This is a genomic window from Parendozoicomonas callyspongiae (assembly GCF_023502345.1).
GTDB classification, from domain to species: Bacteria; Pseudomonadota; Gammaproteobacteria; order Pseudomonadales; family Endozoicomonadaceae; genus Sansalvadorimonas; species Sansalvadorimonas callyspongiae.
On sequence record NZ_JAMFLX010000011.1, the window covers coordinates 1 to 57,671 of the forward strand.

The 57,671-nt window shown below is 49.0% G+C and carries 51 protein-coding genes and 9 tRNA genes (1 of these 60 running past the window's edge); 41 read left to right on the forward strand and 19 right to left on the reverse strand.

Translation table 11 applies throughout. From position 1 onward, the window contains the following. Positions 1-54 precede the first annotated feature (54 nt). Entirely contained in the window at positions 55-2,076 is a 2,022-nt protein-coding gene (locus M3P05_RS09425) for a MutS-related protein (protein ID WP_249699315.1), read from the reverse strand. Between the two features lie 320 nt (positions 2,077-2,396). Here M3P05_RS09425 and ffh point away from each other — a divergent pair, with 320 nt between their 5' ends. Then, positions 2,397-3,833, forward strand: coding sequence for a signal recognition particle protein (ffh, locus tag M3P05_RS09430; protein WP_249699316.1), 1,437 nt, complete (start codon positions 2,397-2,399; stop codon positions 3,831-3,833). 97 nt (positions 3,834-3,930) lie between these two features. On the opposite strand, the gene M3P05_RS09435 is transcribed toward ffh, so the two are convergent. The 6 genes from M3P05_RS09435 to M3P05_RS09460 form a co-directional block, all read right to left on the reverse strand. Beyond that, on the reverse strand, positions 3,931-5,019 hold the full coding sequence (locus M3P05_RS09435; RefSeq protein WP_249699317.1) for a hypothetical protein: 1,089 nt from the start codon (positions 5,017-5,019) through the stop codon (positions 3,931-3,933). Next, a complete protein-coding gene (locus M3P05_RS09440; protein ID WP_249699318.1) occupies positions 4,998-5,804 on the reverse strand; it encodes a hypothetical protein in 807 nt (268 codons plus the stop codon). Before M3P05_RS09440 ends, M3P05_RS09435 begins: the two co-directional genes overlap by 22 nt. A 148-nt stretch (positions 5,805-5,952) precedes the next feature. Continuing rightward, the gene (locus M3P05_RS09445) at positions 5,953-6,906 is read right to left on the reverse strand and encodes a hypothetical protein (protein WP_249699319.1); all 954 of its coding nucleotides are present in this window, start codon (positions 6,904-6,906) and stop codon (positions 5,953-5,955) included. A 163-nt stretch (positions 6,907-7,069) separates the two neighbouring features. After that, positions 7,070-8,098, reverse strand: coding sequence for a hypothetical protein (locus M3P05_RS09450; RefSeq protein ID WP_249699320.1), 1,029 nt, complete (start codon positions 8,096-8,098; stop codon positions 7,070-7,072). A gap of 57 nt (positions 8,099-8,155) precedes the next feature. Then, the gene (locus tag M3P05_RS09455) at positions 8,156-9,178 is read right to left on the reverse strand and encodes a hypothetical protein (protein WP_249699322.1); all 1,023 of its coding nucleotides are present in this window, start codon (positions 9,176-9,178) and stop codon (positions 8,156-8,158) included. A gap of 164 nt (positions 9,179-9,342) precedes the next feature. After that, entirely contained in the window at positions 9,343-10,308 is a 966-nt protein-coding gene (locus tag M3P05_RS09460) for a hypothetical protein (RefSeq protein WP_249699325.1), read from the reverse strand. 407 nt (positions 10,309-10,715) lie between these two features. Here M3P05_RS09460 and rpsP point away from each other — a divergent pair, with 407 nt between their 5' ends. From rpsP to rplS, 4 genes are all read left to right on the forward strand, one after another. Continuing rightward, positions 10,716-10,955 (forward strand): 30S ribosomal protein S16, encoded by a 240-nt coding sequence (gene rpsP / locus M3P05_RS09465; protein WP_249699455.1) that lies wholly within the window; start codon positions 10,716-10,718, stop codon positions 10,953-10,955. Next, positions 10,955-11,518, forward strand: coding sequence for a ribosome maturation factor RimM (gene rimM / locus M3P05_RS09470; protein ID WP_249699326.1), 564 nt, complete (start codon positions 10,955-10,957; stop codon positions 11,516-11,518). Before rpsP ends, rimM begins: the two co-directional genes overlap by 1 nt. A gap of 28 nt (positions 11,519-11,546) precedes the next feature. Beyond that, entirely contained in the window at positions 11,547-12,317 is a 771-nt protein-coding gene (gene trmD / locus M3P05_RS09475) for a tRNA (guanosine(37)-N1)-methyltransferase TrmD (RefSeq protein ID WP_249699456.1), read from the forward strand. 63 nt (positions 12,318-12,380) lie between these two features. Beyond that, positions 12,381-12,734, forward strand: coding sequence for a 50S ribosomal protein L19 (gene rplS, locus M3P05_RS09480; RefSeq protein WP_249699328.1), 354 nt, complete (start codon positions 12,381-12,383; stop codon positions 12,732-12,734). 86 nt (positions 12,735-12,820) lie between these two features. Here the strand turns inward: rplS and manA are convergent, their stop codons facing one another. Next, positions 12,821-13,996 (reverse strand): mannose-6-phosphate isomerase, class I, encoded by a 1,176-nt coding sequence (gene manA / locus M3P05_RS09485; RefSeq protein ID WP_249699329.1) that lies wholly within the window; start codon positions 13,994-13,996, stop codon positions 12,821-12,823. A 134-nt stretch (positions 13,997-14,130) separates the two neighbouring features. Further along, positions 14,131-15,249, reverse strand: a complete 1,119-nt coding sequence (gene asd / locus M3P05_RS09490; protein ID WP_249699330.1) for an archaetidylserine decarboxylase — start codon at positions 15,247-15,249, stop codon at positions 14,131-14,133. A 182-nt stretch (positions 15,250-15,431) separates the two neighbouring features. Between asd and xerD the strand changes: the two genes are divergently transcribed. The 4 genes from xerD to thrC all read left to right on the forward strand — a co-directional run bounded on the left by xerD (position 15,432) and on the right by thrC (position 20,180). Next, a complete protein-coding gene (gene xerD, locus M3P05_RS09495; RefSeq protein ID WP_249699331.1) occupies positions 15,432-16,355 on the forward strand; it encodes a site-specific tyrosine recombinase XerD in 924 nt (307 codons plus the stop codon). 115 nt (positions 16,356-16,470) lie between these two features. Continuing rightward, on the forward strand, positions 16,471-17,226 hold the full coding sequence (locus M3P05_RS09500; protein ID WP_249699332.1) for a DsbC family protein: 756 nt from the start codon (positions 16,471-16,473) through the stop codon (positions 17,224-17,226). 236 nt (positions 17,227-17,462) lie between these two features. Then, entirely contained in the window at positions 17,463-18,764 is a 1,302-nt protein-coding gene (locus tag M3P05_RS09505) for a homoserine dehydrogenase (RefSeq protein ID WP_249699333.1), read from the forward strand. Between the two features lie 15 nt (positions 18,765-18,779). Then, entirely contained in the window at positions 18,780-20,180 is a 1,401-nt protein-coding gene (thrC, locus tag M3P05_RS09510; RefSeq protein WP_249699334.1) for a threonine synthase, read from the forward strand. Between the two features lie 74 nt (positions 20,181-20,254). On the opposite strand, the gene M3P05_RS09515 is transcribed toward thrC, so the two are convergent. Continuing rightward, positions 20,255-20,536: an RNA recognition motif domain-containing protein gene (locus M3P05_RS09515; protein WP_249699335.1), complete on the reverse strand. Its 282-nt coding sequence runs from the start codon at positions 20,534-20,536 to the stop codon at positions 20,255-20,257. A 381-nt stretch (positions 20,537-20,917) separates the two neighbouring features. Here M3P05_RS09515 and recJ point away from each other — a divergent pair, with 381 nt between their 5' ends. The 6 genes from recJ to ung all read left to right on the forward strand — a co-directional run bounded on the left by recJ (position 20,918) and on the right by ung (position 27,860). Then, positions 20,918-22,672, forward strand: coding sequence for a single-stranded-DNA-specific exonuclease RecJ (recJ, locus tag M3P05_RS09520; protein WP_249699337.1), 1,755 nt, complete (start codon positions 20,918-20,920; stop codon positions 22,670-22,672). A gap of 237 nt (positions 22,673-22,909) precedes the next feature. Continuing rightward, a protein-coding gene (prfB, locus tag M3P05_RS09525; RefSeq protein WP_249699338.1) for a peptide chain release factor 2 occupies positions 22,910-24,005 on the forward strand; the annotation gives its coding sequence in 2 pieces (ribosomal slippage) (positions 22,910-22,981 and positions 22,983-24,005; 1,095 coding nt in all). 77 nt (positions 24,006-24,082) lie between these two features. Beyond that, positions 24,083-25,621: a lysine--tRNA ligase gene (gene lysS, locus M3P05_RS09530; protein WP_249699339.1), complete on the forward strand. Its 1,539-nt coding sequence runs from the start codon at positions 24,083-24,085 to the stop codon at positions 25,619-25,621. A 329-nt stretch (positions 25,622-25,950) separates the two neighbouring features. Beyond that, positions 25,951-26,772, forward strand: a complete 822-nt coding sequence (locus M3P05_RS09535; protein WP_249699340.1) for a TetR/AcrR family transcriptional regulator — start codon at positions 25,951-25,953, stop codon at positions 26,770-26,772. A 46-nt stretch (positions 26,773-26,818) separates the two neighbouring features. Beyond that, positions 26,819-27,127, forward strand: a complete 309-nt coding sequence (locus M3P05_RS09540) for a hypothetical protein (protein WP_249699341.1) — start codon at positions 26,819-26,821, stop codon at positions 27,125-27,127. A gap of 25 nt (positions 27,128-27,152) precedes the next feature. Beyond that, complete coding sequence (ung, locus tag M3P05_RS09545; RefSeq protein WP_249699342.1) at positions 27,153-27,860, forward strand: uracil-DNA glycosylase; 708 nt, start codon at positions 27,153-27,155, stop codon at positions 27,858-27,860. Positions 27,861-27,888: 28 nt separating this feature from the next. On the opposite strand, the gene M3P05_RS09550 is transcribed toward ung, so the two are convergent. From M3P05_RS09550 to M3P05_RS09560, 3 genes are read right to left on the reverse strand one after another with little or no spacing between them, the layout of a single operon-like run. Beyond that, entirely contained in the window at positions 27,889-28,194 is a 306-nt protein-coding gene (locus M3P05_RS09550; RefSeq protein ID WP_249699343.1) for a hypothetical protein, read from the reverse strand. Further along, positions 28,194-29,252 carry a DUF1521 domain-containing protein gene (locus M3P05_RS09555; RefSeq protein WP_249699344.1) on the reverse strand — a complete coding sequence of 353 codons (1,059 nt, stop codon included), beginning with the start codon at positions 29,250-29,252 and terminating at the stop codon, positions 28,194-28,196. Before M3P05_RS09555 ends, M3P05_RS09550 begins: the two co-directional genes overlap by 1 nt. 15 nt (positions 29,253-29,267) lie before the next feature. Then, a complete protein-coding gene (locus M3P05_RS09560; RefSeq protein ID WP_249699345.1) occupies positions 29,268-29,651 on the reverse strand; it encodes a hypothetical protein in 384 nt (127 codons plus the stop codon). 147 nt (positions 29,652-29,798) lie between these two features. Between M3P05_RS09560 and M3P05_RS09565 the strand changes: the two genes are divergently transcribed. After that, positions 29,799-30,917 (forward strand): enoyl-CoA hydratase/isomerase family protein, encoded by a 1,119-nt coding sequence (locus M3P05_RS09565; protein ID WP_249699346.1) that lies wholly within the window; start codon positions 29,799-29,801, stop codon positions 30,915-30,917. 93 nt (positions 30,918-31,010) lie between these two features. Continuing rightward, positions 31,011-35,159, forward strand: a complete 4,149-nt coding sequence (locus M3P05_RS09570; RefSeq protein ID WP_249699348.1) for an ATP-binding protein — start codon at positions 31,011-31,013, stop codon at positions 35,157-35,159. Here the strand turns inward: M3P05_RS09570 and ygfZ are convergent. Continuing rightward, positions 35,156-36,088 (reverse strand): CAF17-like 4Fe-4S cluster assembly/insertion protein YgfZ, encoded by a 933-nt coding sequence (gene ygfZ / locus M3P05_RS09575; RefSeq protein WP_249699350.1) that lies wholly within the window; start codon positions 36,086-36,088, stop codon positions 35,156-35,158. The genes M3P05_RS09570 and ygfZ overlap by 4 nt on opposite strands. 139 nt (positions 36,089-36,227) lie before the next feature. Here ygfZ and M3P05_RS09580 point away from each other — a divergent pair, with 139 nt between their 5' ends. From M3P05_RS09580 to acpS, 15 genes are all read left to right on the forward strand, one after another. After that, a complete protein-coding gene (locus M3P05_RS09580; RefSeq protein ID WP_249699351.1) occupies positions 36,228-36,494 on the forward strand; it encodes an FAD assembly factor SdhE in 267 nt (88 codons plus the stop codon). Next, a complete protein-coding gene (locus tag M3P05_RS21230) occupies positions 36,382-36,903 on the forward strand; it encodes a protein YgfX (RefSeq protein WP_408635888.1) in 522 nt (173 codons plus the stop codon). Before M3P05_RS09580 ends, M3P05_RS21230 begins: the two co-directional genes overlap by 113 nt. A 415-nt stretch (positions 36,904-37,318) precedes the next feature. After that, complete coding sequence (rpoE, locus tag M3P05_RS09585) at positions 37,319-37,906, forward strand: RNA polymerase sigma factor RpoE (protein ID WP_249699352.1); 588 nt, start codon at positions 37,319-37,321, stop codon at positions 37,904-37,906. Between the two features lie 105 nt (positions 37,907-38,011). Continuing rightward, positions 38,012-38,698 carry a sigma-E factor negative regulatory protein gene (locus M3P05_RS09590; protein WP_249699353.1) on the forward strand — a complete coding sequence of 229 codons (687 nt, stop codon included), beginning with the start codon at positions 38,012-38,014 and terminating at the stop codon, positions 38,696-38,698. 106 nt (positions 38,699-38,804) lie between these two features. Further along, complete coding sequence (locus M3P05_RS09595; protein WP_249699354.1) at positions 38,805-39,860, forward strand: MucB/RseB C-terminal domain-containing protein; 1,056 nt, start codon at positions 38,805-38,807, stop codon at positions 39,858-39,860. Between the two features lie 75 nt (positions 39,861-39,935). Further along, entirely contained in the window at positions 39,936-40,394 is a 459-nt protein-coding gene (locus M3P05_RS09600; protein WP_249699355.1) for a SoxR reducing system RseC family protein, read from the forward strand. Positions 40,395-40,452: 58 nt separating this feature from the next. Continuing rightward, positions 40,453-41,913, forward strand: coding sequence for a DegQ family serine endoprotease (locus M3P05_RS09605; RefSeq protein ID WP_249699356.1), 1,461 nt, complete (start codon positions 40,453-40,455; stop codon positions 41,911-41,913). Between the two features lie 161 nt (positions 41,914-42,074). Continuing rightward, positions 42,075-43,874, forward strand: a complete 1,800-nt coding sequence (gene lepA, locus M3P05_RS09610) for a translation elongation factor 4 (protein ID WP_249699357.1) — start codon at positions 42,075-42,077, stop codon at positions 43,872-43,874. Positions 43,875-43,941: 67 nt separating this feature from the next. After that, on the forward strand, positions 43,942-44,778 hold the full coding sequence (gene lepB, locus M3P05_RS09615; RefSeq protein ID WP_249699358.1) for a signal peptidase I: 837 nt from the start codon (positions 43,942-43,944) through the stop codon (positions 44,776-44,778). 200 nt (positions 44,779-44,978) lie between these two features. Then, positions 44,979-45,359, forward strand: coding sequence for a DUF4845 domain-containing protein (locus tag M3P05_RS09620; RefSeq protein ID WP_249699359.1), 381 nt, complete (start codon positions 44,979-44,981; stop codon positions 45,357-45,359). Continuing rightward, positions 45,356-46,042, forward strand: a complete 687-nt coding sequence (gene rnc, locus M3P05_RS09625; protein ID WP_249699361.1) for a ribonuclease III — start codon at positions 45,356-45,358, stop codon at positions 46,040-46,042. The genes M3P05_RS09620 and rnc overlap by 4 nt, the downstream gene beginning before the upstream one ends. After that, entirely contained in the window at positions 46,039-46,950 is a 912-nt protein-coding gene (gene era / locus M3P05_RS09630; protein WP_249699362.1) for a GTPase Era, read from the forward strand. Before rnc ends, era begins: the two co-directional genes overlap by 4 nt. Positions 46,951-47,048: 98 nt before the next feature. After that, positions 47,049-47,789, forward strand: a complete 741-nt coding sequence (gene recO / locus M3P05_RS09635) for a DNA repair protein RecO (RefSeq protein WP_249699363.1) — start codon at positions 47,049-47,051, stop codon at positions 47,787-47,789. A gap of 79 nt (positions 47,790-47,868) precedes the next feature. Next, on the forward strand, positions 47,869-48,627 hold the full coding sequence (gene pdxJ, locus M3P05_RS09640; protein ID WP_249699364.1) for a pyridoxine 5'-phosphate synthase: 759 nt from the start codon (positions 47,869-47,871) through the stop codon (positions 48,625-48,627). A 7-nt stretch (positions 48,628-48,634) separates the two neighbouring features. Then, positions 48,635-49,012, forward strand: a complete 378-nt coding sequence (gene acpS, locus M3P05_RS09645; RefSeq protein WP_249699365.1) for a holo-ACP synthase — start codon at positions 48,635-48,637, stop codon at positions 49,010-49,012. Positions 49,013-49,108: 96 nt separating this feature from the next. Here acpS and rdgC read toward each other — a convergent pair whose 3' ends face one another. Further along, positions 49,109-50,083, reverse strand: coding sequence for a recombination-associated protein RdgC (rdgC, locus tag M3P05_RS09650; protein ID WP_249699366.1), 975 nt, complete (start codon positions 50,081-50,083; stop codon positions 49,109-49,111). 258 nt (positions 50,084-50,341) lie between these two features. Here rdgC and M3P05_RS09655 point away from each other — a divergent pair. The 9 genes from M3P05_RS09655 (at position 50,342) to M3P05_RS09695 (ending at position 51,479) form a co-directional block, all read left to right on the forward strand. Continuing rightward, positions 50,342-50,417 (forward strand) — tRNA-Val (locus M3P05_RS09655). Positions 50,418-50,445: 28 nt separating this feature from the next. After that, positions 50,446-50,522 (forward strand) — tRNA-Asp (locus M3P05_RS09660). Between the two features lie 116 nt (positions 50,523-50,638). After that, positions 50,639-50,714 (forward strand) — tRNA-Val (locus tag M3P05_RS09665). A 37-nt stretch (positions 50,715-50,751) separates the two neighbouring features. Continuing rightward, positions 50,752-50,828: transfer RNA gene (locus tag M3P05_RS09670), tRNA-Asp, on the forward strand. A 66-nt stretch (positions 50,829-50,894) separates the two neighbouring features. Then, positions 50,895-50,971: transfer RNA gene (locus tag M3P05_RS09675), tRNA-Asp, on the forward strand. A 77-nt stretch (positions 50,972-51,048) separates the two neighbouring features. Beyond that, a tRNA-Val gene (locus M3P05_RS09680) sits at positions 51,049-51,124 on the forward strand. A gap of 34 nt (positions 51,125-51,158) precedes the next feature. Then, positions 51,159-51,235, forward strand: a tRNA-Asp gene (locus M3P05_RS09685). A 57-nt stretch (positions 51,236-51,292) separates the two neighbouring features. Beyond that, a tRNA-Val gene (locus M3P05_RS09690) sits at positions 51,293-51,368 on the forward strand. Positions 51,369-51,402: 34 nt separating this feature from the next. Continuing rightward, positions 51,403-51,479: transfer RNA gene (locus M3P05_RS09695), tRNA-Asp, on the forward strand. A gap of 49 nt (positions 51,480-51,528) precedes the next feature. On the opposite strand, the gene M3P05_RS09700 is transcribed toward M3P05_RS09695, so the two are convergent. The 4 genes from M3P05_RS09700 to M3P05_RS09715 all read right to left on the reverse strand — a co-directional run. Beyond that, on the reverse strand, positions 51,529-51,759 hold the full coding sequence (locus tag M3P05_RS09700) for a hypothetical protein (protein ID WP_249699367.1): 231 nt from the start codon (positions 51,757-51,759) through the stop codon (positions 51,529-51,531). Positions 51,760-51,948: 189 nt separating this feature from the next. Beyond that, complete coding sequence (locus tag M3P05_RS09705) at positions 51,949-54,063, reverse strand: carboxy terminal-processing peptidase (protein WP_249699368.1); 2,115 nt, start codon at positions 54,061-54,063, stop codon at positions 51,949-51,951. A gap of 695 nt (positions 54,064-54,758) precedes the next feature. Continuing rightward, entirely contained in the window at positions 54,759-56,060 is a 1,302-nt protein-coding gene (locus M3P05_RS09710; RefSeq protein WP_249699369.1) for a M18 family aminopeptidase, read from the reverse strand. Between the two features lie 87 nt (positions 56,061-56,147). Then, positions 56,148-57,671, reverse strand: the 3' portion of a protein-coding gene (locus M3P05_RS09715; RefSeq protein ID WP_249699370.1) for a hypothetical protein. It continues 111 nt past the right edge of the window; only the last 1,524 of its 1,635 coding nucleotides appear in the window; its start codon lies beyond the right edge, outside the window; its stop codon occupies positions 56,148-56,150.

Sequence of the window (57,671 nt, forward strand, 5' to 3'; positions counted from 1 at the left end):
ACAGCAGGCGATATCGAATACTGCCTGCTGTCCTGGTTAGTGATGGATTGTTTATCAGTATTTTTCCGGGTGAATAATTACGTCATTCGCTGTATTCAGGAAGTCCGACTGGATTCCCTTCTCTTTGAGTACCTGGATAGCTACCCGTTGCTGCGAAGATCCCGGCTTCAGGTAGTAGTCGTACCCAAGCTTTCCACTTTGACCGGTGAAGGCATCAACATGCATGTTTTGGAATCTGTCAGGAATATGAGAGGCCAGAAGCACCGGTCTGGAGTAGTGGGTGGTACAGACGTTTATTGCATGAGGGTAGCCTGAGACAGATTTGAGGTATCCGTAAGTACCTGCTTCACCTTCTACCGGATTGGTGCTGCTGAAGATCTCATCCATGATGGCGAGACTGAACTGGCCTGGTTGCATTGTCTGTAATTTATCCATCAACTCAATAGCTCTCTGACTTTCTGCCTGGAAGCTGGACAGCCCTGCAGCAACCTCCGCACTGATATCCATATGGGTATGAATCAGAGAAAAAGGTGTTAACTTGAATCCTTCAGAAGGTGCGATGCCAAAGGTTTGGGCCAGAATGCTGGAAATTGCTATCCCTTCAATTGCGGTAGATTTACCCGCTGCGTTAGGGCCTGTAACAAGCAGGCTGCGAGGGCTGCCATTGCCAAGGTTAACCGTACTTGGAACTGCAATATCCGGTGGCAGGTGTGGGTTCCAATAGTTGGTCAGGTGTGCAGAAGGGGTTTGGGTTTCCTCATAAGAAGCGAAGGTCAGTTTGTTATTGCCCTCTTGATTTTCTTTTACGAAGTTGGCAACAGTTAACCATGCATCAACTTCGCCTGTGGCTTGAGTGATGGCAAGAAGCTGATCTTTATTATTTCGAAGCAGATTGATACCACGCTTATAGCGACCCATATTAGTGACGTAATACGAGAAGGCATCTGGTGATTTGTCTGGAGCACTGTCCAGCAGATTTGTTAACTCCTGAATATTAGGAGAGGTTTTAAATGCATTGAAATTGCTGGTCAGAGTTAAAGCGTCTGTTAATGCAGGATGCTTGTTCAATAGATCGGCGATCTTTTTGGCGGCACTCAGTGAACGTCCCGGGCGGCGGGCGCGCTCAAAGATAAAGAGGTAAGCATTCCTTTCTGCTTTGCTCAGCTGGTTAAGCTGATATGTTATCAATCCTTGTGCTACCAGCATGCCGCCTGCTAATGCGAGGTTGGTGTAGATGCTGTTTTGTGATAATTCTGCTTTTATAACCCTAGGTACAGTTTTAGGGAGCATTTTAAAAGCTGTCCATGCGTTGCCGGTCATTGAATATAGTTGTACATAAATGTTGGCGGATATTGCAGCTGTAGTGGATAGTGCAAGGTTGGATAGTTGAAATACATACCCAAGCTCTCCAAAGCGGCGTGAAACTTCAAATGCGGTACTGGAGCTAATAGGGAAAATAGACTGAGTTATGGATTCGATATCCTGCGCACGTGATGTGTTAATAATGTCTGAAGGGTCGAAGAGAGTGATCACACCATCCTCATCCCCCGCATATCTTCGCAGTAGAGAGCTAAGCTGGCTGCAAAGGCCGGGGTTGTCCAGAAGGTACTGTAAGGCTTGCTGCCTCAGCTTGAGCTGGTTGATATCATCCGTTGGTGTTATCAACGCATTGGCAAGCATGATCTCACCGGAGACGGATGCAGTTTGTCCGATGCGATTAAGCAGGCTTTTGTCAGGGTTAAGAGTTGTTCCCTTAAGCAGTTTTAAATCCTTGACAGCGTGATGGGTAAGAACCGTATTTGATTTGTCACCAGGCTGATCTTTCAGGGCAGAGAGCATGATTTCGCGCTTTTGCCGAGCCGTCAGGATGATTTCAGGGTGGTCAAGACTCTCTTTTAACGACATATCCTGAAAAGACAGGGCGCTATAGGGGTAAGCTTCTGGCAGATGATTCGAGATCAGCTCGTAACTGTTATCAATCCGCAAATCTGCTGCCACTGATGATGAAAGGCCCACTACAGATATTATGAAACCCAGAGTCTTCAGGATGTGTGAGCCCTTTGTGATTGTTTTCATAGATCCCAGCCCGATGATATTTGCCATCAAAATTGAGGGAGATTTCATTGAGATCCATTCCTCCCCCCTGACGAATAGGCTGAAAGAGTAGACGCAGATTCCGCAGGTGGCGGTACATTTGATGGTGTTTTGGTATGAATTTGTAAATGGCGGTGCAGGCTGGGAGGGTATTTCCAGACCATGTTTTTTTGAAGAAAAGTTATGTTTTCGGAGTAAATAGTGTACTGCGTAAAGGGCTTTTGATGCATCAGGGTGCAGTTAGGTGCCGGGAACAGGTATAATCATCTGATTTAGAAAGCCAGGATTAAAGAGAACGCCGGATGTTCCAGAATCTTTCTGATCGCCTGTCACAGACTCTCCGGGATGTCACCGGCAAGGCGAAACTGACCGAAGACAACATTAAAGATACCCTCCGCGAAGTTCGTATGGCACTGCTGGAGGCTGATGTTGCCTTGCCTGTAGTCAAGGAATTCGTAAACCGGGTCCGTGAACGGGCCATTGGTCAGGAGGTTCAGCAGAGCCTTAGCCCGGGCCAGATTTTCGTCAAGATCGTAAACAGCGAGCTTGTCGAGGTTATGGGTGCTGCCAACGATGAATTGAATCTGGCAACCCAGCCACCGGCCGTTATTCTGATGGCGGGTCTGCAGGGTGCTGGTAAAACCACCTCTGTGGCCAAGCTGTCCAAGTGGCTGCAGGAACGCAAGAAGAAGTCTGTGCTGGTGGCCAGTGCCGACGTTTACCGTCCTGCTGCGATCAAACAGCTGGAAACTCTGGCTGGTGAAGTTGATGCAACCTTCTTCCCATCCACCACTGATCAGAAGCCGGTTGATATTGCCCGTAATGCGATTCAGGAAGCTCGCCTGAAGCATAAGGATGTGGTGATTATCGATACCGCCGGTCGACTCCATGTTGATGAAAGCATGATGGAGGAGATCAAAGAACTGCACGCAGCGATCAATCCGATCGAAACCCTGTTCGTGGTTGATGCCATGACTGGTCAGGATGCTGCCAACACTGCCAAGGCGTTTAATGATGCCCTGCCGCTGACTGGTGTGATCTTGACCAAGGCCGATGGTGATGCCCGTGGTGGTGCTGCTCTGTCTGTGCGTCATATCACTGGCAAGCCCATCAAGTTCCTGGGTATGGGCGAGAAGGTTGAGGCCCTGGAGCCATTCCATCCTGACCGTATCGCATCCCGTATTCTGGGCATGGGTGATATCCTCTCACTGGTTGAAGAAGCGGAACGCAAGCTCGACAAGAAGAAAGCCGACAAGCTGGTTACCAAACTAAAGAAAGGTAAAGGCTTTGATCTGGAAGACTTCCGTGATCAGCTGCTGCAGATGAAGAGCATGGGTGGTCTTGGTGGCCTGATGGATAAGCTGCCTGGCATGGGCAATATGTCTGAAATGGCTCAGAACCCACAGGCCAACAAAATGTTCGGGCAGATGGAAGCCATTATCAACTCCATGACTCCGAAAGAGCGTCGCAATCCTGATATCCTGAACGGTTCACGCAAGAAGCGTATTGCTGCCGGTTCCGGTACCCAGATCCAGGATATCAACCGCCTGATCAAGCAACACAAGCAGATGGCCAAGATGATGAAGAAGATGACCGCTAAAGGTGGTATGGCCAAGATGATGCGCGGGCTTGGTGCCCTGAAAGGTCAGCTGCCTGGTGGTATGGGTGGCGGCATGGGCGGAATGGGTGGCCCTGGAGGTATGTTGCCTCCTGGTGGTGGTAAAAAATTCCCGTTTTAATTTCAGTTAAAGTCGCTGCTGAAAAGGGCGGTATCTCTAATATCTGCTGGTTTCCGGCAAGTAAAATTTGCTCGTCGGGAGAATGCAGAGATGATACTCATGAGCTCGGTTTGACTGTTTGGCGTAGTCTGGTGTGGGAAGCTTCGAGAGGGCGGTCCGGTTCATCCGTCACAACAGATTCTGAGGCGAGAGCTCTTGCATTTGGTTGCAGGCGGGTGAAACCTGGGCGCTTACACATGCCTTTTTGAATCAGTCTTTTATTTATATAATCAGGTTCTTGGCTTGCACTATGCTTGAGAGCTGAACCAATTATTAATCCACCCAGGCTGAAAGCCGGTATGGTAGCAAGTGGGGCAAATGGTAGGTAAGAAGTAGCTGGGTAGGTTGCAACTGCTCCCACGGCGGCTCCAGTCAGGGTCCATGAAATGTCCGAGTGGGAGGGCTCTGGTTTACCAAGAGTCACTTCTGGCTTTCCCAGCCTGGGGTTAGTGTATATATAAATGCTTCTGAGTATGGGGTGCGGCTCGAAGGAGCGTGTGTTTAATATTTTATAGGCAACGGTAGCGACTGGGGTTTCGGTGTAGGTAAAAGACTCCACTGTCCTTTTAATATTGACATTTATACATGACATGTAGACAGTGAGTTGCCTTGGGAATGCCGGATTGTAGTCATAAAGGCCTTCATAAAATAGTATCAAGCGACGGTTTGCCCCTCCGGGTTGTTCAAAAAACATCTTGCTGGGAAGTGGTTGGCTTTTTAATTGTGGAAGTAAACTGCCCTTAGAGTAGCCGCAGTGAGAGTAAAACAGTGCTTTTCCGGCTGTTTCTATCATCGATACATTACCAATGTCGAAGATGAGAGTTTTAAAAGGCTGCCAATCTTCCTGTGCTTCTGAGCTCGAGGATAAGTCGGGAAGGTCTGGATAGGGGGGGAGGTGCATTAATTTTAATGTTTGTAAGTTCTTTGTGTTATTCACATAAATATCTATTTCACATGCCTGAACCTTGCCTGCAAGGGCAGCCATTCCAATAGTAAATATGAGTGTGCAATATAGGTGATATAAGCAGCATTTTACTGAAGAGCCATGTGGTTGACTGTGAAACATGCGAATACTCTCTGTGGCAGTTAAGTGAAATAAGTTCGCCGGGAGAATCAAGTGATAATTCATTTTTTTCTTTTTCGACATGTGGTGCTGGTGGGAGGTGCGTGAGGAGGACTATCCGTCACGACAGGGTTTGGGGTGAAAGTGCTTATACCTACACCTAAAGCTGGGTAAGGGGTGATAGGGGAGGGGAACCTGCCTTTTTGAATTAGCTCCTGATTGATACGATCGGGGGGAGAGCTTTTACTTTGGCAAGCTAAGCCAGAAAATAATCCAGTCAGACCGTAAGTCGGTGTAATCATTCCAGGTTTTGTCAATCTGGTATGGGTTTTTATATTAATGCTACGGAGTTTGGGGTATGGGTCAGGGCGTGGGCCAGAGGGGGCTGTATCTATTTCGTAGGCGACGGTAGCGATTGGGAGTTCTGAGCAGGTAGTAGAAGATTCTGTCGTTCTTATAATATCGATATTTTTACATGACATGAAGATAGTGAGTTGCTTTGGATATGAAGGGTTGTATTCATAAAGGCCTTCATAAAATAGTATCAGGCTACGGTTTGGCCCGTTGGGTTGTTGGAAAAACATTCTGTCGGGGAGTCGTTGCTTTCTTGGATAAAAATGTATACTGCCGCCGGAGTGATGGTTGTGGGAATCAAGCAGTGTTTTTCCGGCTGTTTCTATGAGCGACATAATGGCTAAGCTGAAGATGAGCTTTTTAAAGGGGAGCCAATCCTCTAGAACTTCTGAGGCCAGGCTTGGAAGATCTGGAAGGGGGGGGGATGGCTCAACCTTTAATTCCTGTTTGTCCTTTATACCGTTTACATAAATTTTTATATTATACGCACAAGTCTGGCCAGCAAGACCAGCCATTCCGACAGTAAATAACAGTGTGCAGCCTATGTTACGCAAACACCATTTTACTAAAGAACAGCGTGGCTGCCTGTAAGGCAGTTGATCGGAAGGTATATTGATAAGGGACTCAGCTAGTCTGGGGTGGTTCTGGCAGCCTGAGTTGCATTCATTCATTTTTTGGCTTTTGTGGAGTTATACGCGTCCGCATAGGTTGAGTCGCGAGAACTACTTCGTCACCCTCAACGGGTTCTGGTGCGGGAACGCTTGCGCACGGTTGCTGGCCGAAGCGAGGTTGTGTTGTAAACCTGCTTCTTTTAACCAGTGTCTGATTCATGGAAGAAGGGAACCTTGGCCCCCTAATAGCTTTTAGGCGATCATTTTCCCCCCACACTAATCCACATAAACTAAAACCCGGTATTGCAATGAGTGGAATAGATGACGCGTGAGGAACATATAGGTATGCCACTGATGATGTTAATGCCCCTATACAGGCTCCGGTCAGGGTCGATACAAGGGTTGGTGTAAGGGTTGGTGTAAGTTGGCTGGCAGGAGTTTCTGGCCCCGATGGAATCAGCACAGGCTTTGCCAGTCTGGGTGTCGTCAGTATGTTGATGCTGTCCAGTATGGGCTCATAATCCAACAAATCTGTGTTTGCGGCTACTGTATAGGCGATGGTTGCCAGTAGAGGTTGTGGGGTGGTATCAAAAGAAGGTTCTGTCATTTTATTAGCGTCTTCTCGTATGAGCGACATGTAGATAGTCAGCTTTTCTGGAACTGAATCGCTATATTCGAAAAGACCTTCATAAAATAGTATCAGTCGTCGTTCTTCATTGTCGGCGCTCTCGAAAAACATTTTGCCGGGAGGGGGCTGGTAGCGCCTTTGGCTTGGGCTGTTGTGGGAATAAAGTAGTGCTTTTGCAGCTGTTTCTATCGCTAAAATACAGTCGTTGTAGAGAAAATGTTGTATATAGCTTAGAGCTTGTATACCTGTTGGACGAGTTATGAGGATTGCAGTAAATAATACGGGGGATGGTGGCTGAAAATCTATATAACCCACTCTCCTTTCATCTGCGCGAATAGGTATTTCATACGCACAGGCCTGATCTGTAAAACCAGCCATCCCGGCAGTCAATACGAGTGCGCAGCCTATGTAACGCAGGCTGCTTTTTACTGTAGAGCAGCGTGGCTGCCTGTAATGTGGTTGGCTGGAAGGTATATACATACGCTGGAATATCTGGTGCTCAACTGGTCTGGGACAGATGCTAGTACAGCCTGGATGGCGTTCATTTGAGGGGATGTCTTTGGCGCAGATCAGTAGGTCCAACCGTGACAGTTGTATCTTCATCCGTAATAGGGGCTGATTCGGAAAAGCTGGTGTCTGGTTGCTGGCTTAGGGAGGGTTGCGTTGTAAACCTGCCTCTTTTAGCCAGTATCCAATTGATGGAAGAAGGGGGCCTTCTAATAGCTTTTGGGCGATTAAGGTCCCCCCACGCTAATCCACAGTAGCTAGAACCCACTATTGTAATGATTGGAATAAATGGTGAGTGAGGATGATGTAGAGCATATGGGTATGCTACTGCTGATGCTAATGTCCCTATACCGGCTCCGACCAGGATCGATTTAAAAATTGGTGTTTGGCTGGCAGGAGTTTCTGGCCCCGGTGGAGTCAGCGCAGGCTTTGCCAGTTTGGGGGGCGTCAGTATTTCGATGTAGCGAATTTTGAGGTGATAATCCAGCCAGGATGTGCCTGTAGCTACTGTATAGGCGATGGTTGCCAACAGGGGTTGTTGGGTGGTGTCAAAAGAAGGTTCTGTCATTTTTTCAGCGTCTGCTTGTAAGTATGACATGTAGATAGTCAGCCTTTCTGAAGCTGAATCGCTATATTCGAAAAGACCTTCATAAAACAGTATTTGTCGTCGGTTTTCCTGATCGGCTCCCTCGAAAAACATATTGCTGGGAGGGGGCTGGTAGCGCCTTTGGCTTGGGCTGTTGTGGGAATAAAGTAGCGCTTTTGCAGCTGCTTCTATCGCTAAAATAATGTCCGTTCTGAAGATGAATTTTGTAAAATTTCCAGATTTTATCTCCTCAGGGAGATGGGCGTTGGCTAAAGAAAATGATGCGGCGGATGGTGGCTCAAAATGTAACTGCCCTGACTTTATTCCATTTATGAAAACGTTTACGGTATGCGCACAGGCCTGATCTGTAAAGCCAGCCATCCCGGCAGTCAATACGAGTGCGCAGCCTATGTAACGCAGGCTGCGTTTTACTGAAGAGCAGTCTGGCTGCCTGTAATGCAGTTGGCTGAATGGCATAGGGATATGTCTGAATATCAACTGTCAAGGGCTGGATTCTAGCAGCCTGGGCGGCGTTCATTGTTTTTTTTGGGGGGGGCTTTTGCGCATCGTCGAAGAATGAAATCTGGGAAGTGCTTCGTCATCAGCAAAGGGTTCTGGTTCGGAAGCGTTTGCGCCTGGTTGCTGGCCGATGGGGGATTGTGTCGTAAACCTGCTTCTTAGAACAAGTGTGTGATTTATATGACGAGGGTTTCGCTTTTCATCTTTTTGGTAGCTTCTACCCCATAATAATCCACATAAACTACAACCCGGTATTGCAACGAGTGGAATAAGTGATGTGTGAGGGTTAAATGAGCTTGCTGCTACTGCTGTCAGTGTCCCTATACAGGCTCCGGTCAGGGTCGATAAAAGAGTTGTTCTTTGTTGTATGATGGGAAGTTCTGCCCTCTCTGGGGTGAGTACAGGCTTCAGCATCATGGGTGTCGTTAGTATGTTGATGCTGCGGATTTTGGGGTGATAATCCAGCAAGAATGTGCCAGCGGCTACTGTATAGGCGATGGTTGCCAGCGGAGTTTGGGTGGTAATAAAGGTAGGTTCTGTCATTTCTTGAGGGTTTGCCCGTATGCATGACATGTAGATAGTCAGCTTTTGCGGAGCAGAATCGCTATATTCGAAAAGACCTTCATAAAACAGTATCAATCGTTGGTTTTGCTCGTCGGCGCTCTCGAAAAACATTTTGCCGGGAGGGGGTTGGTAGTGCTCTTGGCTTGGGCAGTTGTGGGAATAAAGTAGCGCTTTGGCAGCTTTTTCTATCGTTACAATACAGTCAGTATTGAAGACAAAATTTTTAAAGTTTCCAGTATGCAACTTATCTGGAAGACTGATGTTGGGTAAAGTAAATGATGGGGAAGATGGTGGCTGAAAATTTAAAGATCCTGATTTTTCCCCATCTACATGAATAGGTACCTCATACGCACAGGCCTGATCTGTAGAACCTGTCATTCCGGCAATAAATATGAGTGTGTAGCCTATGTAATACAGGCAACGTTCTAGTAAAGAGCAGCGTGGCTGCCTGTAAGGCGGTTGGCTGGGAGACATATGCGTACACCTGAACATCAACCTTTTTGCCTTACCCGGTTAGGAAGCTAATTCTAGAACAGTCTGATGTGTTACGAGTGTGTGTTTAAGGCGTTGTGCGCCTGATATTTACTTTAACTCTGCGGGAGTTAAACAGGCTCGCCGGGTGAATTAAATAGGCGTGTTTATTGCGTGGTTTTTCTGTGGCGCGTGGAGTTGCCTGGGGTTGTTAAAGGGGGGGCTGTGTCGTCAGTGACAACAGGCTCTGAGGTGGAGGCGCTTGCATATGGTTGCCGGGTGATGAGGGATTGGGTTGTAAACCTGCCCTTTTGGACCAGCTGGAAATTGGTGTATTGAGGGCACGATTCTGGGCTATCATCGGTTTGGCAAAATTTACCAAGCGCTACAAAAAAATAAGCGCTACCCCCTATGAAAATAAGTGGGGCAACTGGTATGTAATAAGAAAATGGGTATGATGCTATTGCTGCTATCGTTCCTATCAAGGTTCCAGTCAGTGCCCATGGAAGCATATCTGGCCTTGAGTGGTTTTTGAGATTATGTGGAACGAGTTCAGGTTTTGTTAGCAAGGGTGTTGTAATTATATTAATGCTGATAACTCTGGGTGAATGGTTATCAAAGGTTCTGTCTGCACCTATTGTGTAGGCGATGGTTACGAACGGCTCTTCTGGCGTTTGGGTGAAAGGAGGTTCTTTTATCCATGCAGTTCCTGCCTGTATGCATGACATAAAGATAGTTATCGTATCCGAACTTGAATCATTGTACGTATAAAGACCTTCGTAAAACATTATCGACCGGATGCCCATGCTGGATTGTTCGAAAAACATTTTGTTGGGAAGAGGTTGGTGGTGTGTTTGGTTTGTGCTGTTGTGGGAATAAAGCAGCGCTTTTGCAGCTTTTTCTATCATTGAAATATTTTTAGGGTGGAAGACGAGTTCCTTAAAGCCAGATTGCTCTATCTCAGGAGGGTGATTGGTGGTGTTGTATGAGATTGATAGGGGGGGTGATTGAAGAATATTTATATCTCCTTGTGGTTTTTCATCTACGTAAAGAGATACTTCGTACGCACAAACCCGAGCCGAAAGACTCGCGACCCCGGCAATAAATACGAGTATGCGACATAAATACAGCATTTTCTTCCTGGGGAGTGGCTTGCCTGTCGGTAAGGCGGTTGACTGGAAGACATGTGCATACACCTGAATATCAGAACCTCAGTCATCAGTCAGTTGGGATTCTAGAACAGCCTGACATGTTATGAAAATGTCTATGTGATTGTTTTTTCTGTATCTCTGTGGAGGTGAAATGCAAATTCTGATAACTGATAACGGATTTCAGGCGGGGTTAATAATTGAAATCCCTTGTTGCATAAAGATGAAATTATCGTAGAATACTGCGCCTTTACGGGAGAAGGCCCGGGCCTTCGCTCGTCCAGTAAGAAACGTATCTTCTGATACACACTTGCCGGTTTCTGCCCGGGAATACAGAGATGGCATTTCGTCGTTTTGCCGGAAAGCTCTGTTTACACAGGAAGAGATATTCCATGGTAACTATTCGTCTTGCTCGTGGTGGCTCCAAAAAGCGTCCTTTTTACCACCTGACCGTGTCTGACAGCCGTAAGGCCAGCACTGGCCGTTTCATTGAGCGTGTAGGTTTCTTCAACCCACAGGCTCGTGGTCAGGAAGAGCGCCTGCGTATTGACACTGACCGTGTTAACCACTGGGTGGAAAAAGGTGCTCAAATGAGTGACCGTGTTAAGCAACTGCTGAAAAGCGCTGCTTAATGTCTGTTGCCGGTGAAACTGCGCACGCACCCCAGGATCTTCTGGTTATGGGGCGTGTAACGACAGTATACGGGATCAAGGGTTGGGTGAAGGTGTACTCCTTTACTGATCCTATGACCAATATCCTTAATTACCGGCACTGGTATCTGCGATACCCTAACGGCCAGACAGAGGCCGTTAAACTCGACAGCAGCCGTGTCCATGGCAAAGGGCTTATCGCTCTTTTCTCCGGATGCACAGATCGGAATGAAGCCCTGCGTTTTGCCGGTGCTGATATTCTTGTTAACAGTCGGGAGCTGCCAGAACCTGAATCCGGTGAGTACTATTGGTACCAGCTGGAAGGTCTGACAGTGATTACTCAGAATGATGCCGGTGAAGACATCAATCTGGGTAAAGTTCATCACCTGATGGAAACAGGGTCTAACGATGTTCTTTCGGTACGTGGTGCCCGTGGCAGCATTGACCGGCGTGAGCGTCTGATTCCCTGGATCGATGAGCAGGTGATACAGGAAGTGAACCTTGATGAAGGGTTCATTCGGGTCGATTGGGACCCGGCTTTCTAATGATAAACGGTTAATGTTAAAAGTGAGTATGAGGTTTGATGTTGTCACGCTCTTTCCCGATATGCTCAAAGCGATCACCGAAAATGGTGTCAGCGGGCGGGCAATAAGGAATGGGTTGATTGAAGTGAACGCCTGGAATCCCCGGGAATACACTCATGACCGACATCGGACAGTGGATGACCGGCCTTATGGCGGTGGTCCCGGCATGTTGATGAAAATTCAACCTCTGCGTGATGCAATACAGGCGGCAAAGGAAGCTGCAGGTCCTGATACAACCGTGATCTATCTTTCGCCTCAGGGTCGCAGACTCGATCAGGCGGGAGTAAAAGAGCTGGCCGAAAGGAAGAAGCTGGTATTGGTTGCAGGACGGTACGAAGGTATTGATGAGAGGCTGGTTCAAACAGAGATTGACGAAGAGTGGTCTCTGGGGGACTTTGTCCTGAGTGGCGGCGAACTGCCTGCCATGACCCTTATTGATGCCGTATCGCGCTTTGTACCGGGCACCCTGGGTCATCAGGATTCTGCTCAGGAAGATTCATTCGCTGAAGGCCTGCTCGACTGTCCTCATTACACTCGTCCAGAGGTATTTGAAGACAGAGAAGTTCCGGAAGTTCTGCTTTCGGGAAATCACGAGCATATCCGTCAGTGGCGACTGAAACAGTCGCTCGGACGGACCTGGCTCCGACGGCCTGACCTTCTCGAAGGGCGAGCTATGTCGGATGAGGAAGAGAGGCTATTGGCTGAATTTATCCGCGATCACCATGACGCGGACAATGACCGGACGCCAAACGCTAAATAATTGGTGAATGAGTCTGGATTTGAGTGAATTCTCGATTTTGACTTTTTTGGGAGCAACAGAGCAATGAGTAAAAACAAGATCATTCAGCAGCTTGAAGCTGAACAGATGAACAAAGAAATTCCTTCTTTCGGTCCTGGCGACACTGTCGTTGTTCAGGTTCGCGTTAAAGAAGGTAACCGTGAGCGTCTGCAGGCGTTCGAAGGCGTTGTTATCGCTAAGCGTAACCGTGGCCTGAACTCTGCATTCACCGTGCGCAAGATTTCCAACGGTACTGGCGTAGAGCGTGTTTTCCAGACTTACAGCCCTGTAGTGGCTGGCGTGCAGGTTAAGCGTCGTGGTGACGTACGCAAGGCCAAACTGTACTACCTGCGTGAGCGCAGTGGTAAGGCCGCACGTATCAAGGAAAAGCTGAACTAATCCAATACCAACCGCTTTTCGACAAAACGACGGGGAAAGGGCTGCCAGTGGCAGCCCTTTTTCTTTATGGGTTTTATGTATTGAGATTATGTAAGTGTTGAGCTCGCTCTGGCGACACGACCGGTGCCTTCGAGCTTGTAACTGCCTGCATCAGCGCCAATAAAGCAGGACTGGCCTTGACTGAGCTGCAAGGTTTCATTGCTGTGTGAAATTGTGAAGTATCCATCCAGACAAAACAGGATTTCCGCACTGGAAACCTGGAATCGTTCAGAAGCCTCTGTTGAATCAATCACGCTGAAAGCAAAGTCATTCGCCGGCACGGGAAAACGGGTTTCGCCGTTCTCTTCCGGCAGGGGGCTGGTTTTTAGCGCGTTGTAGGAAGATGTGGTGAATTTAATGGCTTTTAATAGTTCATCAATATCAACATGTTTGGGAGTCAATCCACCCCTCAGAACATTATCCGAGCAGGCCATGATTTCCATGGCGGTTCCTTCCAGGTAGGCATGCAGAGTACCCTCTTTAAGGAACATGGCTTCACCGGGAGCGAGGGTGATGATGTTTAACAGCAGTGGGCTAAGAACACCAATATCACCAGGATGGAAAACACTTAACTTTTGAACTTCCTGCCACGCGGGGTCTTTGCTTTCCGCTGCATAGCTCAGTGCCCTGGACATTAAATTCTGCTTTATCTGTTCTGGAAGTGTCATCAGTGACTGATAAAACTGTTTCAGATTGGCCGATTCTTCAAGCTTTAAAAGAGCCTGTTCGAGTTCCTGTAAATCAGCCATTCGAAACAGTCTGATAATCTCTTCCTGGGAGCGGAAGCCATTCATGGCCTTAAAAGCGGTCAGAGCATAAACCAACTCAGGTTTGTGGTTGTTATCCCGGTAGTTACGATTTGGTGCGTTGACTGGTATGCCTTCAGTATTTTCCCGGGCAAACCCTTCCAGTGCCTGTTGTTTGTTTGGGTGTGCCTGGATCGACAGGGGCTTGGCGACAAAAAGAACCTTGAACAAAAAAGGAAGGGCCGGACCAAACTGTTCGATGGAGCTATTACCTAGTAGCTCAGGTTTTCTGGCAAGTAGATCACAGAGAGTCTCCGAGCAGTTATTGACTGAAGAAGGGGCCTTGGGGTGCGCTCCCATCCAGATTTCTGCCAGAGGTTTATGGTCTGGATTATTGATGCCAAAAAGTTTGGTAACAGCATCAATGTTTCCCCACTCATAGTGCTGAATCGGGTTTTCCAATTTGAAGATGGACATATCACTGAGGTTTTGGGATTGGGATATAAGGTATTTTGCAGGAGAACTTGAATAAAGCCTATAGACAGAAGGTGGATTTGTCAGTCTCTCTCCTGCCTATTGGGCTTGGCATATGCGCAGTGCTCTTACCTCGATTACTGGTTTGAGGGAGGGCTTATTGGCTGGCCCATTTTAACCTTGGTTCCTGCCTGCAAACTTTTCAGCCAGCCATTGCACTCTTTTCCGAACAGGCAGATGACGGTTGATCCCAGCTTAAAGTCGCCAGCGTTATCACCTTTGGAGAAACGGTGATTGTCCGCCTGGTAGTCCTTATGGACAAGGTCATAGCGACCGTTATGTTTCCCATGAGGATTTTCAAGGCCGCCCCAGGTCGTCTCAATACTTGATACATTTATAGCCCCTACCATAATCATGGCCATAGGTCCGTGGTCGGTATCAAACATGGCAACCAGTCTCTCATTGTGGGCAAAGAGTTTGGGTTTGCTTCTTACTGTTTTGGGGTTTACAGAAAACAATTTGCCCGGGATATGTGTGGTCCAGAGCAGCTTGCCGTTTACCGGCATATGGAAATGGTGATAATCCGAGGGTGATAGATACATGGTTGTGAACTGACCGTTCTCAAACTGCTTTGCAGCCTCTTCGTCTCCACCAAGAAGCTCGGTGAGAGTATAGGTATGATCTTTTGCCTGAATCAGCTGTTCACCCTGGATTGGGCCAATCTGACCGATGGTGCCGTCAACCGGAGAGGCAATCTGTCCCTCTTCAGTAATGGGGCGTACGCCTTCCTTGAGATTGCGGGTAAAGAAATCATTGAAGCAGTCAAACTCGCTTGCAGAATGCCTCTTAGTTTCTTCCATATTGATATTGTGAATCCAAATAAAGCTGTTGATAAACAAATTCTTTAGAAATGGAATACGACAGTTGGCAAAAAGGCCGAATAGTCGTGAAAATGTGTGGTGTGGCAAAGCTTTTTGTGCAAGTACGAAGAGTTTGTCTGATCCATGGCTCAGGCGTTGTCTAAGCCAGTTGATACCAGGGATCTTGGTAATCCAGCTGGTTTTTTTTACAGATGCGGTAGGTTTAGTTTCGGTGACAGTCGTATCTGCCAAAACAGTTCTCGGTGTTTCGGTAGATTGAGTACTCTTCAGGCTTGTCTGTGTAGTAACACTTTGATTTTTCTTTTGCTCTGCTGAGGGGGTTGATGGCAGTGGAATGGCTCCGCCAGGACTATAACTTCCAGTTACTCTATTCATGGTTTCTCTCCCTGATTATTTGTAATTACCCAAACTTTAGAGAGAAGATTTCAAATGGGTTATTCAACAATGGTATGAATATGGGGGCACTTTCGACCAAGGTATAAATAGGGTAATGGAACTTTATTTAAACTCTGAGTTCATGTTTGAATAGCGACTTTCACTAAAGTCGTGGTAGGGATATGCCTGTAAGGGCGAATGCTGTAAAAAGGCAGGGACAGTTGCCCCCGAATCTTGCTGATTATCTGGAGTACCTCTGGCTGGAAAAAGGGCTGAGTGATAACAGTCGGCAATCTTACCGACGAGACCTTGCCCAGCTGTCCGGCTGGTCAGTGCTTGAAGGTGAGGAGCTGGTCTCGATCTCCCGGGACAAGTTAAGAGACTTTCTGGCCTGGCGAACGGAGCAGGGTTACAACGCTCGATCCATGGCCCGGATGATGTCGGCAGTCAGGGGGTTTTATGCCTGGCTGCATAAGAATGGCAAGATCTCTGAAAACCCTTCTCTTCAGATTGAATCTCCCCGATATGGTCGCTCGCTACCGAAAACCCTGACTGAGCAGGACGTAGAGTACCTTCTTGATGCTCCTGATCTTCAGACTTCTCTGGGTTTGCGGGATCGGGCTATGCTAGAGCTGCTATATGCCTGTGGCTTGCGGGTTTCTGAGCTTGTTGGCATGGAATTGTCGCGGGTGAATCTGCGCCAGGGTGTACTGCGTATTTATGGAAAGGGAAGCAAGGAACGGCTTGTTCCTATGGGGGAAGCGGCCTGTGAGTGGCTTGAAAACTACCTGGCCCATGGAAGAAGCCACTTTATGGGGGGCGCGCACAGTGATGTGCTTTTTCCGGGGCGGGGCGGGAACTTTATGACTCGCCAGACGTTCTGGCACAGAATTAAGAAGTATGCAGTGATTGCTGGTATCAATAAGCCGCTGTCCCCGCATGTTTTAAGGCATGCTTTTGCCACCCACCTGCTTAACCATGGAGCAGATCTGCGGGCGATACAGATGTTGCTGGGCCATAGTGATCTTTCGACTACGCAAATCTATACTCACGTCGCTCGACACCGGCTGCAGCAACTCCATGCGGAACACCACCCCAGGGGGTAAGTGGTGTGGGGATTGAGTGAGAGCGAATATTGCCGGAAGGATTCAGCTGGGAAGGATCAGAAAACTTCCCTGCTATTGTTAGAAAAATATCTCTGCAAAACAAATGAGGTTAGGAATGCGGAAAGGTCTGTGGGGCCGGTTTGGCGTAGTGTTGTGCCTGACGCTGATGGTGTCGGGATTCGCCAGGGCTGCTGAATCAAAGGATGCTCTGAAAAATGCCGAAACGGCAATTCGCAGTGGTCTGCTGAAGCTTAATGACAAGCTGCTGGTTGATACTGTATCGGATACACCAATCAATGGTGTCTATCAGGTGGTCATGAAGTCTGGTGAAGTGCTTTATGTGTCTGCTGATGGGCAGTATGTCTTTGGTGGTGACCTTTTGAAGATCGGTAAGAACGGGCTGGAAAACCTGACTGAAAAGATCCGCTCTGAACAGGTTCGGAAAACACTGGCTGCTCAGGATCCCAAGGATATGATCGTTTTCCCTGCCCAGGGTGAGCGAAAGAGCGTGATGTATGTGTTTACGGATGTTGACTGTGGCTATTGCCGTAAGCTGCATCAGGAAGTCCCTCAACTGAATAGCAAAGGGGTTGAGGTTCGCTACCTGGCCTTCCCAAGAGGTGGAGAAAATGCGCCAGCCTATTCCAGAATGGTATCAGCCTGGTGTGCCAAGGATCGCAAGCAGGCGATGACAAATCTGAAGAGTGGTCAGCCTATCGAAACTCTAACCTGTGATAACCCGGTACTGGATCAATACCGCCTGGGTGCTTCGCTGGGAGTGCGGGGTACACCAGCTCTCTATCTTGAGGATGGCCGATCCATTCCCGGTTATCAGCCGGCTGATGCACTTCTTAAATTGATGGGGATTTAATCCGCTTAAGCAGGCATCATCTTTTATTGTGTTCTTGTAGTCTGTCAGAGCGATTTTTGGTTCTGGCAGGCTTTTCCAGTGTCTTCTCCTCTCCCTAAGGCTATCGTGTCAGCATGGCTGACGCTATAATCTCCAGCACTCCAAAACTGTCAGCAAGCAAAGAGATATTAAAAATGCGACTGACTGTAAGAAAAAAACGCTGAAAAGAATTCTGATACGAGACACGGGGAGTTATCTTGAAGTCTGTTAATGTTGGTATCTGCGGTCTTGGTACTGTAGGCAGTGGTACAGTCAATGTACTTGTCAGAAATGCTGAAATTTTATCTGCCCGCACGGGATGCGATATCCGAATTACGCAGATTGGTGCACGTCGACCAAACCCAAGCTGTGATACATCAGAAATCTCTGTTGTAAATGATATTTTTGAAGTCGCATCCAATCCTGATGTCGATATTCTGGTTGAACTGATTGGCGGCTATGACACGGCTCTGAAGCTTGTTAAGGAAGCTATCAGCAATGGCAAGCATATTGTCACGGCCAATAAGGCATTGATTGCTGAGCATGGCAATGAAATCTTTGCTCTGGCTCGTGAGATGAATATTGTTGTTGCCTATGAAGCCGGTGTGGCCGGTGGTATCCCTGCGATTAAATCCCTGCGCGAAGGGCTGGTAGCCAATCGTATCAATTGGCTGGCTGGTATTATCAATGGAACCGGCAACTTTATCCTGACAGAAATGAAAGATAAGGGGAGCCCGTTCGCAGATGTCCTGAAGCAAGCTCAGGATCTTGGCTATGCAGAGGCTGATCCGACCTTTGATGTGGAAGGAATTGATGCAGCCCATAAGCTGACAATCCTGGCATCCAATGCTTTCGGAATACCGCTGATGTTTGATAAGACCTTCACGGAAGGCATCAGCAAGGTCACTCCAGAGGATCTTCAATACGCTGAAGAGTTTGGATACCGGATCAAGCATCTCGGCATCGCCCGCAACACTGATAAAGGTGTTGAGCTGCGTGTTCACCCCACACTTATTCCTGAGAGTCACCTGCTGGCCAGTGTTGATGGCGTCATGAACAGCGTTCTGATTGATGGTGATGCTGTGGGTCAGACCATGTATTACGGTGCAGGAGCTGGCAGCGAACCAACCGCATCAGCTGTTGTTGCCGATATTGCTGATATTGCCCGGATTATTTCGGCCCCTGAATGTGCTGTGCCTCCGGTATCCCTCCTGTCTGCGGGGCAGGATGTCAGTGTTCTTCCTATAGGGGAAATTGTTGCTGCCAGCTATCTGCGCATTCGCGCTGAAGATCATCCTGGTGTGTTGATGAAGGTCACTGAAGTGCTGGGGCAGCATGGAATCAACATTGATGCGTTGTTGCAGAAAGAGGCACGGGAGAGTGATGGTTGTGCGGATATCGCTGTTCTCACACACCACATCAGAGAGAATCTCCTGATGCAGGCGGTTTCAGAAATTGAAGAGCTGGAAGAAATAACCAGCCCGGTGGTTCATATTCGGGTTGATCATTTGGGCGGCTAGTAACGGAAAAAAGACATGAAATATATCAGTACACGCGGACAAGCCCCCGTTCTTGGATTTGAAGAAGTTATGCTGACCGGCCTCGCCAGTGATGGCGGGTTGTATATTCCTGAATCCTTACCGCATTTTACCAAGGATGAGATTGCCCGGTTTGCCAGCCTTGAGTATGCAGAACTTGCGATTGAGATTATCAGACCTTTCGTTGCCGATTTTCTTAGCGAAGAGAAACTTCAGGAAGTCGTTAAAGAAACGTACTCTGTTTTCCGTCATAAAGCTGTTGCACCACTGGTTCAGCTGGATACCAATGAGTGGGTAATGGAGCTTTTCCATGGTCCAACGCTGGCATTCAAGGATTTTGCCCTGCAGCTACTGGGGCGGTTTCTGGATGAATCCCTTGATCACCGGGGTGAGAAGGCTGTAATTCTGGGCGCAACATCTGGTGATACCGGATCGGCGGCCATTGAAGGCTGTCGTGCCTGTGAACATGTCGATATTTTTATCATGCACCCCCACAACAGAGTATCGGATGTGCAGCGTCGACAGATGACGACTGTTCTGGCAGATAATGTCCACAATATTGCCATCGAAGGGACATTTGATGATTGCCAGGCGCTGGTTAAGGCTAGCTTTGCCGACCAGGCCTTTCTTAAAGGCCATCGTCGTTTGATTGCGGTGAACTCCATCAACTGGGCCCGGATTATGGCCCAGGTGGTGTACTACTTCTATGCAGCGCTTTCTCTTGGGGCTCCTCACCGGGAAGTTTCATTCTCGGTTCCAACCGGTAATTTTGGCGATATTTTTGCCGGTTATATAGCCAAACGTATGGGGCTACCGGTTAAACAGCTGATTGTCGGAACCAATCGCAACGATATCCTTCACCGTTTCTTTGCTGATAACAGCTATAGCAAAGAGCAGCTGGAACCAACTCTCTCGCCCAGTATGGATATCATGGTATCCAGTAACTTCGAGCGCTTACTGTTTGACCTTCATGATCGTGATGGTGAAAAACTGCAAGCAGTTATGGCCGCATTCGATGAGAGTGGATCAATTTCCATTGATCCGGCACGCTGGGAAGCTGTGAAGGAACTGTTCGGCAGTGACCGGTCATCAGATGAAGAGGTTGTGGCAACTATTCAGCATGTTGCCAATGAGTCTGATGGTTATCTGCTTGATCCTCATACCGCTATCGGTGTTAAAGCTGCACGTGTCTGCCATAGCTCAAATGAAGTTCCCGTTGTCACCCTGGCTACAGCGCATCCAGTTAAATTCCCGGAATCTATCGTTCGAGCTGGATTGGATGAACCAAAACTACCTGAGTGGTTGTCTGATCTGAATGAGCGGCCTGAGCGCTACCAGGTGCTTGAAGATAACAAGGCAACACTGCACGGATATATTCAGGAAACTCTGAAGCTGTGATGTCGTAACTCTTGATTGTGACAAAAGAAAAGGGCTGCTATTGCAGCCCTTTTGATGTCTACACCCAGAATGAATCAGGCGTATTGACGCCTCTGATGATTTTGCTGGGGCTTGGGAGTCGCAAGGCGAACGCGCAGGTTGCGGTTCAGCAGCTTCTGACCGTCCATTTCCAGGGCGGCTTCAGCACCGTTTTTTTCGGCATACCGTATAAAGGCAAAGCCTCGGGACTTACCTGATTCCCGGTCGCGGATGAGTTTGATGTGATCAACGTTACCATAGCCTTCAAAAGCGGCGGAAAGATCATCTTCGGTGGCAGACCAGCTCAGGTTACCGATATAGATTTCCCGGTTGTCCATTAACGGATTCTCATTTTCTGATTGGAAGTGTCACTGTGAACTCACCCATCTGTGAGTCACATCGTCCTCTGCCGCGACCAATGGTTCTGTTAATCAAACCCCCCAGGTCTACGTGGGTTATCCCCTTGTGCTAAGTAAAACAACACACTAACCCTGCAAAGGTACTTAAATGCTTGCATAAAGAGGTACTCCGTACCAGTGCATGGTCGTACGTGATCACAGGAAAATGAGTTAAGCCTGACCCGTGTCAGTTTGTGGTTGGCATTTAGGTTCTGGTGGCGTAAGTTTGTGCGATTCAGTGGGGTGAATAAAAAGGCATTTCCCGCTCAAGGCTGTTTGGTAAGATATTCAAAATTCCATACCAGAAGACCAGATACTTTCATGTCGGTAACCATAACGCGACGAGCTATCAGTGATGAAACCAGTTCACACTCCCTGGCAGGTAATCTCCCTTCATTACTGAAGCGGATTTATCTGTCCCGGGGGGTCAGTGATGATAAAGAGTTGCAGAGAAGCCTGAAAAACCTTGAGAGCTGGCAGAGCCTGAAAGGAATTTCTGAAGCGGCTGCTTTGATGGCTGATGCTGTGATCAGTGGCCAGCGCATCCTGATTGTGGGTGACTTCGACGCTGATGGCGCAACCAGCTCTGCGCTTGGAACGCTGGCCTTGCGTGCCATGGGGGCTGCATGGGTTGATTTTCTGGTGCCCAATCGCTTTGAGTATGGTTACGGGCTATCGCCCGATATTGTCGAAGTCGCAAAAAACAGTCGTCCGGATCTGCTGGTAACAGTGGATAATGGTATTTCCAGTATCGAAGGCGTGAAAGCTGCCAAAGAAGCCGGAATCAAGGTGCTGATCACCGACCACCACTTGGCCGGTGAGGTTCTGCCCGAGGCGGATGCCATTGTTAACCCCAACCAGCCCGGCTGCGAGTTCCCCTGTAAAAGCACTGCCGGTGTCGGTGTGATCTTTTATGTTCTTTGTGCCCTGCGTACTGAACTGGATCGCAGGGGCTGGTTTGTTCCTCCCCGGGAAAAGCCCAATATGGCATCTTTCCTTGATCTGGTGGCTTTGGGAACAGTTGCTGATGTGGTGGGGCTCGACAGCAATAATCGCATTTTCGTTCATCAGGGTATCGGACGTATCAGGGCTGGGAAGGCCCGTCCTGGTATTCTGGCGCTGGCTGAAGTCTCTCGGCGAGATCCCGCGCGTCTGGCTGCTCCGGATCTTGGTTTTGCTCTGGCTCCCCGGTTAAATGCAGCGGGTCGGCTTGATGATATGTCTCTGGGAATAGAGCTTCTTATTACTGAAGATCCTAACCATGCCCGGCATCTGGCCAGTCAGCTTGACGGTCTGAACCAGGAGCGCAGGGATATTGAAGACAGTATGAAGGAAGAGGCCCTGCGGGATCTGGCCAGACTGAAGCTGGACAACACTGTTGATGGCAATACTAATGCTCTGCCCTGGGGCGTCTGCCTGTTTCAGGATGACTGGCACCAGGGCGTGATTGGAATTCTGGCATCCAGGGTTAAAGAAAAAATGCACCGCCCTGTTATTGCGTTCGCCCCAGGTAACGAGAGCGAAATCAAAGGCTCGGCCCGATCTATACCAGGATTTCATATTCGGGACGCTCTTGAAGCTATCTCCACAAAATTCCCTGGTCTGATTCTCAAGTTCGGTGGTCATGCCATGGCGGCGGGCTTATCGCTGAAGGAAAAGGATTACCAGACTTTTTCAGATGCATTTGATCAGGAAGCTCGCAGATTGCTGGTCAAAGCGCAGCTGGAAGCTTCTTTGATGACCGATGGTGAACTCAGTCTTACTGACTTGAATCTGGATACGGCAGAAATGCTACGGGAAGCTGGCCCCTGGGGGCAGAATTTTCCGGAGCCGGTGTTTGATGGTGTTTTTGATCTGCAGGAGCAGCGGCTTCTGGGCGGTAAACATCTGAAAATGATGGTGGTACCTGAGCAGGGTTCAGACTGGATTGATGGTATCTGTTTTAATGTGGACTCAAGGCGCTGGCCGGACACCTCGGTCAGAAAGGTGCGTCTTGTTTACCGTCTTGATGTTAATGAGTTTCGTGGACGGCGTAGTGTTCAGCTAATGATTGAGCATCTTGAACCGCTTTCTTAGATTCTTTTGGAAAATAGCGCCTGCTTCGTCGATAAATCAGGCGGATTGCGAAAAAACGACTATTTTGTCAGCACCCTTGTTCTGGTAAATTTACGCTTTTATTTTTGACTCTGGAAATCTGCATTTCATCACAGTGAATCTTAACCAGTATGCTGGTCAAAGAAGTCAAACTGTGTGGGGTTCAGGTTTCTTTGCATTTGGCTGAATGAAACAGCCTGCCACTGGAAAAAAGCAGCAATGGAAATCAATCCGATCCTGAATGATATCAAGGATATGAAAGAGCGTACTGACGTTCTTAGGGGGTATCTTTGACTACGCCAGCAAGAAAGATCGTTTGGTAGAAGTCGAACGGGAGCTTGAAGATCCCGCCGTCTGGAATGATCCGGACAATGCTCAGGCTCTGGGACGCGAACGCTCTCAGCTTGAGGAGATCGTGAAAACCATCGACAACATGGAGCAGGGGCTGTCCGATGCCGGCGAACTGTTGGATATGGTTGTTGAGGAAGAAGACGAAGATGGCGTAAACGATGTTGTCGCTGAACTGGAAAACCTGCGTGAGCAACTCGAAAAGCTTGAGTTCCGTCGTATGTTCTCCGGTGATATGGATGCCAACAATGCTTACCTGGAAATTCAGGCTGGTTCCGGTGGTACAGAAGCACAGGATTGGGCCAATATGCTGCTGCGCATGTATCTGCGCTGGGGTGAGGACAAGGGCTTCAAGTGTGAACTGATTGAAGTCTCTGCCGGGGAAATTGCAGGCATCAAATCTGCAACTATTCAGGTCTCCGGTGAATATGCTTTTGGCTGGTTGCGTACCGAAACCGGCGTTCACCGTCTGGTTCGTAAATCGCCTTTTGACTCGAATAATCGTCGTCATACGTCGTTTACCTCGGTCTTTATCTCCCCCGAGATTGACGACAATATCGAGATTGATATTAACCCGGCTGATCTGCGAATCGACACCTATCGTTCCAGTGGCGCAGGTGGTCAGCATGTAAACACCACCGACTCTGCCGTGCGAATTACCCACGTACCGACTGGCGTGGTTGCCGCATGTCAGAACCAGCGATCCCAGCACCAGAACAAAGACAAGGCCATGCAGCAACTGAAAGCCAAGCTGTATGAGCTGGAAATGCAGAAACGAACGGCTGAAGCACAGGCGCTGGAGGACAGTAAATCCGACATCGGCTGGGGCAGCCAGATTCGTTCCTACGTGCTGGATGATTCCCGCATCAAGGATCTGCGTACCGGTGTTGAAACACGCAACACTCAGGCAGTTCTGGATGGTGGTCTGGATCGCTTTATTGAGGCCAGCCTCAAGCAGGGTCTGTAAGCGGTTCTACTATTAAATAATTCTTTCAATAAAGCGGGGCAGACAGGTTCCGTTTTGTGATTTTCAGGTTTGAGTCAATGACAAACGAAAATGTGAATGAAGCAGCTGGCGAACAGCAACAGGAAGAAAATCGCCTGATCGCGCAGCGCCGCGAGAAGCTGAGCGCTATTCGTGAAGAGCGTAACGCTTTCCCAAATGCTTTTCGTCGTGAGCACTATGCTGCCCGTCTGCAGGAGCAGTACCAGGATTCTTCCAAGGAAGATCTGGCTGCGTCCAGCGAGCCGGCCTGCGTTGCCGGCCGTGTTGTTCTGAACCGTGGTGCCTTTATGGTACTGCAGGATATGACTGGCCGTATTCAGGCCTACGTTAACCGCAAGACTCTGAGCAAAGAGGTTCTGGCGGAAATCAAGACTCTAGACCTGGGCGATATTATCGGTGTTGCCGGTTCCCTGCAGCGTTCCGGCAAGGGCGACCTGTACATTGATATTGAGAAGTTCGGGCTGCTGACCAAGTCTCTGCGTCCTCTGCCAGAGAAGCACAAAGGTCTGGCTGATATCGAACAGCGTTACCGCCAGCGCTATGTGGACCTGATCACCAATGATCGTTCCCGCGAAGTGTTCAGCATCCGCTCCAAGCTGGTTGACGGTATTCGTCGCTATCTGGCTGACCGCGACTTCATGGAAGTGGAAACTCCCATGCTGCAGACCATTCCCGGTGGTGCATCTGCGCGGCCATTTATTACTCACCACAACAGCCTTGATATCCAGATGTTCATGCGTATCGCACCTGAGCTGTACCTGAAGCGACTGGTTGTCGGTGGTTTTGAGCGTGTTTTTGAGATCAACCGTAATTTCCGTAACGAAGGTCTGTCCGTTCGTCACAACCCAGAATTCACTATGCTGGAGTTCTATCAGGCTTACGCGGATTACAAAGATCTGATGGATCTGACTGAAGATATGCTGCGTACCCTGGCGCAGGATATTCTGGGAACCACCACCGTTGTAAACACTGTTCGCAATGCTGATGGAGAGGTGTCTGAGACCTACGAATATGATTTCGGCAAGCCTTTTGTTCGAATGACTATGGTTGAGTCGATCCTGCACTATAATACCGACCTCACTCGTGAGCAGGTGACTAACTTTGAATCTGCCAAGGCTGCTGCTGAGAGCCTGGGCATCACTGTTAAATCAACCTGGGGGCTGGGTAAGATCCAGACCGAGATCTTTGAAGAAGTTGCTGAGCACCGCCTGATTCAGCCGACTTTCATTACTGAGTATCCAGCAGAAGTTTCTCCGCTGGCCCGTCGTAATGATGATAATGACCATATCACTGACCGCTTTGAGTTCTTTGTCGGTGGTCGTGAGCTTGCGAATGGTTTCTCCGAGCTGAATGACCCTGAAGATCAGCATGAACGTTTCATGCAACAGGTTCAGGAAAAAGATGCCGGTGATGACGAAGCCATGCACTACGATGCTGACTACGTTCGTGCTCTTGAATACGGTCTGCCACCAACTGCTGGTGAAGGTATTGGTATTGACCGCTTGGCGATGCTCTTTACCGACTCCCCGTCCATTCGTGACGTGATTCTATTCCCGCATATGCGCCCTGAAGCATAAGCGACAGAATTTATTAGCTATGAATTGAGCCGCCTTTTATCACCTGGTGATAATTAAAGCTGTTACATCATGGCGGTTAAGATAATGACGTTCTGCGTCAGTCTTTTTTGAGGTCTGCCGGACAAAATCTGGCAGGCCTTATTTAGAGCCTGTTCATAATCTTATTGCAGGCTGCAAATGCCGAATAAAAGCACCTGTTTCTTTGCTTTTGCTCGTTACATAGAACCACTATGCGCCTCGCAAAACCATAGAAACAGGCACTTTTCTCGTCATTTTCGCTATCTGCAAAAGATTATGAACAGGCTCTTACAAGGCCGGTGTCAAATATTTTGCATCAGGCTGGTACCAGGAATGGGTTTTCATGTCATTATGAGTCCCGTGACTGGCGTTATGACAACCAAGGCAAGTACAAGGCATTTCCGATGGAAGCTAAGAATGAATTGGTCGAGTCAAATGAAAATGTCCCATCACTGAAATACCAGGGGCGCAAAACCAGCCGAGCGGGTAGTGAACAACGACGAAAGGCCATTCTTGAAGCGGCCCTCAGAATTGTCGTGCGTGAAGGTGTTCGCGGGGTCCGCCATCGTGCTGTCGCCAAAGAAGCAAATGTTCCTCTATCTGCCACTACATATTACTTCAAAGATATTTCAGACCTGATTACGGACACGTTCACTCTGTTCGTAGAAGTCGGCACGGAGAAATACAGGTCTTTCTGGGGTGAATCCCTTGGGCGTTTATCCGCCGCTTTAAAGAATATCCAAACATCACCAGAGAGCCGGCATCAGATGATTCGTGTGGTTATTGATGCAGTATTTCAATATGTCTGCAGTCAGTTGCACGAACATCGAGATTATCTTTTAGCTGAACAGGCTTTCCGTCTGGAAAGTCTGCGCAATGAAAAATTGAAATCCATTGCCTGCCGTCATTCAGAATATATGCAGTCCGATTTGATTAGCTTCCTGTGGGAAGCAGGATCGAAAGCGCCGGAACAGGATGCTGCTCTAGTTGTATCCGTTATTCTTACAGCAGAATACGAAGGGTTGTTGGGTTGTGATGGTCAGTTTGATGAAGGTCAGGTTTACCGAATAATCAGTCGTGGTATCCAGGCAGTATTAATAAGCGTGTTTGAACCTGCAATTACTGCACATTGATTGTGATAATATCGCCTTGCCGATTCAGACAATTGTGCAGGGCGATATGACAATTAATAATCAAATCAAAATTATTCTTACGGCAATTTTTTCCATTGCTATCACTGTTTTTGTGTTGGATAGCCAGGGTTTTATTCGACATTCATCCGAGCAGGACTCTCTTTATATTGCTGAATACTCTCTGCTGGCCAGTGCCCCAGGTACTGAGCAGTCGATTTCAGCCAAACCTTCTGACTTTTCGGCTTATTGTATCGAGGGGCGGCTGGTAATGAGAGGAGCTGGCAAGAAGGTGAGTGCTGATGTGTCAGGATTGCTGGTGGACAAGAAGCGACGTGCTGTAAACTGTTCGTTTTGATTATTCATCATGTCAGGAGTGGCTAATGCCCGAGGTTAAATTGCCGGATAGCTGGAAACACCGGATCCAGGATGAGTTCTCCAAGGATTACATGGTGCGTCTGCGATCCTTTCTGGTTGAGCAGAAACAAGCGGGCAAGATGATCTACCCCAGAGGCAGTGAATACTTCCGGGCCATGGATCTGACTGATTTTGAGAATGTTAAAGTGGTCATCCTCGGTCAAGATCCCTATCACGGGCCTGGTCAGGCTCATGGTTTGAGTTTTTCTGTAAAACCTGGCGTTCAGCTGCCACCCTCTTTGGTGAATATCTATAAAGAGCTGCAGGAGGATCTTGGCATTCATCCCGTACGACACGGTTTTCTGGAAAAATGGGCAAGCCAGGGTGTACTGCTTCTCAACAGTGTACTGACTGTCGAGCATAAGCAAGCTGCATCTCACCAGGGGCAGGGGTGGGAAATGTTCACTGATCGGGTCATCAGGGAATTGAATGACCACCGCGATCATCTGGTCTTTATTCTTTGGGGTAGTTACGCACAAAGAAAAGGAAGCGTTATTGATATCAGCCGGCACCTGGTTATCAAATCTCCTCATCCATCTCCCCTTTCGGCTTATCGTGGTTTCTTTGGGAGTCGGCCTTTTTCCCGTGCTAATGACTTTTTAGTGCAAAACGAGATGCAGCCAATCAACTGGCAGCTGGATGAAGTTGTGGAACAGGTGGCTGAACCAGCCTAGAGGGAGTCTTGCTGATCTGGTTAAGCGATTAGATGCGCAGCTTGCGATTCATAGCTTTGGTTAACTTGCTGCGCTTCTTTTGCTTGGATTTATTGCCTTTCTCAGTAGTAATGTCTTCAGAGTTCTTCAGAAACTCAGAGAGTTCTTTTTCTGCTTTCTGCCTTTTATCGTTACTGCCGGGAATATGTTCAAGGAACTCCTTACTGGCTCCTTCTTTCAGGCCTATTTCCTTGCGCAGTTTGCCGATTCTGGCGAGCTCTTTTTCGCCTTCTTTCAGCAGTTTTTCACTCTCAGCCAGAGTTTCATGCAGCGGATTGTTGCTCTCGGTAGCCATCAGATATTCCTGATAATTTCCTTGGCCTGGTTGTACTGCTGTTTAAGCACCTGTGAGGCCAGGGAGTTGGTCTGTTCGTATTTACCCGTCAGGGATTGAAGTTTTACCATGTCCAGCTGTGACGTACTGGTAAGAGACTCCTGGGTGCTCTTGATTTGCTCATTAAGGTTGCCGATCTCCTCTGGCGTCAGCATTCCTGCGCCACTGGCGTCATAGACTGTGATGCCTAGTTCATCGAGAAGAGCTTGTTCTTCTGGGGTTAGCAACTGCTGAACTGTTTTGTTTTCTGCAATGGCTTCCTCGTGAGTCCTTGCTCCCTGTCCCTCAGTGAGGTTCTTGAAGTCTCCGGAAATCTCTTCACCATCAAAATTCCAGTCATCGATTTGGTCACCCATTTTGAAGATGTATCCATCGTTGGTATCCGCATCCAATGCAGCACCGTTGAGTGTAGGTTGACCAATCTGGGGGGTGTTATCGGCAATGCCTGTGACTTCAATCGATTGGTTACCTTTGGTGATTGTCAGGGTGTCTGAATAGACATTCTTGTCTGTCCGGCCTTTGTCTATCGTGCCAACGGTGATTTTTGTACCATCATCTAGCACAAAAGTGGCGTCTTCCTGAAAGTCCCAATCTTTATTACCCCCTCTATCATGTTCGTTTACATGAGGGTCGCCCCAGACGGTTGTTTTGTTACCGTTCGCATCCACGAGAGAAAAGCTTTCGTCTTCACTGTGGATTTGAATCTTGTAGCCATTGTCCAGGGCGATTTCTTTCGGGTCAGCATCGTGATTAACAGTCCAGGTATTTTCACTGACCGCTGTTGTATTGATTTTATGGTTGTTCAGTTTGGACTGAATCTCGTTCAGTTGACGGATTTGTTCGTTTTTCTTGTGAACCTGACCGATCTGGTCACGAATCTGCTTATCAAGAATGTCAGAGCGTTCCAGCATAACAAGCATGTTCAGGTCACCGATACTGAGGGACTGATCATTGAGATCAACTCCCTGTAAACTGGCTGTCTGCTGTACGCCACCTACACCACCGTTAATCTGTGCCATATGTCAGCCTCTCGTTTAAATAAATCCGCCGCGACTTTTTTTCTTCTTGCGCGCGGTGGTTTTGGTGGTTGGTGTTTTGGTCCAGGGATCCTGCCGCCGGGCCTTACGTTCGGCCCTGATGTCCTTCCTTTTACTCATAACAGCAGTCTTTACTTCATTTTTTACTTCGTTTTTCCACTGTTTCATGTCATCTACAACCTGCTGAACATCTTCTTCTGAACCCAGCTTCATACTGACAGCTTTCTTCAAAAGGCCTGGCTCGAAATCCAGTTCTTCCTTGATCTTGCTGAATACGTTCAGCTCTTTTTTGGACTTCGCAATCAGCTCATCCATTTGGTCACAGAGAATCACGGATCTGGATTTGGTCTTCTTGCGATTCATCGTGGTCGAGACAGGCATAGCGTCGCTCCTGCTATGGAGGTTCTTCTTATGTCATCGTGAGATATTTGTGACTCTTTAGGTGAGTGGTTTATTCAGACCTTGAAAGATGGCTAAGGGGCTGGCCTAATGGCACGACTTCATCATCAGTATGAGAAGGCCTGAGAAATGACAAAAAAATGTCAGGTTGATTTTCAAACGTATTCATCCCGTTCCGGTCATGTTATCGGCAGAGCTACGCTGAATGCTGAATCATCACTTAATGCTTTAACTCTGGATATGATTCAGGGGCTGTATGAGCAGCTTCAGGAATGGCGGGATGATGGCTCAGTGGTCGCCATTATTCTGGATGGCGCTGGTGAAAAAGCTTTCTGTGCTGGTGGGGATATTCGCAGGTTGCACCAGTCTGTACTGGGTAGTGATCATGGCCCCAATGAATATGGTGAAACCTTTTTTGCCAGTGAGTACCGTCTTGACTACCTGATTCACACATTTCCAAAACCCATAGTTTGCTGGGGGGCTGGGATCGTTATGGGTGGCGGTATTGGGTTAATGGCTGGCGCTTCTCACAGGGTTGTTACAACGAGTTCAAAGCTGGCTATGCCGGAAGTCTCCATCGGTTTATTCCCTGATGTTGGTGGCAGCTGGATTCTTGGCAGAATGCCGGGCAGAACAGGCCTTTTCCTTGGTCTGACAGGTACACGAATCAATGCAGCAGATGCAATGTTTACGGGACTTGCTGATCGCTATCTGGCAGATGGTTCATTATCTGACGTTATTGAACAGTTCAAGGCTGTGAGCTGGGCTGGCCAAGGGCGAGAAGATTATCTGAGAATTGATGTTGCTCTTCGCCAGATTGAAGAACAGCAGGATAATGTTTTGCCAGCTTCTCTTGTCCGGGAATCTTTTGATGTTATTCAGAAAGTGACTGATGCAGGCTCACCCATGGAGATCCTTAGCAAGATTCAATCTCAGGATGGTGATTTCTGGCAAAGAGCAGCTGCGGGTCTTGAAAAGGGGTGCCCTCTAACCGCATGGCTTGTGATGCATCAGATTCAAAAGGCTCGCCACCTTTCTTTGGCTGATGTTTTTCGTCAGGAATTGAATATGGCCGTTCATTGCCTGAGAGGAGGGAATTTTGCCGAAGGAGTAAGAGCGCTGTTGCTTGAGAGGGGTTCCAGCCCTCAATGGGTTCCGGCATCACTGGTTGATGTTTCGCCAAAGACCGTTGAGGAATATTTTCATTCACTCTGGCCCTCCGAAAAGCACCCGCTAGGTGATTTATAAGTTGTTTGCAGGTGTAATTGATCTCAGTAGCGATAGTTATCGAATCTTTCATATACACTTGCGCCCTGCAGTACTGACCAGATTTTTTCCTTAATGAGAATTTATACAGAGCAGGTGGCTGACAAGGCCAGCCTGCTGTCTTTATCGAACCTGATAAAAGGCTGTTTCTTTGTGATCTTCAGCCTTGCTGTCAGCGTTGGAGCAGTTCATGCCTCAGCGACAGATTCACGTGATTCCGATGGCTCGACCGGGCAGTTTACAGATTCCAAAATTGTTGACTTAAATAGCAATGTGCTGACTTCAGAAATTCAGTTGACACCACAGGAAAGGAGCTGGCTGGAAAGACATCCAGTTATTCGCGTGGTGCTGGAAAAAAGTTTACCACCTGTGCAATTTATCAATGATGATGACCAGATGGATGGTATCGCTGTTGATTATCTTCAATTGATAGAAGAACGCCTAGATGTCAATTTTTCCTTTGAAGTCAGTGATGATGCCGATGACAGTCTCAAGCGGCTGCTGAATGAAGAGGCAGATATTGCTCCCATTATGATGGTGGGGGATAGAGGTGGGCAGCAGTTCGGTTTCAGTAATGTCTTGATCAGTATTCCATCGGTTGTTGTTACCCGCGATGTTGAAGAACAGGCACGCAGTATCCCCAAATTACAGGGACGTCGAATAGCTGTTCTTCCTGGAGATCAGTCCATTGGCTATTTCCGTGAGCAATATCCGGGTATTGAGCTGGTTCAGGCTAAAACGGCTGCACAGGCTTTGCACGACGTTTCCTATGGGCTGGTTGATGCCTATATCCTGAACCTGTCTTCGGCCAGCTATCTGATTGACCAGCTGAGTTATTCCAACCTGCATATGGATGGTGATAACGGCTACGTATTCAGTTTGCGACTGGCAACAACAGAAAGCTCCCAGATTCTTGCCGGAATTTTGAATAAGGCCATTCTTTCTCTCTCTGTTGATGAGCGTCAGAGCATTCATGACCGTTGGATCAATGTGAAAATGGTGCCATGGCAGCTACAGAAGAGTGCTGTTATTGGCCTTGTTCTGGTACTGATCACGCTATTGTTGATAGTGTACTGGAACCGACGTCTTGCCAGAGAAATCTCCGAGCGTCAGAGAGTTGAGGCTGTTCTTCTTGGAAGGGCAGAAAGTGACCGGGTGCTGAGCTCCATAACCCGGCAGTTTATGGATTGCTCTCTGGATGTTGCCGTACGTGAGACCCTGCAGACTTTAACTGTATTCCAGCGCTCTCAGTACACCTGGGTAGTCATGCTGGATGGTGAAGAAAACAGGGTCTCAATTCCGTGGATTGGCGGTGGGGAGACAACACCAAAGCTTCATTCTCAGCTTATGACTCTGGCGGATATAGATTACTCCACCCTCTGGAGTTCTTTGCTGAAGGGAAATGTCAGCCAGGTCCGGACTGAACAGCTGGATCAAATGGAATACCCAGATTTCCTGAAAATTCTTCAGGGAATGGGAGGGCGCTCCATTATCTATGTGCCGATGTTGCTCTCCGGTCAGGTAGTTGGCTGTCTGGCCCAGGTCAGTGGGCATGAGCGTGTCTGGAGTGCAGATGAAGTTATGCTGCTGCGCCGGGCCGCAGAGCTGATTGCGATCAGTTCATCCCGCAAGAATGCTGAGGAGGCTTTGCGCAAAAGTGAAGAGCGTTATCAGCTGGCAATGGAAGCTGCTTCTGATGGCTTGTGGGACTGGGATCTGCCGGCAGATCGCATTTATTACAGTACCCGATCCATGGAAATTCTTGGCTACAGACCCGGGGATATTCCTGGCAGCGGGGAAAGCTGGAGACGCTTGCTGCACCCTGAGGACCGTGAAGAGACAATGCGTTACCTCCACAGGGTCTTCGAGCGGAGTTCGGAACCCTTTCAGCTGGTTTGCCGCCTTCTGTGCAAGGATGGTAACTATGCCACGTTGCGATTGAAAGGTAAGGTCATCTCCCGGGACAGAGATGGGGCACCATTGCGGGCTATCGGCACCATTATTGATATTACCGAGCAGCGGAAGTGGGAAAAAGAGCTAGCCATGGCCCGCTTCTCCCTGGACAGCGGTGGTGACCAGGTGCACTGGTTGCGAAAGGATGGTACCCATAAATATGCCAACGAATCTGCTGCCCGCGCCTTGGGATACAGCCGCCAGACCCTGATGGAACTGAGCGTAATGGATATCAACCCGGATCAGGATAAAGAGGGTTGGGATCAGTTCTGGGAGCAGCTGAAATGCATGGGGGTCTGCACCTATGAAACATTGCGAAAAACCAGCAGTGGTGAAGTGTTCCCAGTAGAAATTACCGCTAACTATATGGAATATGAAGGCGAGGGCTTTATGTTTGCAACTTGCCGGAATATCGCTGAACGCAAGGCCCAGGAAGAAGCGCTGCGGCAGGCGAAAGAAGCTGCAGATAAGGCCAGTCAGGCCAAGAGTGACTTCCTGGCCAATATGAGTCATGAAATCAGAACGCCGATGAATGCCATTATTGGTATGAGTCAGCTGGTTCTTGAGACCGGTCTCAACTCTGTACAGAAGGATTACATCACCAAGGTCTGTAATGCGGCTGATACCCTGCTGGGTATCATCAATGACATTCTCGACTTTTCCAAAATTGAAGCCGGCAAGCTGGTTCTTGAAGACGCACCTTTCAGTCTTTCCAAAGTGCTGGATAACCTTTACGGAATGGTCGCGATTCAGGCCCGAAACAAAGACATTGGTTTCTATATTCATCAGACTTCGGATATTCCGGAATGGCTTGAAGGTGATTCCCTGCGGCTGGGCCAGATACTGCTGAACCTGGTCTATAACGCCATCAAGTTCACACCTCATGGTGAGGTAAATGTCCGTGTTCAGTTGATGTATCTGACGGATTCCAGGGTGCGACTGGGTTTTGCTGTTGAAGATACTGGCATCGGTATCAGTCAGGATCAGCAATCCTTGTTGTTTGAATCTTTCTCCCAGGTAGATAGCTCGACCACGCGTCGTTTCGGAGGCACCGGACTTGGGCTGGCTATCTGCAAGCGCCTGGTGAAGCTTATGGGAGGTTCGATCCGGGTTGAGTCATGGCCAGGCAAAGGAAGTTGTTTCTTCTTCGAGGTTGAGCTGAAGACTTCCGAGCCGCCTGAAATGGTTTCTGAGCACTTACTGGGTTCTTTTCATTTGATTGAAGGGCACCGTCGTATTCTCCTGGTGGAGGATAATGAGGTAAACCAGCAGGTTGCGATGGCACTTCTGGAAAAGCTTGGGGCTGATGTTGAGGTTGCAGGAAATGGCCGGGAAGCGCTTGAGAGAGTTTCCCAGGAGAAGTTCGACCTGGTGTTTATGGATATTCAAATGCCGGAAGTGGACGGTTACAGCGCAGCCAGGGCGATCAGGCAGCTACCGGATTGCGTAAGTTTGCCGGTTGTCGCTATGACAGCTCATGCCATGGCCGATGACCGAAACCGCTGTATTGCCGCAGGTATGAATGACCATATTGCCAAACCTCTGGTGGTCGATGAGCTGAAAGCTGTACTGGCTCGTTACCTGCCAATGGTTGAGGGCGGAGACTTGCTGCCCACTGAGCCAGCTGCTCCAGAGCCAGTAAGCCATCTTCCTGATCAGCTGCCGGGAATTGAAACCAGACTGGGGTTGCAGAGGGTACTTGGTGATCAAAATCTCTATCTTAAACTGCTGGCGAGATTTTACCGGGACTATGCCGGTACGATTGATGATGTCCGCATAGCTCTCGAAAGAAATGACTATGACAAGCTGCGTTTTATAGCCCATAGCCTGAAAGGTGTTGCCGGTACTTTGGGAGCAACCAGAGTTGAGGTGGCGGCTTCTGCAGTCGAAAAACTGGCCAGGATTTCTGCTGGTAACGATATTCTTGAACCTGTCAGCCGCCTGGCCAAAGAGTTTGATCTGGTTATGAACAGCCTGGCCTCGCTTAAGGTGGAGACTCTTGAGTCAGCTCACCAGAGTGACTCTCTGGAAAGCCTGGAGGACAACGAAAACGCATACGATCTTGTTCTAGAGATGGAGCAGCAGTTGCAGTATGGCGATGCGGCAGCTTTGACGACATTCCCGAAACTGTCTAAAGCAGTTGGGGAACCCTGCAGGCAGATAGTCGAGAGGTTGGATAACAGCCTCGCAGAATTTGACTACGAGGCGTCTCTGGAAGCTGTCGCCGAACTTAAGGCTGAGCTTGAAGTGCAGGCAGTTGAGTCCGCTTAAACTTCGTAAGGAAGTGCTTGCAGGTTCAGGGTGGAACCTGAATCTGCAAGTGATAATGAACCTTCTTCCAGATCAGAGCTGCGCACGACGGCAAGAAGTTCTACCTTTTCTTTGGTCTGTAAGGCTGTGACCACTTCTCCACTCTTGCTGCCATTGCTATTCATAACAGCAGCACCAGTCTCCGGAACCTGATTTCCGTCCAAGGTAAAACGGTATAAGTGGCTCTTCAGTTTGCCCAGATATTTCATGCGGGCGACGATTTCCTGACCGGTATAACACCCTTTGCTGAAGGAGATTCCTTCCAGTGCTTGCCAGTTGAGGTGCTGAGGGATATAGGTTTCCCGAGTGGCTTCGGTGACCCAGGCAACACCGTCCAGAATATCCTGCAGGTGCCAGTCTTCAATTGGGCCGAGCTCAGTTTTATCTTGCAGCTGTTCAAGAAGAAGTTGTTCAGAATCAGGGTTTACCCAGATCTCATAACGACTGCTGTGGCCGGGCACAGCATGAATAAAGCCGTTGTTCCAGCTGATAAAAGATGGGCCGTCTGGAGCGGATATCCCGGTCAGTGAGGTGATGCATTCGCCGGCATTCTCACCCTTAAGACCAAAGCGAATCCACTGGTCAGATGTCTCGTTGATGGAAAGGGTTCTGTAGAATGCAGCGTACTTGCCCAGGTGTGCTTTCAAGGCATCCAGCTGGCTATCAGGAAGGCTGATGGTCAGGTTGTCGCCAAATGCAAAAATCTTGAAGTTGGCAACCATTCTCCCTTTTGCAGTGCAGCAGGCTCCCAGGGTGTATTGACCATCCTGCAGCTTCTCAACATCGCAGGTCAGTTGTCCCTGCAGGAATTTGCGGTTTTCCTGACCTTCAAAAGTCAGTAGTCGTTCATGTCCCAGTCGGGTCAGTGCCAGAGCAGGTGTGTCAGTCATTGGAAACATCAATGTCCTGGTTGATTGATTTGGCCATGATAGAGGATTTGTCGCTGTTAGTCTCAATCCTTGCCGCCCGCAGTGTCATCTCTATAATGGATAACCTGATAATACCCATAACAAAAGGGATGGATGAATTATGACAACACAGGAAGAGCTGAACCGGTTGTTCTGGCACAGTCGGAGGGGGATGCTTGAGCTGGATGTGTTGCTTGTACCTTTTTCCCGAGAGGTTTATCCAGCTCTCAGTCAGGCTGAGCAAAAAAGTTATCAGGAGCTTCTAGCCTGCGAAGATGCCGATCTGTTTGTCTGGTTTATGGAAAAGGAAGTTCCAGACGATCCCCGTATTGCTTCTATGGTTTCCCTGGTTCTTGAGCGTGCACGAAGCCTCCCTGCCGTCCATTAATCTTCAACTGGGCCAATCTGTTTACTGGTTGCGATTGGCCCTTGCCGTTCATGTTTCAGCTGGTCTTTTTCCTCTTTTTTCTGCTGGAGGGCTGTGGTTCATCCTCCTTTGGCCTCTGCTTGTCCTTTCGTTTATAACACTTGCCCGCCGGGATTACTGGAGAGAAAGCGATACGGCTGTGACGTCATTGCGTTATTACCGTAACAGCTGGCGGCTACATAGCCGAAAAGGATGGATAGAAGCTGAGCTGACAGGCGAGCGGCTTGTAATCCCTTTCCTGACCATTCTTCGATTTCAGGAAAAAAGTTTAAGCGGTGGCAAGAGAAAATGGACCGTCGTCATTTTTAGAGATGCCGTTCATGATGAACCTTATAGACAGCTCAGGGTTTACCTGCTGTTGCATAGTTAAACAAGAGACTGCAATCATGTGAGGAACACAGGTTGCTGCATGAGGGTCAATATTGGTCAAGATCATGGTGAATGAGTCCATTCAGGGCATTGTAAAGAAATGGCATAACTAAACCGTTCAATGATTCGATTGCTTTATAGGATGTTTGCTAGAGTAAAATTTAGGGCTGACATGCACTCGGGAAAATAATTTGTAGTCCTTCTTTGTTTTCCTGGTTTTATTTCTGAAAAATGCCCCCAAATTGCTGTCAGTAGAGGCGTAAAATGCCTCAGAAGGAACCTGATTTTTTAACCTCTTGAAAAAAATGAAAAAATTTATGGAACTTTTTGTTAGCTCTACTGTCATAAGTGTCAGATCGGGGCAAATGCTTTTTGGCCTAGGCTATCAAGCTGGCCAGAAACATTGAGGGCAGCATATGGCAGATGCACCTGAAACCGATCAACAGCTGGTTGAGCGGGTTCGAAAGGGGGACAAGCGTGCATTCGACCTGCTTGTTATTAAATACCAGCACAAGATACTCGGTTTGGTGGGTAGTTATGTCCATGACTTCCAGGAAGTTCAGGATGTTGCCCAGGAAGCGTTTATCAAGGCCTATCGTGCGATGGGTCAGTTTCGCGGTGACAGTGCGTTTTATACCTGGTTGTACAGGATAGCTATAAACACCGCAAAAAATTACCTGGTATCCAAAGGGCGGCGCCCGCCGGATACGGATGTGGATGTCTATGATGCAGAAGCTTATGACAGCCCCTATCCACTGAAGGATCTCGAAACCCCCGAGAACAACCTTCAGAAAAGCCAGGTGGAAGATGCGATCTTCAGGGTGATCAAAACGCTTCCGGATGAACTGAGAACAGCTGTGACCCTGAGAGAATTTGATGGCCTGAGTTACGAAGAAATAGCACAGGTCATGGACTGCCCGGTTGGTACTGTCCGCTCACGGATTTTCCGTGCTAGGGAAGCCATCGACAGGGTTATTAAACCGATGCTCAGCAAGGTTGGTTAAGTAAACAAGCCGGCTGAGCAAAAAGTAGGTTAAACGCCGGATGCGTATTCAGCCCAATGGGTACTGGGGGATGAGTGAATCTGACAATTACCTGTGAGGTATCCTATGAGTGATGCCAGTGATAACGCCCATATGCGTCTGCGAGAGTCGCTGTCCGCCCTGATGGACGGTGAAGCGAATGAGCTGGAGATGCGCAGGGTGCTAGACCGGCTCGATCAAGACCAGGATCTCCGTGAAACGGCATTCAGTTACCAGCGGATTGGTGAGACTATCCGTAATGAGCAAAATGCATATTCCGGTATTGATCTCTCTTCATCTATCAGTGCTGCCCTGGAAGATGAGCCTGTACCAGCTGTAGAGCAACCTGCCCAGCAGAAAGCGTCTATCCAGACTGTAAGAAAAACAGGCCTGGCAGCTAACCTGGGTCGGTTTGCGATTGCCGCCTCCGTTGCCGTAGCAACAGTGGTTGGAGTTCAGACCTGGAATATTGCCTCCCGGACCGATAATGGCTTCGGAAGCGGAACGGAAGTGGCCAGTGTTACTGAGCCTGCAGGGTATCCAACTGGAAACCTGCCCTCTGCCGATATGTTCGGAGCACGAGGTCTTCAGGCGGGTCTTGGTATTTCGCAGACAAGTCTGACTCCAGAGCAGATGAGCCAGGCCCGGGGTTATGCTGATCGAGTTGCCCAGGAGCGTTTCCGGGCTTATATGCTTGAGCATGCTGAGCAGTCAACAGCTCAGTCCGGCAATGGCGTTATGCCATTCCTTCGTGCAGCCAGCTTCCAGCAGTAAATTATTATTTTGCCATTGCTCCCCGGGCGGGGAGTAAGAGTGCCTTAACCACCGGGATATTTTTGTATAGTTGTAGAAATATCCTGTGGTCAATCAGATGAGGCTTATGAGGAAAGGAATACTCCGTGCAGCTTGCTCTTCTATAGCTGCAATCATACTCGGAGCAGGTTTGTCGCTGGCAGCATCGGCTGCTCCGGCGGTTGTATCGACACCTGCTGACTGGCTGACCAGGATGGTCAGTGCACCTGCCACAAACAGCTATGAAGGTTTTTTCATTTATGAAAATGCCGGAGGGCTGACAAGTATCCGGATTTTTCATTCCGGTGTAGATGGCAAGGAGCAGGAACGCCTTGTCTATCAGGATGGCCCCTATCGTGAACTCCTTCGCCGTGGTGATCAGGTTGCCATGGTTCGGCCTGATGGTGATGTCAGCCGGTTCAGCTCTGATTCAACATCCCCTTCTGTCATTGAACGCCTTGGCTCTTACCGTGATGATCTGCGCCGCTCTTACCGGTTGATGTTTGGCGGTGACGACAGGGTTGCCGGGCGTAATGTTCTCCGTGTTGAAGTTCAACCCCGTGATCAGCACCGCTATGGGTATATTCTGTGGATTGACCAGGAAACAGGCGTCTTGCTTCGTTCAGAAATGCTGGGCGAGAAGGGCGCTGTTCTGGAACGTTTCCAATATATTCACTTTGAGCCAGCTCGCACAATAAGTGCCAAACAGCTGGAACCCTCCCGAGCAGTCACCTGGGAAGCCGCATCTAAACCGGCCCCGAAGCCAGCACCAAAAGATGAAGTGTCAAAGGCAGAGGTGCCTAAGAAGGAGATGTTAGCTCTGTGGTGGGAGACAGGCTGGATTCCAAATGGCTTTGATGTGACCAGTCAGAATACTGTGGACAGCCCGGTATCCAAACAGAAAGCAGACAGCATCCTGTTTTCCGATGGACTGGCCTCTTTCTCGATTTTCGTTGAGGAAGATCACTCCCGCGTCCAGGGCCCTGCATCCGAACAGATTGGAGCAACTTCTGCGGTATCAAGAATCTTCCGCAAAGGCGATGCCTATTATAATGTCACGGTTATCGGCGAGATCCCTCTGGGAACAGCTGAGAGAATTGCTGTTTCAGTGAAAGCTGCAGAGCAGGTTGCCGAATCGCCGTAAAAATTTTTTCGGATGAATCTTTTAGAGCGAATAAAACGTAAAGCCGGTTAAGGCTTTGCCAGAGAATTACAAAACATGATTGAAGAACGTGGTCGAGTTGTAGAAGTTGACTCGGCATTTATCTGGGTGGAAACCATTCGCAAGGATACCTGTGGTTCCTGTGAGGCCAAGAATGGTTGTGGGCAGGGGTTAATGAATCGCCTGCGACCATCCAGAGATCATGCCTATATCCGCGCTGTTAACCGTTACCCCGTCAAAGTTGGTGATGAGGTAACGGTAGCGCTTCCTGAGAGTGCTGTAGTGTCTGCCTCCTTCCTGGTTTACCTGCTTCCACTTCTTGCCATGCTGATCGGTGCTTTCACCGGTTCAGCTGCTGGAATGGAAGAACTCTGGGTGATTGGTCTGGGTCTTGGTGGGTTACTGGTCGGGTTTGGCGTTGTTCGTTGGTGGAGTAGTCGGGCCGATGTTCGAAAGCGCTTTGAACCAGTTGTGCTGCACTGGCATGTACCTCTCTCCTCATCCGTAGATACCTGACCGGGAGGTTGTCAGGTCCCTGATGTGATAAAAGTTAGTAATAACGGGAACACAATCTATGAAGCAAACAGGAATTCCCAGTCTTTATAAATCAGTGAAAGTATCACTGCTGGGCGCATTGACAACGCTATGTCTGTTCAGTCTTTTATCGAACAAAGTTATGGCAGAGAGTCTGCCAGACTTCTCTACTCTGGCTGAACAGTCTTCTCCTGCCGTTGTTAATATCAGTACTTTGTCGAAGCCCAAACGTGGTCGTAATGAAATGTACGGCCCCTATGGCGATGAGCTGCCGGAAATCCTGCGCCGCTATTTTGGTTTCCAGATTCCAGAAAATGGCGGACGGGGAGGAAATGCTCCCCAGATTGAGCAGCCTCAGCCTCAATCCCTTGGCTCTGGTTTTATTATCTCTAAAGATGGTTATGTGCTGACCAATAATCATGTGGTTGATGGCGCGGATGAGATCATCGTGCGAATGAATGACCGCAGTGAGTACAAAGCCAAGCTGGTTGGTGGAGATAAGCGTTCTGATCTGGCACTGCTCAAAGTTGAAGGCAAGAATCTGCCTACTGTCCGCATTGGTGACTCCGACAAGCTGAAACCTGGTCAGTGGGTGTTTGCCATCGGTTCACCTTTCGGTTTTGACTACTCGGTTACCAAGGGCATTATCAGCGCCCTGAATCGCAGTTTGCCTACTGAAAACTATGTGCCATTTATTCAGACGGATGTGCCTATTAACCCAGGTAATTCCGGTGGTCCTCTGCTGAATATGAGTGGTGAAGTTATTGGTATCAACTCCCAGATTTACACCCGCTCCGGTGGATTTATGGGGCTGTCCTTCGCGATTCCCATTGACGATGCAATGGATGTTGCACGACAGCTGCAGGAAAATGGACATGTCAGCCGTGGCTGGCTGGGTGTGATTATTCAGGATGTGGATCGCAGCCTGGCTGAATCCTTTGGTCTGAAACGCCCACATGGTGCCCTGTTGAGTCAGGTTCTGCCTGATGGTCCCGCAGGTAAGGCTGGCTTTGAGGCTGGCGATATTATTACCCGCTTCAATGGGCGTGAAATCAAATTCTCCAGTGATCTGCCTATTGCTGTCGGTCGGGCACCTGTCGGCAAAGAGGTTGAAGTTGTTCTGGTGCGCCGAGGCAAAGAAATCACCAAGAAGGTTGCAGCGGGTGAGCTGCCAGGCGATAAATCCGCTGGATCCAATGATGGTATTCGCAGCGACAATCGTCTTGGTATTTCAGTGACTGCTGTGGACGACGGAGTTCGTTCACGTCTCGGCCTTGATGAGAATGTGCAGGGTGTTGTGGTTACCGAAGTTTCCAGTGGTGTTGGGCGTGCTTATGGCCTGCGCTCCGGTGATGTAATCACTCACATCAATCACGAAGAAGTGAAAAACATGAGTGCTTACCAGAAGGTGATCAAGTCTTTGCCTGTGGATAAGACGATCTCTATGCGTTTGATTCGCCGTGGAACACCTGGGTTTATTACCTTCCGCCTGTCCGAGTAAGCCTGCATAGCGGCTTTCGGGCAAATACGGTAAACTTCGGGTTATTAATTTGAATTTTACCTGCCAACCCGCGAACTTGTTCGCGGGTTGGCGTGTTTGAAAGTATACAAACCGGAGATTGCGCTGGTGGTTGTTCACGACCCGGCGCTGAGTGACTGACGGTGAGCAACCTGAAAAATATTCGTAACTTTTCCATCATCGCCCATATCGACCACGGCAAGTCCACTATAGCGGATCGTTTTATCCAGGTTTGTGGTGGTCTGAGTGACCGGGAGATGCAGGCCCAGGTTCTGGACTCCATGGATCTGGAGCGTGAGCGTGGTATTACCATCAAGGCCCAGAGTGTGACTCTGGATTACAAGGCCAAAGACGGTGAAACCTACAAGCTGAACTTTATCGATACCCCCGGACACGTTGACTTCTCATACGAAGTGTCCCGTTCTCTTTCCGCCTGTGAAGGTGCGCTGCTGGTCGTTGATGCAGCCCAGGGTGTAGAAGCCCAGTCCGTTGCCAACTGCTATACCGCTATCGAACAGGGGCTGGAAGTTATGCCGGTTCTGAACAAGATGGACCTGCCCCAGGCTGAACCTGAGCGCGTTGCCCAGGAGATTGAAGAGATCATCGGTATTGATGCCCATGATGCCGTGAAGTGTTCAGCAAAGAGTGGTCTCGGTATTGAAGATGTTCTTGAGCGTCTGGTTGAGACAGTCCCTGCACCGGAAGGTGACCGGGATGGGGATCTCCAGGCTCTAATCATCGATTCCTGGTTTGATAACTATCTCGGCATTATCTCCCTGGTGCGGGTGATCAACGGTACCGTTCGCAAGGGCGATCGGATGCTGGTGAAATCCACCTGTGAAATTCACCAGATTGATGATCTGGGTATCTTCACTCCCAAGCGTGAATCTACCGGTATCCTGCAGGCGGGTGAGGTAGGTTATGTGGTTGCGGGTATTAAAGATATTCACGGTGCTCCCGTGGGTGACACCCTCACCCATGCCAAAACCAAAGATGTTGAATCTCTGCCTGGTTTCCAGAAGGTTAAACCGCAGGTTTATGCCGGTCTGTTCCCGGTCAGCTCTGATGATTTCGAGAACTTTCGCGAAGCACTGGAAAAACTCAGCCTGAACGATGCCTCCCTTTTCTATGAGCCAGAATCCAGTGATGCCCTGGGCTTTGGTTTTCGCTGTGGCTTCCTGGGTATGCTCCATATGGAGATCATTCAGGAGCGTCTGGAGCGGGAATATAACCTTGATCTGATCACCACTGCCCCTACAGTAATTTATCAGGTGGCAATGAAGAATGGTGATGTTGTTGAGGTTGATAACCCATCCCGCCTGCCAGATCCGGCCGGTATTGATGAAATTCGCGAACCGATATGCCGTGCCAACATCCTGGTGCCTCAGGACTATCTGGGTAACGTGATTACCCTGTGTGTTGAGCGCCGTGGTATCCAGAAGGATATGCAGTTCACCGGTGGCCAGGTTTCCCTGACCTACGATCTTCCCATGAGCGAGGTGGTACTGGACTTCTTTGACCGCCTGAAGTCGGTCAGTCGCGGTTTTGCTTCTCTGGACTATAGTTTTGATCGTTTCGAAGCAGCCAATATGGTGCGGATGGATATCCTGATCAACGGTGACAAGGTTGATGCGCTGGCGCTGATTCTTCACCGGGATAACGCTCACAGCCGTGGTCGAGACCTGACTGTGAAGATGAAAGAGATCATTCCGCGCCAGATGTTTGATGTGGCTATTCAGGCCGCCCTTGGTGGTCAGGTAGTTGCCAGAACAACAGTTAAAGCGCTGCGCAAAAACGTAACGGCCAAGTGCTATGGCGGTGACGTGAGCCGTAAGCGTAAGCTTCTTGAGAAGCAGAAAGCTGGTAAGAAGCGCATGAAGCAGGTAGGACGGGTGGAAATTCCTCAGGACGCGTTCCTGGCCGTTCTCAAAGTGGATAAATAAATCTGTCTTGGAAGCCTGTCAGGTTCTTGCTGCAGGCTTCTTCTGATACAGGGTCAAAAATAACGTTATGGATTTGAACTTTCCCCTGATCCTTGTGGTAGCGGTTTTTGCCACGGGTTTAATTGCTTTGCTGGATCGTGCTGTTCTTGCACCACGCAGAAAGCTGGCCGTGGCTCGCTATTCTGAAACTGTGGGACAGCCGGAGCAGGCAACAGTAGATGGGCTGAGTCGTGAACCGGCCGTGGTTGAAACATCCAAATCAATCTTCCCGGTACTTCTTATTGTTCTGGTGCTGCGCTCATTTCTGTTTGAGCCCTTCCAGATTCCTTCCGGCTCCATGTTGCCGACCCTTGAGATCGGCGATTTTATTCTGGTGAACAAGTATACCTATGGCCTGCGCCTGCCTGTGGTCGGGACAAAAGTTGTTTCCATTAACGATCCCCAGCCTGGGGATGTGATGGTATTTAAAGAACCATCCAACCCCAATATCAACTTCATCAAGCGTGTGATTGGTGTTCCTGGGGATACCATTCGTTATGTGAACAAAACCCTGTATGTGAACGGTAAGAAAATACCGGAGAGTTTTGTTGGTGAGCGGTTGGATGATTTTGATCCGCGGGTAGGAATGCGCCCTGTTTATCGTATCTATGATGAGACAATTAACGGCGTTACCCATGAAATCCGTAAGGATATGATGATTCCCAACCGCAGAGCGGAAGGTGAGTGGATCGTACCTGAAGGACATTACTTTATGATGGGTGATAACCGGGATCGCAGTAATGACAGTAGGTTCTGGGGGTTCGTTCCTGATAAGTATGTTGTCGGTAAAGCGGTATATATCTGGATGCATTGGCCAAGCTGGACGGATATTCCGAACTTCCGTAACAACGGTCCAGTAGAATAAAATACGGCTGAACGGCCTGTTCAAGCTGATCAGTGCGGTCAGCTTGATATTGCAGAAGTCATGGCAGTCGGCTTCTGTATAGTCATGAACAAAAGCACCGTGTTGTGAAACAGTTTATGGCCAATAACAATAAGAAAACAGGCAAAAATCTTCCCACGAGGCGAAGTTTTTTTGTCGTTTGAAAAAGGGAGATTGCCGCCGTGCCAAGAGGAATGCAGGAAGCTGAGAAGGGATCATCGGTGTTTCTGGGGCTGTGCTATACAGTGGCAGGAATATTGGTGGTTATGCTGACCCTGAAAGTGGTTCCGGTTTATATGGAGAATCATGCGATCGGTTCAGTGCTGGATTCCCTTGATCACAAATCGACAATTGACAGGTCGACACCCTTTGAGGTGAAAGACTGGATATTGAAGGGCTTTAAAATGAACGGCATTCGTGACATATCACCGAATGCTGTAAGGGTGCGTCGGAAAGGAGCTTTCCTGACGGCCAAAATAAACTACGAGAGACGTATCGGCTTTGTAGGCAATATCGATATTGTGCTTTCCTTTGAAAACAGCTGGAAAATCAAACAGCAGTGAAAGTTTCGCTAGATAAGCTGGAACGTAAGTTAGGTTACACATTTAATGACCCCGACTTGGCCGTTCTGGCGCTAACACATCGCAGTTACGGCGGACGTAACAACGAACGACTCGAGTTCCTTGGGGACTCCATAGTTAACTTCCTGATCGCTGAGGATCTGTTTCGGCGTTTTCCCGAGGCCCGTGAAGGACAGCTGAGTCGCCTGCGTGCCCGTATGGTTCGTGGCAAAACTCTGGCCGAACTGGCCCGTGAGTTCGGTCTGGGGGATTTTCTCCTCCTGGGTTCCGGTGAGCTGAAAAGTGGCGGTTTTCGTCGGGAATCTATCCTGGCCGATACAGTGGAAGCACTTCTTGGGGCAATTTTCCTCGATTCCGGAATGGATGCCTGCCGTGAGCGGGTTCAGGTATGGTACGCTTCCCGCCTGGAAACCCTGTCAGTGACGGATCAGCACAACAAAGATCCGAAAACTCGGCTGCAGGAGTTTCTTCAGTCGCGTCAACAGAAGCTGCCTGACTATGAGCTGTTAAGTGTGGAGGGCAAGGCCCACGACCAGACTTTCCGGGTCTCCTGTCATGTACAGGGTCTGGACAGCACGGAAGGCACTGGCAGCAGTCGTCGGGTAGCAGAGCAGCAGTCAGCACGCAGAGCATTGGTTGCACTGGGTGTGGAGGTGGAAGAATGATTGAACAGTCGGTATCTCAGGGACGATGTGGATACGTCGCAATTGTAGGTCGGCCGAATGTTGGCAAGTCTACTCTGCTGAATCGTATTCTGGGTCAGAAGTTGAGTATTACTTCACGTAAGCCTCAGACTACCCGCCACCAGATTATTGGTATCAAAACCGAAGAAGATGTTCAGGCTATCTACGTAGATACGCCGGGAATGCACCTCGGTGGTGAAAAAGCGATCAATCGTTATATGAACCGGGCCGCATCATCCTCTCTGGCTGATGTTGATGTTGTGGTGTTCCTGATTGACCGTGTGCGCTGGACTGAAGAGGACGAAATGGTTCTCGAAAAAGTCCGCCATGGTCGTGCACCTGTTATCCTGGCAGTGAATAAAATAGATCGCCTGACCGAAAAAGAAGGTCTGATTCCATGGCTTGATGAACTGTCCCGCAAGATGGACTTTGCCCATATTGTGCCTCTGGCAGCGAAGGATGGTCACAATGTTGATCGCCTTGAAAGGCTGGTTCACGGTTTCCTGCCTGAAAGCGTTCACTTCTATGGTGAAGACCAGATTACCGATCGCAGTTCCCGCTTCCTGGCCGCTGAACTGGTGCGTGAAAAGGTTATGCGTCAGCTGGGTGATGAACTGCCTTATCAGATCACTGTTGAAATTGAAGAGTTTAAAGACGTCGATGGCGTACTGCATATCAGCGCACTGCTGCTGGTAGAGCGCCCAGGGCAGAAGAAGATTGTTATCGGTGATAAAGGCTCCCGCCTGAAGACAATCGGCCGTGATGCCCGTCTGGACATGGAGAAACTGTTCGACAGTAAGGTTATGCTGAATCTGTGGGTGAAAGTTCGCAGTGGCTGGTCCGACGATGAGCGGGCTCTTGCCAGTCTGGGCTATAACGATCTGGCGTAACAGTTGGTTGTTAAGGTAATTTAAAATGCAGTTCTTCGGAGCTGCATTTTTATATGTTTTCTTTTTTATCTGATTAATTAAAAACTACGGAGCTGTTGTTGCTGACACGTTCTGTGGAACTGCAGCCAGTGTGGGTGCTGCATTCCCGACCCTACCGAGAAACCAGTTTAATTGTCGATCTGCTCAGTCGCGATCATGGCAAGGTGTCTGTAGTGGCAAATGGGGCCAGGGGAACAGCAACCAAAAAGGGTAAGCCTCGCAGAGGACAGCTGCTGCAGCCATTTACCGAGCTGCTGGTCAGCTGGGCAGGTAAAACTGAGCTGAAAACGTTAAAGGCTCTGGAGCAGGGTAAGGTTATCCCTTTAACTGGCTCCAGGCTATTTTGCGGCCTGTATGCTAATGAACTGCTGCAAAGGCTGTTACAGCCCTGGCAGCCTGTCGAAGATATTCCCGAGCTTTATCAGTGGCTGGTTAATCATCTACTTGATGATGATCTTCCCCTTGAACCTCTGCTGCGCCTGTTTGAAAAGCAGCTGCTTGAGTGTCTCGGTTACGGTCTGCCTTTGGGATTTGAAGCGGGAAGTGGTGCTGAGATGGTTCCGGACCTTTTCTACCGTTATGATCCTGAAAGTGGTTTTTGGCCCCTCTCGATTGCAGATTCTTCTGTAGAGAATGTAGTGAACTGTTTCTCCGGCGCGGTTCTGCTTGGTTTTGCTCAGAACAGTGTGCATAGTGACAACGCTTTGCCAAAATTGAAGCGCCTGATGCGTATGGCGCTGGCCCCTCTGCTGGATGAGAAGCCCCTGCGGAGTCGTGAACTGTTCAGGTCGTATACCTGAATCAGATCAATAGAGTTAACCGGGCAGTGATTTAGGCTCGGTGCGGTTAATTGAATTAATTGAAAGGTGTAGGTAGAGAATGATTCCTATCAATCGCGTATTGCTTGGCGTAAATATCGATCATATTGCAACTGTGCGTCAGGCTCGTGGCACCAATTACCCTGACCCTGTAAAAGCAGCACTGGATGCTGAAGAGGCGGGTGCCGATGGTATTACCCTGCACCTGCGCGAAGATCGCCGTCATATTCAGGATCATGACGTGTATCGCCTGAAAGATCTTCTGCAGACCCGTATGAACCTGGAGATGGCTGTCACTGATGAGATGCTGGCCATTGCAGAAGAGGTTAAACCCGCTCATGTCTGCCTTGTTCCAGAGAAGCGTGAAGAGCTGACGACTGAAGGCGGCCTGGATATCGTTGGTCAGGAAGCTCGCATCAAGGAGGCCTGTGAGCGTATGGCGGCAGCAGGTATTGCTGTTTCCCTGTTTATTGATCCTGATCCCGAGCAGATTGCTGCTTCCGCACGCTGCGGTGCTCCTTTTGTTGAGCTGCATACCGGTGCTTATGCTGATGCAGAAAGCGATGCAGAACGTAATGCTGAACTGAACCGTATTCGTAAAGGTGTGGCTTTTGGTATCGAACAGGGGCTGGTTGTCAATGCAGGCCATGGCCTCAGCTACCAGAACGTTGAGCCAATCGCTGCCATTCCCGGTATCTGTGAGCTGAACATCGGCCATGCGATTATGGCCCGTGCCATGTTCACCGGTTTGAAAGAAGCTGTGAAGGATATGCGTACTTTAATGCTGGATGCATCCCATTATCAGCAGGTAGCAGGTTAATCACTGAATGATTGCTGGCATCGGTACCGATATCGTAAAAATTCCCCGAGTCGAGAAGGCTTACGCCCGTCTTGGAGAAAAGTTTGCCCGTCGTATATTGACTGAGAATGAATATACGGTCTTTGCCGAGCGTAATTATTCAATTGCTTACCTGGCAACTCGTTTTGCGGCGAAAGAGGCGGCCTCCAAGGCACTTGGTACAGGTATCGGTAAAGTATCGTTCCATGATATCGAAGTCATCAGCTCGCCTTCAGGAGCCCCTGTGCTGCGATTTTCAGGTGAGGCACGTCAGCTGCAGACTGAGAATGGTATTTGCTCTCTTCATATCAGCCTTTCTGATGAAAAAGAGTACGCACAGGCCTTTGTTGTTCTTGAATGTGACTGATTGAGAATTGGCTGTTTGCTTCATTCTTCGTAATAGATGAAGAAGCAAACAGCTTTCGATAACACTGATCCAATTTGGGATTGGGAAATTAAGGCGTTAGAAAGGAGCGTCTTCAACCTTTTCTGAAGAGGTGGAAATTTCTCCAATCACTGTCCGCTCTTCTCTTTCCTCTTCGCCTCCCAGCCCTTCGACCAGTTCTTTGAGGAATGTGGACAGAGTTCCTGCCATCAAAGTGAAGTCAGCATCAAAGCGGCTGGCATCGTCTTCAGCATTCAGGGCCTCGGACTGTTCCTGAAGTTCATCGGTAAACTTCACGCGACGAATCAGGAAGTCATCACCCAGCACGCAGGAGATGGATTCATTCCAGTGCAGAGACAGACGGCTGACCTGCATACCTGTCGCGAGGTGGCCAGTGATTTCATCAGCAAGCAGATCCTGGTGTTTGCAGCGGATCACGCCACCATCTTCACCTATATCTTTCAATTCGCACTCGTCTCCCATCGCCATGGAACCAGGCATGGAGGATGCGTGGGTTTCCAGCCACTGGGTCATGATGGCTGCAGGGGAGTGTTTCAGGGTTGGCGGAACAACAGGCAGACTGCCCAGTGTGCTGCGCAGGGTGCTGGTTAGCTCTTCAGCTTTTCTGAAACTGCTGGCGTCAACAATCAGCCAGCCACTGCGGGTATCAATATAGGCTCTTGTAGAGTTGGACTTGCTAAATGCACGGGGAAGAAGATCAAGCGTGACTTCATCTTTGATCTGGTCTTTCTCTTTTTTGAAAACCTGCCTGCCCTGGTCGGCTTCAATTTGTTGTACTTTGTCGTTTACGGCATCACGTATAACGCTGGCTGGCAGAATTTTTTCTTCTTTCCGGGCGCAGAAAGTCCGGAAAGGACCGCTGACATGAACCAATGTTTCACCTCCGGGAACCGGGGAAACCCATCCGTAGGTCGACATCTCGGTTTTGCCGCAGGGGCGGAAAGTCTGCTCCGCAAGGCTTTTTTCCAGTTCTTCAGCCTTGATATCCAGTTCCTGGCTGAAGCGATAAAGAACGAGGTTTTTAAACCACATGTTCGACAGACTCCTGAGGTATAAGTTGCCCATCCTAACGTGATACCCCGAAGCTGTCGAAGTGAAGAGGCTATGAGCGACTTAATGTGATTGTGAAAAAAGAGTCGTCATGTCGACACGCCGCATATAAGTTTCGGAAATAACAGGACTATTTCTATTGCGTGTTAGGCATGATGCTGCTTATAATGCGCGCCGTCTCAACGACAGCCGAATACGGCAACAGCTTAAAGAGTCAACAGCTCTGCATGGTTGTAAATTGGGTGATTAGCTCAGCTGGGAGAGCATCTGCCTTACAAGCAGAGGGTCGGCGGTTCGATCCCGTCATCACCCACCACTTCTCTTATTGAGAAGCAAGATACAGCGGACCGGTAGTTCAGTTGGTTAGAATGCCGGCCTGTCACGCCGGAGGTCGCGGGTTCGAGTCCCGTCCGGTCCGCCATTTAATGTATTTTGTTGTGTGGGACGTTGTGACGATTTACCGAGCGAGGGCTCTGGTAATGCGCCTTATTTTTTGTATAATGCGCTGCCTTGGTTGCTTTATGTGATCGAGATTTTGGGTGATTAGCTCAGCTGGGAGAGCATCTGCCTTACAAGCAGAGGGTCGGCGGTTCGATCCCGTCATCACCCACCAGTTTTATATATTTGTTGAGAATTTGTTGGAAGTATGTGGACCGGTAGTTCAGTTGGTTAGAATGCCGGCCTGTCACGCCGGAGGTCGCGGGTTCGAGTCCCGTCCGGTCCGCCATTATTTCAAACAGATTTTATGCTTGCTGAAATGACAGGCTTCAGTTGGCGACAAAAGAGATTACGCGGACCGGTAGTTCAGTTGGTTAGAATGCCGGCCTGTCACGCCGGAGGTCGCGGGTTCGAGTCCCGTCCGGTCCGCCATTATCTTAGCGGCTCAAGGCTGCTCCAAGGTTGTATTTCCTTTCAAAAAATACAGCAGCCCTGAGCGGTTGTTAACTGGGTGATTAGCTCAGCTGGGAGAGCATCTGCCTTACAAGCAGAGGGTCGGCGGTTCGATCCCGTCATCACCCACCAGTTATAACTTTGTGCGAAAGCATGAAGTCAGCGCGGACCGGTAGTTCAGTTGGTTAGAATGCCGGCCTGTCACGCCGGAGGTCGCGGGTTCGAGTCCCGTCCGGTCCGCCATTATCTTAGCGGCTCATGGCTGCTACAAGGTTGTGTTTCCTTTCAAAATACACATTTGGGTGATTAGCTCAGCTGGGAGAGCATCTGCCTTACAAGCAGAGGGTCGGCGGTTCGATCCCGTCATCACCCACCAGTTATAACTTTGTGCGCAAGCATGAAGTCAGCGCGGACCGGTAGTTCAGCTGGTTAGAATGCCGGCCTGTCACGCCGGAGGTCGCGGGTTCGAGTCCCGTCCGGTCCGCCATTATGAAAAGCCCCTTCAGCGCTGCCTGAAGGGGCTTTTTTATATGCAATTAAAATGTAGGGATTCTGAATCTATCTACACTTAGGCGGCTGAGCGGCTGAGCGGCTGAGCGGCTGAGCGGCTGAGCGGCTGAGCGGCTGAGCGGCTGAGCGGCTGTTAGGTGTTGGCTTATGCCGATATCTTTTTGCATATGAATTGAATCAGCAAAAGCATCAATCTTGCTGTGATGACAGTCTGATTTGCCTTTCCAAAACATCAACTTTCTTATTGTTTTTCTCATAAAGTGTCTTTGTTGATTTTTTATCGTAAGGGAACTGTATGTTTTTTGCCCGCTTTGGGCAAGCTGCGTGGCGCTTTTCAGAACTCTGCTTTTATACAATGTGATAGTTGGTGATGTATTACCTGTACCAAAAAAGGCCTTTGCAGCAATCTACAAAGGCCTTTATGTATGAATATGAAGTAATAGCAGTCAACCTTCCTGAAGATTTCTGGCAACCATAGGTCGCTTCTGCATAATCAGGTCAGACAAAATATGACTGGTCTCCACCAAAATGGCGTCCTCTTCAGAATTACGATCTTTGTTTGTCTGTCCCTGTCGGCTATTTTGTTCTTCTTCCAGTTCTTCCAGGTTTTTGTATAGTTTTTCACCTTTGGAGCGGCGCAGTTCATTCTCGATGGCCAGTCTTCTGTCTCTCATCTCCTTTATTTCTGCTGTGCGCTTTTTCTCGTTCAGCTGAACCTCTGTTCTGCCATCGTAAAGCTTTTGATACTCACGAAGTTTGTCCAGGTACAGAAAGTCCGGGTTGTCTTCCGTGCGCTGGTCATGAGCTTTTTGCAACCCCGGGACATAGCTGGTCAGAGGTTTGAATGCTTTGTAGGCAACCGGCCTGATTTCAGAGTAGGGGAGAGCGTTAGTCAGTGAGCTTTCACCAATCTCTTTTGGGTCAAAAATTGATGGGTACGAGATGTCGGGAATAATGCCTCTGTTTTGGGTGCTCTGGCCCGAAACGCGGTAGAACTTGGCAATAGTGAGTTTAAGTTGTCCATGATTCAGTGGCTGTATAGTTTGGACGGTCCCCTTACCAAAGCTCTGCCCACCAACAATCAGTGCCCTCTGGTAATCCTGCATGGCACCAGCGAAGATTTCCGATGCTGAGGCGCTCAAGCGGTTGATCAAAACAACCATAGGACCGCCATAAACTTCCTTAGGGTCTGGATCCTTCTGGGCTTCAATTCTGCCACGGTTGTCTTTCACGACAACAGTCGGGCCATCAGGAATAAACAAACCGGTCAGTTGGTTGGCTTCCTGCAGAGAACCGCCACCATTGTTGCGCAGGTCAATCACCAGTCCATCAATATTCTTTTTCTGAAGCTCCTTGATCAGCTTGCGTACATCACGGGTTGTGCTCTTGTAATCGGGTTCGCCGGCCTGGGCTGCTTTGAAATCAATGTAAAAGGCAGGGATATCAATAATCCCGATGCGCTTTTTGTTCTTGCCCTCACCGATCTCAATGATATCTTTCTGGGCGGATTGTTCTTCCAGCTTGACCTTGTCGCGGGTGATTGGGTAAGTGCGGTTTTTGCCATCGCTGGCACCGGAAGGAATTACCTCCAGTTTTACTACTGTGCCTTTGGTGCCACGAATCAGTTTTACAACTTCGTCCAGACGCATACCGACAACATCTTCCATCTTGCCGTCCTGCCCCTGGGCAACACCGATAATTTTATCGCCCGGTTTAAGCTGGCCTGCTTTATCGGCCGGGCCGGCCGGGACAATGCTGATCACCTTGGTGTACTCATCCTCAGACTGAAGAACTGCACCTATACCCTCCAGAGAGAGGCTCATATTGATATCAAAGTTCTCAGCTCTTTGCGGTGAGAAATACTGGGTATGAGGATCGTAAAGCTGGGTGTAGGCATTGAGGTAAAGCTGGAATGCATCTTCGCTGCGGGTCTGGTGCAGACGTCTGAGCTGGTTGGTATAACGCTTGGTCAGAAGCTCCGAGATCTCTTTCATCGGTTTGTCATTTAGCTTCATGGCCAGAACGCTGTCTTTCATCTGACGGCGCCAGAGATCTTCCTGTTCGGCTGTGTCTTTGAGCCAGGGAGATTTCTCCCGGTCAATTTCAAGGGTTTCGTTCTTTTTGAAATCAAGTTTATCCAGTCCATCTTCCACCAGCTTGAGCATAAAGCGGATTCGCTCTTCACTGCGCTGGCGATAGCGGTTGAAAATCTCGAAAGCCGGGTTCAGGTTTCCGCCTTTAAGAGCATCATCAAGGCCATCTTTATATTTGTTGAATTCCTTGATATCAGAAGCAAGGAAAAAGCTGCGGTTGCGATCCAGGGTATCAAGGTAGCTGTCGAAGATTTTTTCGGAGCTGGAACCGTTCAGGTTCAGTTTTTCGTAAGAGTGACTTTTGAGCAGCTGAACAACGTTAACACTGGCAATCGCCTGGTTAAGGGTTGGTTTGAGCTTTGCGGGTTGCTGATCGAGATCTTCTGCAGCCCTGCCAAGGGTTGCCAGTACGCAGAATGCAATGGTTGCGAACAGGCGGGGGTTAATAAATCTTGGGCTGAAACGCATCGGGAATATCACTCTCTTTCTCGGTGTTGTCGCCAGCCATTGGTAGCGAAAACATCCTTGTTTTTGGTATCAGCAGTTTTTAATTCGCATAATGCTCTCTGCACTATAGCACTTTACATAGAGGGTTTGTCGGTACTTTACAACCCTGGCCAACCCCGGTGGCATCTTAGACCGGAGCGCAATTTTCCGGTCATTTCAGGTGATATTTTTTGTCAAACCCGGAATGTTATAAACAGCTGGATATCAGTTTTCGCTAAGAATAAAGCTGGCATCCAGTTCATCATACTCTATTCCTACTGTGACTCTGTCGTATTTGTGCAAATTAGGACTGTTTTCTGGAGTTTTTTCGCCTGCCGGAGCTGTGCTTGAGAAGGAATGGGTTTCCTGTGAGGGCTGGGGTTCTGATGTTTGTGGCATTTTTCTGGGTCCGGTCAAAGTCTTGCCAGATTACCACTGACAGGAAAAACCCTTGATCCGGTTTTGTACTCATCGCAGGCAGGAGTTTTTCCCAGCTTATCGCGGCTCCAATAACCTGAATGGAACGTAGCGTTATCTTGTCCTGTTACAGGGATGCAAAAAAGCAATGCAGGTCTCGGTTTACCTGTGATTTCAGGGTGTAAGGTTTGGAGATATTTCAGCCTTGTGAAGATACCCGGCAGCTATGCCGGTACCGGGTATATATTTCTGGTGATTAATTACGGTAGGAGCTTTTCCAGATGGAAGAAGCGAGTCAGTACTTTGGCAAGACCGGCAGCATCCTCGCTGCCAGCCAGCTCGCGAATAGAGTGCATACTGAATGTCGGCAGACCAATATCCAGAGTGCGAACACCCAATTCTGTTGCCGTCAGAGGACCGATAGTGCTGCCGCAGCCCATATCGGTGCGGGCCACGAAAACCTGAACCGGAACATCTTCCTGTTTGCACATCTGGCGGAACAGAGAACTGGTTTCGCTGGTAGTGGCATAACGCAGGTTGGCATTGATCTTCAAAACCGCACCTTCATTCAGCAATGGGCCATGATTGCCGTCATGCCTGTCGGCAAAGTTGGGATGAATGCCGTGGGCATTATCGGTGGAGATCATCATGGAGTTCTGCATTGCCCGCACGAATTCATCGTGGGTATCGAAGATACGCTCCAGAACCTGGCGCAGGAATGGACCACAGGCACCTGTCGGGGAAGCGCTGCCAACTTCTTCATGGTCATTGCAGATCAGCAGGCAGGGCTGATCAGTATCTTTGGCTTCGATCAGGGCCTGCATGCCGGTATAGCAGCTCAGCAGGTTATCGAGGCGAGCACTGGCGATAAACTCTTCGTTCAGGCCAACCATGGCAGGAGGCTGGGTATCATAGAAGAACAGCTCGTAATCCAGAATGGTTTCAGCTTTGTCTCCATTCTTCTCAAGTTCCTTACTCAGGATCTGGCGGAAATCAGGAGTGTCATCACCCTTTTTTATCTGAGATAAAACCGGCGGAATATCTTTCTGGGGGTTGATGCTGCGCTTTTTATTTGCTTCCCGGTCAAGGTGGATAGCCAGGCTGGGGATAATCGCAATCGGACGCTTAAAGTTCACCAGACTGTTCTGCATCTGACCGTCTGCATTCAACCAGGTGACTTTACCAGCCAGAGACAGATCACGGTCAAACCAGGGGTTCAGCAGTGGTCCGCCATAAACCTCAACACCCAACTGGAAGTAGCCTTTGCTGTTGACTTCCGGATTAGGCTTCACTTTCAGGGCCGGGCTGTCGGTGTGGGCACCAACCATGCGAATGCCCTGTTCGGCAAAACGGCCATTGCCGGTGGTAAAGGCAACAATGGCAGAGTCTTGACGGATAACAAAGTACTTCTTGCCTGCTTCCAGGGACCAGCTGTCGCGCTCATTCAGACTGATAAATCCAGCCTCGCTAAAGCGGCGGGCCATTTCAGCTGTGGCGTGATAGGCGGTAGGAGAATCTTGCAGAAAAGCTATCAGATCCTGATTGAATCCGGGTGTGTTCATATTGTAACTAACTGTAATTAGTGAAGTCTGATCAAGGATAACACCAATACGGTTGTGCAAGAAAATTGGAGTGGAAGTAAGGCTGGGTTAGCCGCGTAGATAAGTTAACCACTTCCAGATCATCAGCCCACCCAGGGCTCCGGCAATTTGACCTCCCCGGGTATTTCTGAGTGCGGTTGCCCCCGCTTCAGAAAAGAACTCTTCACCCAGAACATTGATAGTCCCGGAGATGAAAATGTCATTTTCGTCCTCATAGAGGGCATTTCGTAAATTGTTATTAATAATGCGAAGAGAGCTGTTGATAATCGCACCGCATATCGGGGCAGGTAAGCCCGTTTTCGCATGCAGAAGAAATGTACCGGAGCTGGCGATAGCATCATAGGCGGCATGGCCGATAATTCGCTGGGTTGGAGTACGCTGGTCTTTAACGGTCAGATTGAAGACGTTTTCAATAACGTAATGAATATATTCCAGTGTCGCACCTGACATGGCGCCTGTGAGCAAATGTCGGAAAAACATTGCTCTGAAAAGTTGCCTGTATGTTGCTAAATAAAGAGTCATATACTCCTCTTCAAGTTCAGAGACTGTACCTGGTATCTGTGATGCTTTGAGATCAATGTAATCAGCAACCCCCGGTACAATAAGATCATCAAGCCGGGTGGCACCACTTTGTCGAAGGATCTGTTCGAGGCGAGAGCGTGTCTCGGTCTCTTTAGCAGAATGTATGACTTTCCTTAATTGGTCATGGCGGTCTCTGGGGACCATATAAAGACCGTTATAGAAGCGTGCATCCTTTTTGTATTTCTCCCAGTGATCCGAAATGGCTTTGACTGTTGCTGCCGGGGTGCTGTAGCACTTGGCCTGTACGGGTCTGTTATCCAGATAAAAATCGACCGGGTGGTTGAGTTTTGGTTCAGCTTTGGCCATGGCTGACAGTCCCATGGCATAGGCATGAGCATTTCTGGCGGCAACCTCCAGTTTTTCGGCAATGATGCTGTGCTTGGTTCTATCGCTCCCCGGGATGTGATGAATGTCCTGCACCTGTGTGATGACACGAAGGAGTTCTTCTTTTTCCAGATGCCAGTTGGCAGCCATCTGATTGAGATAGTTAACCTGGCCTGAAACCAGGTAATGCCTCATCTGTAATGAGATTCGGGGTAGAGAAGTCAGAATGATCAATGGCAGGGCAAAGGAAGGCTTGCTGGCCGAAGTGTGTCCAATGGAAACCAGCCAGGCGGTATGAGACCAAGACTCTTCAATGTAGTCGGATTCCCAGTGAGTGGTGAATGTGGCTCCCGTGTCCGAACAGTCTATGCGGAACAAAAGAGATAAATCATGACTGTGACCAGTGACAGAAAAGCTGACATCATCCGTTGGCAAGTAAATCAGCCAGTAGGTTTTGGGGAGTCCGTAGGTATGTAACTGGCTGCCTGTTGCCCTGTTCAGGCATAACCTGATTTTTTTGATCTGTAATTGTTCCTCAGGGGAGTCATCTGAGCTGGTGGTGATCCAGTTCTCATCCCCCGGAAACAGAGTGATTCGCCGATGGCTCTGTTCGTTGTCCTGTATATGGTGGGCCAGATCCGGAGGAAGGCTTTCGGTGAGTTTTTC

Excerpts from the sequence above, each read along its gene's own strand:
- recJ (WP_249699337.1), top strand. The coding sequence starts at position 20,918 with ATGTCGGTAACCATAACGCGACGAGCTATCAGTGATGAAACCAGTTCA.
- thrC (WP_249699334.1), top strand. The coding sequence starts at position 18,780 with ATGAAATATATCAGTACACGCGGACAAGCCCCCGTTCTTGGATTTGAA.
- rimM (WP_249699326.1), top strand. The coding sequence starts at position 10,955 with ATGTCTGTTGCCGGTGAAACTGCGCACGCACCCCAGGATCTTCTGGTT.
- M3P05_RS09700 (WP_249699367.1), bottom strand. The coding sequence starts at position 51,759 with ATGAGAAAAACAATAAGAAAGTTGATGTTTTGGAAAGGCAAATCAGAC.
- M3P05_RS09705 (WP_249699368.1), bottom strand. The coding sequence starts at position 54,063 with ATGCGTTTCAGCCCAAGATTTATTAACCCCCGCCTGTTCGCAACCATT.
- M3P05_RS09570 (WP_249699348.1), top strand. The coding sequence starts at position 31,011 with ATGAGAATTTATACAGAGCAGGTGGCTGACAAGGCCAGCCTGCTGTCT.
- M3P05_RS09425 (WP_249699315.1), bottom strand. The coding sequence starts at position 2,076 with ATGAAAACAATCACAAAGGGCTCACACATCCTGAAGACTCTGGGTTTC.
- M3P05_RS09435 (WP_249699317.1), bottom strand. The coding sequence starts at position 5,019 with ATGTCGAAAAAGAAAAAAATGAATTATCACTTGATTCTCCCGGCGAAC.
- M3P05_RS09590 (WP_249699353.1), top strand. The coding sequence starts at position 38,012 with ATGAGTGATGCCAGTGATAACGCCCATATGCGTCTGCGAGAGTCGCTG.
- rplS (WP_249699328.1), top strand. The coding sequence starts at position 12,381 with ATGAGTAAAAACAAGATCATTCAGCAGCTTGAAGCTGAACAGATGAAC.
- M3P05_RS09550 (WP_249699343.1), bottom strand. The coding sequence starts at position 28,194 with ATGGCTACCGAGAGCAACAATCCGCTGCATGAAACTCTGGCTGAGAGT.
- trmD (WP_249699456.1), top strand. The coding sequence starts at position 11,547 with ATGAGGTTTGATGTTGTCACGCTCTTTCCCGATATGCTCAAAGCGATC.
- ffh (WP_249699316.1), top strand. The coding sequence starts at position 2,397 with ATGTTCCAGAATCTTTCTGATCGCCTGTCACAGACTCTCCGGGATGTC.
- lysS (WP_249699339.1), top strand. The coding sequence starts at position 24,083 with ATGACAAACGAAAATGTGAATGAAGCAGCTGGCGAACAGCAACAGGAA.
- asd (WP_249699330.1), bottom strand. The coding sequence starts at position 15,249 with ATGAATAGAGTAACTGGAAGTTATAGTCCTGGCGGAGCCATTCCACTG.
- ung (WP_249699342.1), top strand. The coding sequence starts at position 27,153 with ATGCCCGAGGTTAAATTGCCGGATAGCTGGAAACACCGGATCCAGGAT.
- M3P05_RS09540 (WP_249699341.1), top strand. The coding sequence starts at position 26,819 with ATGACAATTAATAATCAAATCAAAATTATTCTTACGGCAATTTTTTCC.
- M3P05_RS09450 (WP_249699320.1), bottom strand. The coding sequence starts at position 8,098 with ATGCCATTCAGCCAACTGCATTACAGGCAGCCAGACTGCTCTTCAGTA.
- M3P05_RS09555 (WP_249699344.1), bottom strand. The coding sequence starts at position 29,252 with ATGGCACAGATTAACGGTGGTGTAGGTGGCGTACAGCAGACAGCCAGT.
- M3P05_RS09580 (WP_249699351.1), top strand. The coding sequence starts at position 36,228 with ATGACAACACAGGAAGAGCTGAACCGGTTGTTCTGGCACAGTCGGAGG.
- M3P05_RS09440 (WP_249699318.1), bottom strand. The coding sequence starts at position 5,804 with ATGGCTGGTCTTGCTGGCCAGACTTGTGCGTATAATATAAAAATTTAT.
- ygfZ (WP_249699350.1), bottom strand. The coding sequence starts at position 36,088 with ATGACTGACACACCTGCTCTGGCACTGACCCGACTGGGACATGAACGA.
- era (WP_249699362.1), top strand. The coding sequence starts at position 46,039 with ATGATTGAACAGTCGGTATCTCAGGGACGATGTGGATACGTCGCAATT.
- M3P05_RS09500 (WP_249699332.1), top strand. The coding sequence starts at position 16,471 with ATGCGGAAAGGTCTGTGGGGCCGGTTTGGCGTAGTGTTGTGCCTGACG.
- M3P05_RS09605 (WP_249699356.1), top strand. The coding sequence starts at position 40,453 with ATGAAGCAAACAGGAATTCCCAGTCTTTATAAATCAGTGAAAGTATCA.
- acpS (WP_249699365.1), top strand. The coding sequence starts at position 48,635 with ATGATTGCTGGCATCGGTACCGATATCGTAAAAATTCCCCGAGTCGAG.
- rpsP (WP_249699455.1), top strand. The coding sequence starts at position 10,716 with ATGGTAACTATTCGTCTTGCTCGTGGTGGCTCCAAAAAGCGTCCTTTT.
- M3P05_RS09595 (WP_249699354.1), top strand. The coding sequence starts at position 38,805 with ATGAGGAAAGGAATACTCCGTGCAGCTTGCTCTTCTATAGCTGCAATC.
- pdxJ (WP_249699364.1), top strand. The coding sequence starts at position 47,869 with ATGATTCCTATCAATCGCGTATTGCTTGGCGTAAATATCGATCATATT.
- xerD (WP_249699331.1), top strand. The coding sequence starts at position 15,432 with ATGCCTGTAAGGGCGAATGCTGTAAAAAGGCAGGGACAGTTGCCCCCG.
- rdgC (WP_249699366.1), bottom strand. The coding sequence starts at position 50,083 with ATGTGGTTTAAAAACCTCGTTCTTTATCGCTTCAGCCAGGAACTGGAT.
- M3P05_RS09515 (WP_249699335.1), bottom strand. The coding sequence starts at position 20,536 with ATGGACAACCGGGAAATCTATATCGGTAACCTGAGCTGGTCTGCCACC.
- lepB (WP_249699358.1), top strand. The coding sequence starts at position 43,942 with ATGGATTTGAACTTTCCCCTGATCCTTGTGGTAGCGGTTTTTGCCACG.
- manA (WP_249699329.1), bottom strand. The coding sequence starts at position 13,996 with ATGTCCATCTTCAAATTGGAAAACCCGATTCAGCACTATGAGTGGGGA.
- M3P05_RS09560 (WP_249699345.1), bottom strand. The coding sequence starts at position 29,651 with ATGCCTGTCTCGACCACGATGAATCGCAAGAAGACCAAATCCAGATCC.
- M3P05_RS09565 (WP_249699346.1), top strand. The coding sequence starts at position 29,799 with ATGACAAAAAAATGTCAGGTTGATTTTCAAACGTATTCATCCCGTTCC.
- M3P05_RS09710 (WP_249699369.1), bottom strand. The coding sequence starts at position 56,060 with ATGAACACACCCGGATTCAATCAGGATCTGATAGCTTTTCTGCAAGAT.
- M3P05_RS09445 (WP_249699319.1), bottom strand. The coding sequence starts at position 6,906 with ATGGCTGGTTTTACAGATCAGGCCTGTGCGTATGAAATACCTATTCGC.
- rpoE (WP_249699352.1), top strand. The coding sequence starts at position 37,319 with ATGGCAGATGCACCTGAAACCGATCAACAGCTGGTTGAGCGGGTTCGA.
- M3P05_RS09455 (WP_249699322.1), bottom strand. The coding sequence starts at position 9,178 with ATGTCTCCCAGCCAACCGCCTTACAGGCAGCCACGCTGCTCTTTACTA.
- M3P05_RS09460 (WP_249699325.1), bottom strand. The coding sequence starts at position 10,308 with ATGCTGTATTTATGTCGCATACTCGTATTTATTGCCGGGGTCGCGAGT.
- M3P05_RS09600 (WP_249699355.1), top strand. The coding sequence starts at position 39,936 with ATGATTGAAGAACGTGGTCGAGTTGTAGAAGTTGACTCGGCATTTATC.
- M3P05_RS21230 (WP_408635888.1), top strand. The coding sequence starts at position 36,382 with ATGCCGATCTGTTTGTCTGGTTTATGGAAAAGGAAGTTCCAGACGATC.